Here is a 57,047-nt window from a genome sequence, read left to right as displayed (position 1 = left end):
CCGTCTCGTCCCCGTCCTGGCAGCACGTCGCACCTCCGCGAAACCCCGCGGCAACGTCGCCGCGCTTGCGTGATGTTAGCCACATCCCGGACGCGGAGTCAGCACCCCGGACGAGACCTTTCCGTGACCTGCACGGACCGATGGCCGAATAACGACGGAACCCCGCGCCCCAAAGGGGCGCGGGGAACTGCGCGACCAGCCACGACGGGCTCACACTCACCCACTCGCCGGTGGGCCTACGGCGAGCAGGTCAGAACCCACCCACCGGAGAGGAGCGTCAACGAGCCGCCCGGTTGACCGCCGACACAACCGCCTTCAGCGAGGCCCGCGTCGTGTTCGCGTCGATGCCGATACCCCACAGCACCTTGCCGTCGATCGCACACTCGATGTACGAGGCGGCCTGCGCGGACGCCCCCTCGCTCATCGTGTGCTCCTGGTAGTCCAGCAGCCGCGCATCGACGTCGATCTTCGCCAGCGCGTCGAAGAAGGCCGAGATCGGACCGTTGCCCGTACCGGCCAGCACGGTGTCGACGCCGTCGACCGTGGCCTCCACCTTCAGCGTGTCCACACCGTCCGTGTCGGTCGTCGACTGCCCGTTCTTGACCTGGATCCGACCCCACGGGTTCTCGGGGTTCGGCAGGTACTCGTCCTGGAAGACCGCCCAGATGTCGGAGCCGGTGACCTCGCCGCCCTCGGCGTCCGTCTTCGCCTGGATGATCTTCGAGAACTCGATCTGCATCCGGCGCGGCAGGTCCAGCTTGTGGTCGTTCTTCAGGACGTACGCGATACCGCCCTTGCCGGACTGCGAGTTGACGCGGATGACCGCCTCGTACGACCGCCCGACGTCCTTCGGGTCGATCGGCAGGTACGGCACGGCCCACTCGATGTCGTCGACGGTGACGCCCTTGGCGGCCGCGTCGGCCTCCATCGCGTCGAAGCCCTTCTTGATGGCGTCCTGGTGGGAGCCGGAGAAGGACGTGTAGACCAGGTCGCCCACGTACGGGTGGCGCGGGTGGACCTCCATCTGGTTGCAGTACTCCCAGACGCGACGGATCTCGTCGATGTCGGAGAAGTCGATCTGCGGGTCGACGCCCTGCGAGAACAGGTTCATGCCCAGGGTGACCAGGTCGACGTTGCCGGTGCGCTCACCCTGTCCGAACAGGCAGCCCTCGACGCGGTCGGCGCCGGCCATCAGTGCCAGCTCGGCGGCGGCGACGGCCGTACCGCGGTCGTTGTGCGGGTGGATCGACAGGCAGACGTGCTCGCGGCGGGACAGGTTGCGGCCCATCCACTCGAAGCGGTCCGCGTGCGTGGACGGCGTCGAACGCTCCACCGTGGCGGGCAGGTTCAGGATGATCTCGCGGCCCGGGCCGGGCTGCCAGACGGCCATGACCGCCTCGCAGACCTCCAGCGCGAAGTCCAGCTCGGTGTCGGTGAAGATCTCGGGGCTGTACTGGTAGCCGAACTCGGTCTCCGGGCCCAGCAGCTTCTCGGCGTACTCCATCACCAGGCGGGTGCCGTCGACGGCGATCTGCTTGATGTCGTCCCTGGAGCCGCGGAAGACGACCCGGCGGAAGACCGGCGCGGTGGCGTTGTACAGGTGCACGGTGGCGCGCTTGGCGCCCTTCAGCGACTCGACCGTCCGCTCGATCAGGTCCTCACGGGCCTGGGTCAGTACGGAGATGGTGACGTCGTCGGGGATGGCCCCGGGCTCCTCGATGATCGACCGTACGAAGTCGAAGTCCGTCTGGCCCGACGCGGGGAAGCCGACCTCGATCTCCTTGTAGCCCATCTTGACCAGCTGGTCGAACATCCGGCGCTTGCGCTCGGGCGACATCGGGTCGATCAGGGCCTGGTTGCCGTCGCGCAGGTCCGTGGAGAGCCAGCGGGGAGCGGAGGTGATCCGCTTCTCGGGCCAGGTGCGGTCGGGAATGTCGACCTGCTCGTACTGGCCGTACTTGTGGATCGGCATGCTGCTGGGCTGCTGGCGGTTCGCCATGATGACTCGGGCTCCTCAGGGTGTCCGGAAGGACGGCCGACGACGCAACGCCAAGCTCCGCGGGGAGGGAGTCGACCTGGACTACAGGCCCTCGCCGCGGCAGCTAAGAAGAAGCAGCCCGAAACGCATGATGCGAAGCATGCTAGCCGAGCCGTTCCCCGTGCGGGGCGTCGTATCAGTATGCGGGACCCGGGGTGCGAATGGGACAAAAAGTGCGCCATACCACTTCGTCACGGAGCGTGGCGCTCCCTGTCCGTATATTTCACCAATCATGGTTGCGGGTAGTGACACGGCCATGACTCAGTGCAAGGGTGCCGGGCATGACGACGAACGGGGGCTTCGAGCCCGTCTTCTGCACCGTCGTACCGCCGCACGTCCTCGACAAGCTGGCACGGAACGACGACCCCGCACTCTCCGGTCCCGCCCAGCGGACCCTGATGCGCGACAGCGAGCTGCGCGGCCGGCGCCGCGTCACGACCGAGTTCGCCCTCGCGGCCGCCCCGGCGGCGAAGGCACCGTCGGACCAGCCGCTGCGCACCATCTACGACGCCGAGCACGGCACCTCCCTGCCCGGCACCAAGGTCCGCGGCGAGGGCGAGGACCCCGGCCAGGACGCCACGGTCAACCGCGCCTACTCCGGGCTCGGCGCCACCTTCGAGCTCTTCCTCAAGGCCTACAGCCGCCACTCCATCGACGGCGACGGCCTGCCCCTGGACGCCACCGTCCACTACGACGAGAACTACAACAACGCCTTCTGGAACGGCGAGCAGATGGTGTTCGGCGACGGTGACGGCGAGATCTTCCTCGACTTCACCATCCCGATCGACGTCATCGGCCACGAGCTCACCCACGGCGTCACCCAGTACACGGCGAACCTCACCTACTACGGCCAGCCGGGCGCCCTGAACGAGTCGATGTCGGACGTCTTCGGCTCGCTGATCAAGCAATACACGCTCGGCCAGACCGCCGCCGAGGCCGACTGGCTGATCGGCGCGGGCCTGCTCGCCCCGAGCGTCACCGGCAAGGCCCTGCGCTCCATGAAGGAGCCCGGCACCGCCTACGACGACGACGTCCTCGGCAAGGACCCGCAGCCCGCGACCATGGACGACTACGTCCGCACCGGCCGCGACAACGGCGGCGTCCACATCAACTCCGGCATCCCCAACCACGCCTTCTACCTGGCCGCCACCGCGCTCGGCGGCCACGCCTGGGAGAAGGCGGGACAGATCTGGTACGACGTCCTGACCGGCGGCGAGTTGTCGGACCGGGCGCTGTTCACCGACTTCGCGGGGCTGACCGTCAAGGCCGCCCGCGAGCGCTTCGGCGACGGCGGCGAGGAGCTCCAGGCCGTACAGAAGGCATGGGAGCAGGTCGGGGTGCGGATCCTGTAAGTCCGTACTAGACAGGAACCCATGCGTATTCAGGTACGGCGCACGGGCGGATTCGCGGGCATCGAGCGGCACGCCGAGGTGGACACCTCGGGGCGGCCCGACGCCCAGGAGTGGCAGGCCCTGGCCGAACGCGCGGTCGCGGACGGCCGGGGCACGCCTCCCATCGGGGTTCCGGACGGCTTCAGCTACCAGATCACCGTGGACGGCAAGACGGTGTACTGCTCCGATCCCCGGCTCACGGACGAACAGCGCAAGCTGATCTCCAGGGTGCTGAAGGAGGGAGCGTAGAGGCGCGTAACGGGCAGTTCACGCCGGGGCGTTGACTTCTGTTACCGACGGTACGGATGATCCGGCGCATGGCGACTGACCCGATACCCCAGTTCCCGGCCGGCTTCCTGTGGGGCGTCTCGACCTCGGCCCACCAGATCGAGGGAGCGGCGGACGAGCGCGAACCGTCCGTCTGGGACGCCTTCACGGCCGAGCCGGGCCGGATCAAGGACGGCTCCACGGCGGCGGTGGCCTGCGACCACTACCACCGCTACCGCGAGGACGTGGCCCTGCTGGCGGACCTGGGCGTGGACGCGTACCGCTTCTCGATCTCCTGGCCGCGGGTGCGTGCGGAGAAAGGCCTCGACTTCTACGACCGTCTCGTGGACGAGCTGTGCGCGGCGGGCGTACGCCCGGTCCCGACCCTCTTCCACTGGGATCTTCCGGTGACCCTCGACTGGCTCGACCGGGACACCGCCGCACGCTTCGCGGAGTACGTCTCCGTGGTCGCCGGACGCCTCGGTGACCGCGTGGAGAAGTGGATCACCCTCAACGAGCCGGCCGAGCACACCCTGTTCGGGCACGCGCTCGGCGCCCACGCCCCCGGCAAGCAGCTGATGTTCGACGCCCTTCCGGTCGCCCACCACCAGCTCCTGGGCCACGGTCTGGCCGTCCAGGCCCTGCGTGCCGCCGGAGCCGGTGACATCGGGATCGCCAACTCACACGGGCCGACGTGGCCCGCCTCCCGAGACCAACCGGACCTGGAGGCCGCGGACTTCTACGACCTGCTGCTGAACCGGCTGTTCGCCGACCCGCTGCTGCTCGGCGCATACCCGGAGGGCATCGGGGAGTTGATGCCCGGGGACGTCCCGGCCGACCTCAAGGTCATCGCGGAGCCGCTGGACTTCTACGGCATCAACTACTACGCGCCGACCCGGGTGGGCGCCCCGCAGGGCGCGGACATCGAGTTCGGCGGCCTGACCATCCCGGCCGAACTGCCCTTCTCGGTCCAGCAGATCGAGGGCGTACCGGTGACGGACTTCGGCTGGCCGGTCGTGCCGGAGGGCCTGACGGAGCTGCTCACCGGCTTCCGCGAGCGCTACGGCGACCGGCTGCCGCCCGTCGTCATCACCGAGAACGGCTGCAGTTACGAGGGCATCGACGACCAGGAGCGGATCGCCTACCTGGACGGCCACATCCGCGCGCTGCACCGGGCGGTGGAGGCGGGCGTCGACGTGCGCGGGTACTTCGTCTGGTCGCTGCTGGACAACTTCGAGTGGGCGGAGGGGTACGCGCGCCGGTTCGGACTCGTCCACGTGGACTTCGAGGATTCCGCGACCCTCGCCAGGACCCCGAAGGCGTCGTACGGCTGGCTGCGGGACATGCTCCGGGCGCAGGGATGACGGTCGGCGCCCTCGCCGAGCCGGTCGACCGGGTCGGCCGGGGCTGGACGGCGGCGCTGTCGCTGGCCAACGTGGCGATCTGGGTGGGCTGGTACGGCCCGCTGCAGATCCTGCTGGCCCGGCAGGCGGAGGACTTCGCACCCGGCACGGGGATGTCGAAGGAGACGCTGCTGGCGTGGGTGACCGGCGCGGGCGCGGCCGTGTCGCTGGCCGCGAACCCGTTCTTCGGCGCGCTGTCGGACCGCACCACGGCCCGCTGGGGCCGCCGTACGCCGTGGATCGTGGCCGGTGCGGCGGGTGGCGCGCTGTCGCTGCTGCTGCTCGCCGGTGCCGGCGGGCTGTGGGCGATGGCGGTCGGCTGGTGCCTGGTCCAGCTGACCCTGAACGCCGCGTTCGCGGCGGTGACGGCGGCGGTACCGGACCGGGTGCCGCGGCTGCAACGGGGCGCGGTGGGCGGCTGGCTGGGGGCGGCGCAGATCCTCGGGGCCGTCGCCGGGACGGGGCTGGCGACGGCGGCGGGCGGGATCGCGGCCGGGTATGCGGCGTGCGCGGTGTTCGCGGTGGCGGGGGTGCTGCCGTATGTGCTCAGGTACCGGGATCTCAGGCTGGGGTTCGCGGACCGGCCGGCTTGGTCGGCGAAGGCCTTCCTCAGCGGCTTCTGGCTGAGCCCCCGCCGCCACCCGGACTTCGCCTGGGCCTGGCTGACCCGCTTCCTGATCAACCTCAGCAACGCGCTGGTGCTTCTCTACCTCCTCTACTACCTGCGGGACCGCCTCCACCACGACGACCCCGAGCAGGGCGTGCTGATCCTGACCGCGGTGGACAGCGTGGCGCTGCTGGCCACGGTGGTGGTGGGCGGCGTCCGGTCGGACCGGGTGGGGCGCCGCAAGCCGTTCGTGATGTGGTCCGGGGTACTGATGGCGGCGGCCACCGCCCTGCTGGCCGCCTGGCAGACGTGGGCGGGCGCGATCGTCGTGGCGGCCTTGCTGGGCGTGGCCCTCGGGGTGTTCATGTCGGTCGACTTCGCCCTGATGACGGACGTCCTGCCGAAGGCGCTGGACCGGGGCAAGGACCTGGGCGTCATCAACGTGGCGAATGCCCTGCCCCAGGTGGCGGCACCCGCCCTCGCCGCCCCGATCGTGACGTACCTGGGCGGCTACCGGGTGCTGTACGCGGTGGCGGCGGTGATCGGGTTGGCGGGGGCGGTGCTGGTGGGCCGTATCAGAGGCGTGGACTAGACGCCCCTAAGGGGCGCGGGGAACTGCGCGACCAGCCACACCGAACCCGCAGACGCCCGACTACCCCTCGTGGCACCCCCTTAGAGCGCTCCAGCCTCCCTCGCTGCGTAAACGGACGGATACACCGGCCGATAACCCAGCTCCCGCCGAATCCGCTCCGTGGACGTGATCGCCAGCCACGGGTCAGGATCAGTACGCCCGTACAACTCCTCCGGCACCTCGACCCCGTTGAGCTGATGCAACTCCACCGCCGTCACGGGTGTGTCGTCGGCGATGTTGTAGATCCGACCCGCGATCCCCGGCGCATGAAGGATCCGCAGCAGCCCCTGGGCGACATCCGCGTGATGCCCCATGTGCAGCCGCTGGGTCGCGGCCCAGTTCCCGGCCCACATCAGGGACTGGGCCAGGTGCGGGTCGCCCTCGCCGTACACGAAGGGAAGCCGGCCGATGCGTACGTCCAGGCCCTCCAACGCGAGCAGCTCCCGCTCGGCGTGCGCCTTGGACTCGGGATAGGCGCCCCACATCGCCCCGCCCGGCCGGGACTCGTCGTCCTCGGTCAGCGGACGACCCCGTCCGGTGCCGTACACCAACCCCGTGCTGACCTGCACGAACCTCTCCACCCCGGCAGCCGCCGCGGCGCGCCCCAGCTCCACGGCCGCGTCCCGGTTGACGGCCCACGCCTCCTCGTCCGGGACCCCGCGGAAGGACGCCGCGACGTTCACGACCGCGTCGACCCCGGCGACCGCCTTGCCGAGCGCCTCCGAGTCCCGCAGGTCGCCGACGACGACCTCGGCGCCCAGCTCGGCGAAGGGCTCGCCCCGCGCCGCGTCCCGCACCAGCACGCGCACCCGCTCCCCCGGCCGGGCCTGCGCCAGCAGCCTCGGCACGAAGCGCCGGCCGACCTGACCCGTCGTACCCGTCACCAATGTCAGCATCATGTGCTCCTCTCGTCACCGACCACCCTCGGACGGCGCCGACGGGAGCGGGAGAGACCCGTTGATCAGGGGATCGGCAGTCCCTGGATAAGCAGCGCGGCGTACCGCACGCTGGAGGGGTGAACCGAGCCGAACTCGCCGACTTCCTGCGCCGTGGCCGTGCCCGGCTGACCCCGCCGGACGTGGGCCTGGCACCGGGCTCCCGGCGTCGTACGCCCGGCCTGCGCCGCGAGGAGGTGGCGCAGCTGGCCGGCATGTCGGTGGACTACTACACCCGCCTCGAACAGTCCCGGGGCCCACGCCCGTCCCGCCAGATGCTGACCGCCCTGGCCCGCGCGCTGCGCCTGACCGACATCGAGCAGGATCACCTCTTCCACCTGGCGGGCGAGGAGCCCCCGCGCCGTGAGACGGCGTCGGCGCACGTCCGTCCCGGGCTGCTGCTGATCCTGGACCGGCTGCACGACACCCCGGCGCAGGTGGTGAACGACTGCGGCGAGGTACTCGCCCAGAACGCGATGGCCAAGGCGCTGGTCGGCGACGTGATGTCCCGCCCGCGACGCGAGCGCAACCTGACCCGCCTGTTCTTCCTGGACCCGGCCGCGCGCACCCTCTTCCCGGCGGAGGACCTCGCGGGCCATGCGCGCGCCCACGTGGCCACCCTGCGCGCGGTGGCCGCGGCCCGCCCCGACGATCCCGAACCGGCCGCGCTGGTCGCCGAACTGCGTGCGTCCAGCGAGGAGTTCGCACGCCTGTGGGACGAGCACGAGGTGTCCCAGCGCAACCGGGCGACGAAGCGCTTCGTGCATCCGCTGGTCGGTCTGCTGGAGCTGGACTGCGAGGTCATGGTCAGCCATGAACACCACCACCTCCTGGTCGTCCACACCGCCCGCCCGGGCACGGAGGCGTACGAGCGGCTTCAACTCCTGCGCGTGGTGGGCCTGCAGGACATGTCACCCAGCAAGACCTGACCCGGCAACACCTGACCGCAAGTAGGTGACCCGTCGGTAGTTGAGGCCGGAAATCACCCTTGCCGACCCTCGCCCCACGCGCATCAATGGAAACGACGGATCCGACGGACCGTCAGATTCAGTTGCACGCTCTCCACGCAGTGTGTCCGCACCCACCTGCCGAGCAGTCCCCCACCCCGCACGCAGGATTTCCCCCACCTCGAAAGGGAGCGGATCCCCATGAGACGCATGCGCATCGGAGCAGGCGCGGCACTGGCGGCCGGGACCCTCGCGGTCACCGGCCTGGCCTTCGCGCCCGCCGCCCTCGCCGTCGCCCCCGGCACCGCCACGATCACCGCCGACTGCGGCAGCTTCGGCGGCGGCGAGGCCACCCTCACAGCGACCCAGGACGGCACCGCCGCCACCGTCACCGTCAACTCCTCCGCGATCACCGCGCCGATCGCGCTGTCGGAGGACTCGATCGCCTCGACGCTCACCTTCGTGAAGGCGGGCGGCGGCACCGTCGCCTTCACCGGCACGGAGAACCCGGCGATGGCCGCCGGCGACCCCGTCCAGGTCGGCCCGCTCAGCGGCACCGTCGCCTCCGGGGACAGCCTGGAGGCCTTCGGCGGCTCACTGCAGATGACCGTCTTCGGCATCACCATCACGTGTACGGCGGCCGGGCCGCAGTCGCCGGGCCCGTTCGTGTTCGACTGACGCGCGTGCCGCGCTGACGGGGCGCGGTCCCGGCGCCGTACGGCGTACGGCTGTACAGCTCTGTACGGCTTTACAGGGCGTCGGGGCCGCGCTCACCCGTGCGCACGCGTACGACCGTCTCGACCGGCAGCGCCCAGACCTTGCCGTCGCCGATCTTGCCGGTCTGGGCGGCCTTGACGATGGCGTCGATGACGTCGTCGGACTCCGCGTCCTGCACGACGACCTCGATCCGGACCTTCGGCACCAGGTCGACCTGGTACTCCGCGCCCCGGTACACCTCCGTGTGGCCGCGCTGCCGGCCGTAGCCGCTCGCCTCGGTCACGGTCAGACCGTGCACGCCGAGTTCCTGGAGGGCGGTCTTGACCTCGTCGAGCCGGTACGGCTTGACGATCGCGGTGATGAGCTTCATGCCTGCTTCTTGACCTTCTGCGGGGCGGGGACGGAGGAGGGGACGGACGAGGTGACCGGGGCGCCGTGGCCCAGGACGCCGTGATCGTATGCCGTCTCGGCGTGCACCGTAAGGTCCAGGCCGGTGTGCTCCTGTTCCTCGCTCGCGCGGAAGCCCAGGACCTTGTCGATGACCTTGCCGATGCCGTACGTGGCGAGGAACGCGTACGCCGCGACGACGACCACGGCCACGAGCTGCTTGCCGAGCTGGGCGAGCCCGCCGCCGTAGAGGAGGCCCTCGGCCTTGCCGGTCATCGACTCGACGGCGAAGACGCCGATGAGGAGCGTGCCGACGACGCCGCCGACGAGGTGGACGCCGACGACGTCGAGCGAGTCGTCGTAATCGAACTTGAACTTCCAGCTCACCGCGTAGGAGCAGACGACACCGGCGGCGAGGCCCACGACGAGTGCGCCGAGGAGCGAGACGGAGCCGCAGGACGGCGTGATCGCGACGAGGCCCGCGACCGCGCCGGACGCCGCACCCAGCGTCGTCGGGTGGCCGTCGCGCCTCTGCTCGACGAAGAGCCAGCCGAGCAGGCCGGTGCAGCCGGCGGCGAGGGTGTTGAGGAAGGCGGCGGCCGCGAGGCCGTTGGCGCCGAGGGCCGAGCCGGCGTTGAAGCCGAACCAGCCGAACCAGAGCAGCCCCGCGCCCAGCACGACCATGGGAAGGTTGTGCGGCCGCATGGCGTCCTTCTTGAACCCGAGGCGCGGGCCGAGGACGAGGCAGAGGGCGAGTCCGGAGGCACCGGAGGTGATCTCGACGGGCAGACCGCCGGCGAAGTCGAGGGCACCGAGGCGGTCGAGGATCCACCCGCCGGGGCCCCAGGTCCAGTGGGCGACCGGAACGTATACGAGCAGCGCCCACACGGGCACGAACACGAGCCAGGCCCCGAACTTCGCCCGGTCCGCGACCGCGCCGCTGATCAGCGCGGCCGTGATGATCGCGAAGGTGAGCTGGAAGGTGGCGAACAGGACGGTGGGGACGGTGCCCTGCACGCTCTCCGGCCCGAGGCCCGCCATCCCGGCGTGATCGAGGCCGCCGATGATCCCGCCTCCGATGTCGTCGCCGAAGGCGAGCGAGTACCCGCAGGCCAGCCATACGACGGTGACCAGGGCGATGGACACGAAGCTCATCATCAGCATGTTGAGGACGCTCTTCGTGCGGACCATGCCGCCGTAGAACAGGGCCAGGCCCGGGGTCATCAGCAGGACGAGGGCGGTGGCGGCGAGCAGCCAGGCGGTGTCGCCGGTGTCGATCTCTGCGGCTCGTGCGGCAGCAAGGGTCACGGTTGTCTCCAACGGTGCGGTGGCTCGTCAGAGGGTCACCGGGATGCGTTTCCGGTTGCGTACGGGTGTGTTTCCGTGAGGTTTCGTTGCGCGGGGGTTTCCGGAATCTCACAGTGCGGGCGGCGCTCGGTCGGGTGTACGGCGGGGCTCTGTGGATCAGGGAGAATGGGCGCCATGAGCGTTCGCAGTCAGTCATCCGAGCCGTCCGAGGCCCCCCACCGCGCCGGCTTCGCCTGCTTCGTGGGCCGCCCCAACGCGGGCAAGTCCACTCTCACGAACGCTCTGGTCGGCCAGAAGGTGGCGATCACAGCGAACCAGCCGCAGACGACGCGGCACACGGTACGGGGCATCGTGCACCGGCCCGACGCCCAGCTGATCCTGGTGGACACCCCTGGCCTGCACAAACCGCGCACGCTCCTGGGCGAGCGCCTCAACGACGTCGTACGCACCACCTGGGCCGAGGTCGACGTGATCGGCTTCTGCCTGCCCGCGAACGAGAAGCTCGGGCCCGGTGACCGCTTCATCGCGAAGGAACTGGCGTCGATCAAGAAGACGCCGAAGATCGCGATCGTCACCAAGACCGACCTGGTGGACTCGAAGGCCCTGGCCGAGCAGCTGATCGCGATCGACCGGCTCGGCAAGGAGCTCGGCTTCGAGTGGGCGGAGATCGTGCCGGTGTCGGCGGTCGGGGACAAGCAGGTGGACCTGCTGGCCGACCTGATCGTCCCGCTCCTGCCCGAGGGCCCGGCCCTCTACCCCGACGGTGACCTCACCGACGAGCCGGAGCAGGTCATGATCGCGGAGCTGATCCGCGAGGCGGCGCTGGAGGGTGTGCGCGACGAGCTGCCCCACTCCATCGCCGTGGTCGTGGAGGAGATGCTCCCCCGCGAGGACCGCCCCGCCGACAAGCCCCTCCTGGACATCCACGCCTTCGTCTACATCGAGCGCCCCAGCCAGAAGGGCATCGTCATCGGCCCCAAGGGCAAGCGCCTGAAGGAGGTCGGCATCAAGTCCCGCAAGCAGATCGAGGCGTTGCTGGGGACGCCGGTCTTCCTCGACCTGCATGTGAAGGTGGCGAAGGACTGGCAGAGGGATCCGAAGCAGCTGCGACGTCTGGGCTTCTGAAGCAGCTGCGACGTCTGGGTTTCCGAGGACGGTTTGTCGCCCCCGCCGCCCCTACCCGTCCCGTCCTCCAGGGGCGCTGCCCCTTCGACCCCGGTCCCTGGGGGCTGCCGCCCCCAGACCCCCGCTTCGGCCCTTAAAGGGCCTCGTCCTCAAACGCCGGACGGGCTGAATGACGCGGCCGGCGTCGAGGGGTGGGCGCTCGTCCTCAAGGGCCGGACGGGCCGGGTGACGCGGGCCGGTGTCGAGAGGTGGGCGCTCGTCCTCAAAGGGCGGACGGGCCGAGTGACGCGGGCCGGCGTCGAGAGGTGGCGCTCGTCCTCAAAGGGCGGACGGGCCGGATGTCTCGCCCCGCCATTCACCGTCCCGCTCCGCCCACCTCACCGCGGGGCGCACCGCCAGGCCGGCCGCCGCGAACAGCACGCCCAGCGCTGCCCAGCCGGCCGTACCGTGCTGGATCGCGGTCACCGTGACCAGCGCCGGGCCCGCCATCATCCCGGCGGACATACCGGCACCGAACACACCCTGGTACACGCCGTGGACACGGGCATCGGCGAGTTCGTAACCGAGCGTCCAGCCGCCCGCCGCCGACAGCACCTCGGCGAGGACCTGCACCACCGCACCGACCGTCAGCGCAAGCACCGCCCACACCGGCGACAGACCCGCCGACAGCGCGTACACCGCACAGGCCGCCCCGAGCAACAGCCCCGACCAGCCCATGGCCCGGACGGCACTGGGGACTCGGGAGGCCCGGCGGGCTACGCGCACCTGGAGCAGGGCGACCAGGGAGCAGTTGACGATCGTGAGCAGCGCCGCCGTCCAGCGCGGCGCCTCGGTGCGCTCCACGATCCACAGCGGCAGGCCGACCTCGACCAGGGTGTACTGCACGGCCAGGACCGCGTTCAGCGCGGTCACCGTCAGATAGGGCAGATCGCGCGCCGCACGCCAGCGGTCAACCGTCGCCGTCCCGGACGACTTCGCCGCCCGCTCCAGGGCGTGCGGCGCGAGCGGGAGCCGCCGCACCATCAGCGCGGGCGCCCAGAACGTCACCGCGTTGATCAGGATGACGGTCACATAGGCGCCCCGCGTGTCGAGTTGGAGCGCGATCGCGCCGAACGCGCCGCCCACGCCCATCGCCACGTTCGTGACCGTCCGCAAGTACGCGCGCGCCTCCACCCGGGTCTGTGCCGGCAGCACATCGGCGTAGATCGCGCCCTGCACCCCGCGACTCGCCATCTGCAAGCCGGTCCCGCAGATCACCGCGGCCAGGAACCCTGCGTAGGAGTGCACCAGCGGGTACGCCGCCGTCGCCACTCCGCAGGCACCCCACAGCCACGAGCCCACCTGCCGGGCGCCCCAGCGGTCGGCGGCCCGCCCGGCGGGCACCCCGGCCGCCACGCCCACCACTCCCGCGACCGTCATCCCGAGCCCGACCGCGGTGGCGTCCAGCCCGACGATCCGCGTGAAGTACAGGACGCCCAGCGGGAAATAGAGACCGTTCCCCAGGGCGTTGAGCGCCACCAGCAGACCGGCCCGGCGCAAGGTGGGATCGGCGGGCAGCAGCCGGGCCGAGCGGGAGGAGGGGCCGTCGAGGGACGATGCGGGAGTGGCGGGTGTTGTGCTCATGCCGACATCTCATCCGGCGTGGGAACCCGCCCGACAATGATTTAGCGTAGCGCTCAAATGATCGAGTTCCATTTCGCCGTCGGCGACCTGGCCACGACGTCCTTCGCGTACTCCCCGCTGCAGGAGGCGGTGTTCTCGCTGCGCTGCTGGCACGATCCGGCGCGGTTCCCGCACCAGCGGCCCTGGCTGCGACGGCTGCGTCCTGCGTATGAACGCCAGGACACGGAACTCCTGGCAGCGCTCGTGACGCCCGGCAACTGGATCGCGGACTTCCTCACCCCGCGCCCCCGCCGGGTACGCCCCGCCTTCGCCGAGGAACTGGACCGGGTGCGGGCCACCCCGGCCGACGCCGTGGGCGACGGCTTCCGGCAGACCTGCGGCAAAGGCGGCCCCTTGCCGTCCGTCGTGGCCCGCGGCCTGGCGCGCCCCGAGAGGCTGCTGGAGCGGGTGGCCGCCGCGCTCGACGGCTACTGGCACGACTGCCTGGCACCGCACTGGTGGCCGAGAGCGCAGACCGTCCTGGAGGCCGACCTCTCCCACCATTCGCGCGTGCTCGCGGAACAGGGCTCGGCCGCGCTCTTCAAGGGCCTCGACCCGCGTCTGGCCTGGACCGGCGACATCCTGCGCCTGACACCGCCGACCGGCTCGCGGTGGCCGGAGGCGGACGTACGCATCGCGGGCCGCGGCATGGTCCTGATCCCCACCCTGTTCGCCCGGGGTGCCACCACCAACATCGACCCCGCCCTGCCTCCGGTGCTGCACTATCCGGCGCGCGGCCGCGCCACCCTCTCCGAGGAGCCGCCCCCCGTCACCGACCACGCCCTCGTCCGCCTCCTCGGCCGCCCCCGGGCCCGCCTCCTCCTCATGCTCGCCGAACCGGCATCCACGACCGAACTGGCCCACCGCCTCGACGTCACCCCGGGCGCGATCAGCCAGCACCTCGCCGTCCTCTACGACGCCGGCCTGCTCAGCCGCACCCGCAGCGGCCGCATCGTCCACTACACACGCACCCACCTCGGCGACGACCTGTGCCGCTAGGACCTGCCGGCCACCTCCCGACGCCGGCCCAGGCCACCCAGCCCGCCGACACTTGAGAACGGCCCCCGCCATCCCTAGCCCCCACCCACCCGCGAGGGGCGGCCACCTTTCGGCGCCGGCCGGCAATTTCAGCCCGTCCGGCGTTTGAGGACGAGGCCCCTTCAGGGCCGAAGCGGGGGTCTGGGGGCGGCAGCCCCCAGGGACCAGGGGTCGAAGGGGCGGCGCCCCTGGGGATGGGACGGGTAGGGGCGGCGGGGCGAGAAAACGGACCCGGGCGTGACGGGCGCCGTACCCGGCGTGAACAGCACCGCACCCCGGTGAAAACCTCCCCGCCGAAAAGTCCTACGGCGTTGTCAGTCGCCCGGCGTACTCTGGAAATCGCCAGGCCGCCCCTGTGGCGGACGAGTCGTTTCGAGGAGGACGAGCAAGGCCTACAGAGCCGGCCCATGACTCAGACACCCACAGCTCACACACCCGCGCAGGGGCAGGCGAGAGCACAGTTCACCGTCCCCGCCCAGCACCCCATGGTGACCGTGCTGGGGTCCGGCGACTCCCTGCTGCGCGTGATCGAGAAGGCCTTCCCGGCGGCCGACATCCACGTCCGGGGCAACGAGATCAGCGCGGTCGGCGACGCCGCTGAAGTCGCCCTCATCCAGCGCCTGTTCGACGAGATGATGCTGGTGCTCCGCACCGGACAGCCGATGACGGAGGACGCAGTGGAACGCTCGATCGCCATGCTCCGGGCGAGTGAGAACGGGGAGATGGACGGCCAGGAGACCCCGGCCGAGGTGCTCACCCAGAACATCCTCTCCTCGCGCGGCCGCACGATCCGCCCCAAGACGCTCAACCAGAAGCGCTACGTGGACGCGATCGACAAGCACACGATCGTCTTCGGAATCGGTCCCGCCGGTACCGGCAAGACGTACCTCGCCATGGCCAAGGCGGTGCAGGCCCTGCAGTCCAAGCAGGTCAACCGCATCATCCTGACCCGGCCGGCGGTGGAGGCGGGCGAGCGCCTCGGCTTCCTGCCCGGCACGCTGTACGAGAAGATCGACCCCTACCTGCGCCCGCTGTACGACGCACTGCACGACATGCTCGACCCCGACTCCATCCCGAGGCTGATGGCCGCGGGCACGATCGAGGTCGCGCCGCTCGCCTACATGCGCGGCCGTACGCTCAACGACGCCTTCATCATCCTCGACGAGGCCCAGAACACCAGCCCCGAACAGATGAAGATGTTCCTCACCCGCCTCGGCTTCGACTCGAAGATAGTCATCACCGGTGACGTGACCCAGGTCGACCTCCCGGACGGCACCAAGTCCGGTCTGCGGCAGGTGCAGGACATCCTGGAGGGCGTCGAGGACGTCCATTTCTCCCGGCTGTCGTCCCACGATGTCGTCCGGCACAAGCTGGTCGGCCGTATCGTCGACGCGTACGAGTTGTACGACAGCAAGCACGGCACCCAGAACGGCGCCCACAAGGGGCAGAGCCGGGGCAAGTCCGGGCACAAGGGGAAGTAGAGACCGAGCAGCACCATGTCGATCGACGTCAACAACGAGTCCGGAACCGAGGTCGACGAGCAGGCGATCCTCGACATCGCCCGCTACGCGCTGGCGCGGATGCGCATCCACCCGCTCTCCGAGCTCTCGGTGATCGTCGTGGACGCCGACGCCATGGAGCAGCTCCACATCCAGTGGATGGACCTGCCGGGGCCGACGGATGTCATGTCCTTCCCGATGGATGAGCTCCGGCCACCGTCGAAGGACGACGACGAGCCGCCGCAGGGGCTCCTCGGTGACATCGTGCTGTGCCCCGAGGTCGCCGCCAAGCAGGGGGCCGAGGCGCCCACGCAGCACTCCATGGACGAGGAGCTCCAGCTGCTCACCGTCCATGGCGTGCTGCATCTGCTCGGGTACGACCATGAGGAGCCCGACGAGAAGGCCGAGATGTTCGGTCTGCAGGCCGCCATCGTGGACGGCTGGCGTTCGGAGAAGGGCCTGACGGGTCCGTCGCCGGCCCCGACCGTGTCATGAGCCTTCCCCTCGTCTCCGGCGCGATCGCCCTGGTGGTCGTGGCCTGGCTCGCCGCCTGCGCGGAGGCGGGCCTGGCGCGGGTCTCCAGCTTCCGCGCCGACGAAGCCGTACGCAGCGGCCGCCGCGGCAGCGAGAAGCTCGCGCTCGTCGCCGCCGACCCGACCCGCTATCTGAACGTGGCGCTGCTGGTGCGCGTGGCCTGCGAGATGGCCGCCGCCGCGCTGGTCACGTACGCGTGCCTGATAGCGATCGACGGCACCACCCAGGCCCTGCTCGCCGCGATCGGCGTCATGGTCCTGGTGTCGTACGTCGCCGTCGGTGTCTCCCCGCGCACCATCGGCCGCCAGCACCCGTTGAACACGGCGACGGCGGCGGCGTACGTGCTGCTGCCGCTCGCCCGGATCATGGGCCCGATCCCGTCGCTGCTGATCCTCATCGGCAACGCGCTCACCCCCGGCAAGGGCTTCCGCCGCGGCCCCTTCGCCTCCGAGGCGGAGCTGCGCGCGCTGGTCGACCTCGCCGAGCAGGAGCAGCTGATCGAGGACGACGAGCGCCGTATGGTGCACTCGGTCTTCGAGCTGGGCGACACACTGGTGCGCGAGGTCATGGTCCCGCGGACCGACCTGATCGTCATCGAGCGCTACAAGACGATCCGCCAGGCCCTCACCCTCGCCCTGCGCTCCGGTTTCTCGCGTATCCCGGTCGTCGGGGAGAGCGAGGACGACGTGGTGGGGATCGTGTATCTGAAGGACCTGGTCCGCAAGACGCACATCAGCCGGGACGCGGAGAGCGAGCTGGTGTCGACGGCGATGCGGCCCGCGTTCTTCGTGCCCGACACCAAGAACGCCGGTGACCTGCTGCGGGAGATGCAGAAGGAGCGCAATCACGTCGCCGTCGTGATCGACGAGTACGGCGGCACCGCAGGCATCGTCACGATCGAGGACATCCTCGAGGAGATCGTCGGCGAGATCACCGACGAGTACGACCGCGAGCTGCCGCCGGTGGAGGACCTCGGCGAGGACCGCTACCGGGTCACCGCCCGCCTGGACATCACCGACCTGGGTGAGTTGTACGGGCTCGACGAGTACGACGACGAGGACGTGGAGACCGTCGGCGGGCTGCTGGCGAAGGCGCTGGGCCGGGTGCCGATCGCCGGGGCGTCGTCCGTGGTCGACCTGCCCGACGGCCGTGCGCTGCGGCTGACGGCGGAGGCGGCGGCCGGCCGCCGGAACAAGATCGTGACGGTGCTGGTCGAGCCGTTGGTCCCGGCGGTGGCGCCGGACGAGGAGGAGGCGAAGGCGGAGTGAGCCCCGAGGAACTGCGCGATTTCTGCCTGTCGTTCAACGCGGCGGTGGAGGACTTCCCGTTCAGCCCGGAGATCTCCGTCTTCAAGGTCCAGGGCAAGATGTTCGCCCTGAGCTGGCTCGACGCCCGTCCTCTGAAGGTCAACCTCAAGTGCGACCCCGAGGACGCGGTCCGGCTCCGCACCGAGCACCCCGGCCTGATCGCCCCCGGCTACCACATGAACAAGCGGCACTGGAACACCGTCACCGTGGACGGCGACCTCCCGGACCGCCTGCTCCGGGAGCTCATCGAGGACTCGTACGACCTGGTCGTGGCCACTCTCCCGAAAGCCACCCGGCTCCGCCTCGACCGCGACTGAGCCGTCTGTTCCTGCGGCTGAGGCGCCGAGCCGCATCGTCGGCGCCACGGCGGGCCGGGGCGCCCGCCGCCCGAAGTCCGCCTCCGGCGCGGTCCCGCCACACGGGACGCCGATCTCGTCGAACCAGATCGACCGCGGCCCGCAGACGCTCCCGCGCGGCCCCGCACACACCCACCCGGCGCAGCCACTCCCCATAGGCGAGCGTCGCCCGCGCCCGTGCGAACGGCTGGCCACCGAAGCCGCGGTCGGACGGCCCGCTTGCGGCCCTCGTCGTCGCCGCACGCGAAGCCGGCACAGGCCCGCCTGTCCTGAAGCCCAGGACCGGCAGCCCGCAGGTGTGACCGCACGGCTCCCCGAAGCCGCGCGGCCTGTGGCGGCAGCCGCGCACAGGCAGAACGCCCCACGCAAACCAACCGATGACACGACCCGGCCGTCGGGCAGGACGCCCCACCCAAACCGCCCGGCCCGTGACAGCCACCGCCCACAGGCAGAACGCCCCACCCAAACCAACCGACGACACGACCCGGCCGTCGGACGGGACACCCCACCCAAAGCCACCCAGCCGACAACAGCCACAGCGCACAAGCAGAACGCCCCACCCAAACCAACCGACGACACGACCCGGCCGTCGGACGGGACACCCCACCCAAACCGCCCGGCCCGTGACAGCCGCCGCGCACAGGCAGGACGCCCGGCCCGTGGCGGCCGGCGCGTGCAGATGGGGCGCCCCGCGCGAACCGACCGGCGTGATGATCCGGTCGTCGGGCGGGGCGCCCCTCGGGCCCACCCCCGTCAGGCCCGGGTCCTGTTCTCGGTGCGGGGCACTGTGCGCAGTCCCAGCGCCACCAGGGCGGCCGTGGCCAGGACGATCGCCGCGTCGATGCCCATCACCGTGCGGGTGCCGGTCAGCAGGTTGCCGGAGGTCGTCGCGAGGACGCCCAGCAGGGGGATGCCGATCGTGATGCCGACCTGCTGGGTCGAGGTGACCAGGCCGGTGGCGAGGCCCTGTTCCTCGTCGGGGACGCCGGAGGTGACCGTCAGGCCGTAGGAGATGATCGCGCCCAGGTGGAACATGCTCGACAGGGCTACGGCGGCGGTGGCGAGCCAGACGGACCAGGTGTGGGCGTTGAGGAAGATCAGGGCGACGATGAAGGCGCCCTGACCGGTGAGCGAGACGACCAGCGTGCGGCGGGCGCCGAGCCGGCTGATGAAGCGGGGAGTCAGCGAGCCCGCGATCACCGACATCACGCCCTGGAAGCCGAAGACCAGCCCCGTCTCCCAGGCCGACAGCCGCAGGATCTCCTGCAGGTACAGGGTGAGCACGAAGACCACCGTCGACATCATCGAGAAGGTGACCAGACCGCCCAGGTTGCCCCACGCCACCGTGCGGCGGCGCAGCATGGGCAGGGAGACCAGGGGTGCCTCGGTGCGGGATTCGATGACCGCGAAGGCCGCCAGGAGCGCGAGGCCCGCGATGAGGGTCGCGATGACGTCGGCGCGGGCGAAGCCGTGGTCGGCGGCCGTCGTGAGGGCGTAGATCAGGGACAGCAGACCGCCGGTGACGGTGATCGCGCCGGGCACGTCCAGGTGCGGGCGCTGCGGGGTGCGGGACTCGGGCAGCAGGGCGGGCGCGAGCGGCAGCACCACCAGGGCGAACACCGTGAGCAGGCCCATCGTGGAACGCCAGCCGAACGCATCGGTCAGGACGCCGCCCGCGACCATGCCGATCGTGAAGCCGAGGGACATCAGCGTCCCGGAGATGCCGAGGGCGCGGTCCCGGGCGGGGCCCTCGGCGAAGGTGGTGGTCAGCAGGGACATGCCCGTCGGGACGATGACCGCCGCGCCGAGTCCCTGCAGGGCGCGTCCCGCGAGGAACGACGCCGGGTCCCAGGCGAACGTCGCGAGCGCCGAGGCCGCGGCGAACAGGGCGAGACCGGTGAGGAACAGCTTGCGGCGGCCGTAGAGGTCGCCGATGCGGCCGAAGAGGAGCAGGAAGCCGCCGGACGGCAGCGCGAACGCCGTGACCGCCCACTGCAGCGCCGACTGGCTCATGCCGAGGTCCGCGCCGAGGACCGGGAGGGCGACGTTCAGGACGGAGAAGTCGAGCGCGACCATGAACTGGGCGGCGCACAGGACGAACAGGACGAGTTTGTCGCGCGTCGACAGCCGGGGGGTCCGGGGAGTGTCGAGCGGTGGGGACGAAGGGTGGGTGAGGTCGGAGTCGATCGCCATGGGCAAGAGACTGCTGGCGCCGGAATAGCCGTGGGGAGCGGGAAGTTGTCCTGGTGGTGGCACCACCAGCCAAGGGGCGAGGGGGATTCGTACGTGTCCGAGGGCACGCTGAAGAGCGGGCGGCGGCAGGAGCTGCGTGAGTTCCTGAGGAGCAGGCGGGCCCGGGTGACACCGGCCCAGGCGGGGCTGCCGGACGGCGGGGCACGCCGCCGGACACCGGGGTTGCGGCGCGAGGAGGTCGCGGTGCTCGCCGGGGTGGGCGCGTCCTGGTACCAGTGGCTGGAGCAGGGGCGGGACATCTCGGTGTCACCGCAGGTGCTGGACTCGGTGGCCCGGGTGCTGCGGCTGAGCAACGCCGAGCGCCGGCATCTGTATCTGCTGGCCGGGATGAATCCGCCGGCTCCCGAAGTGGCGCCCGAGAAGCGGGACATGTGCGACGGGCTGCGGCGGCTGCTCGACGCGTGGATGCCGTATCCGGCACACATCATGGACAGGTACTACAACGGCGTGCTGCACAACGACGCCGCCGCGACGGTGCTCGGGATGCGGCCCGGCAAGAGGTGGAACTGTCTGATCGACTTCTTCACGGACCCGATGTTCCGGTCGCGCTCGAAGAGCTGGGACGAGAACGCCCGTACGGTCGTGGCGCAGTTCCGTGCCCTGTGCTCGGCCTCCCCCGACGACGAGGGGTTCCAGGCCGTGCTGGCCGAGGCGCAGGCGTCCAGCCCGGAGTTCACCGAGCTGTGGGAGCGGCGGGACATCGAGGATGCCGGGCAGATCCGCAAGGAGCTGGATCATCCGCTGGTCGGGCTGCTGTGCCTGGAGTCGACCGTGATGCAGATGCCGGTGCGGCCCGATCTGTCGATCGTGCTGCACACGCCGCTGGACGAGGCGAACACGGCGGCCAAGCTCGAGTGGTTGGCGTCGCCGGAGGGGCGGCGGGGGGCGATGTACCCCGTGGCGGGGTAGGACCCCGTCGCGGGTCGGGCGGGGTGTCGCTTCGTATGCTCAGGTCATGACCGACAACAGCGCGCTTGACCCAGAGGACCGCAAGATCGTCACCCTGGCCCGTTCCGCGCGGGCCCGCAACGGTGTGCCCGAGGGGGCGGCCGTGCGGGACGAGACCGGCCGTACGTATGTCGCCGGGACCGTCGCTCTGGAGTCCCTGAAGCTGAGCGCGCTGCAGACGGCTGTGGCGATGGCCGTGGCGTCCGGGGCGACGTCGTTGGAGGCGGCGGCGGTGGTGACGGAGGCCGACAGCGTGCCGGCCGAGGACGTGGCTGCCGTGCGCGACCTGGGCGGCCCGCGGACGCCGGTGCTGGTGGCGGGGCCGGACGGCACGGTACGTACGACGGTGACGGCGGGCTGAGCTCCGGGAGTTCTTCGCCCCCGCCGCCCCTACCCATTCCCATCCCCCAGGGCCGCTGCCCCTGGACCCCCGCTCCTCAATCGCCGGAGGGGCCGACTTACCCAACCCACCCGCTGTCTGAATACGAGCCCGCGCCATCCCTAACCCCCACCCACCCACGAGGGGCGGCCACCTCTCGACGCCGGCCCGCGTCATTCAGCCCGTCCGGCGATTGAGGACGAGGCCCCTTCAGGGCCGAAGCGGGGGTCTGGGGCCGCAGGCCCCCAGGAACCGGGGTCGAAGGGGCAGCGCCCCTGGAGGATGGGACGGGTAGGGGCGGCGGGGGCGAGAAAACGCGTGCCGCCGCCGGCGCACGCGCCTCCCCGCAGGGCATCCGACGGGCGAGTGTCAGTGCCCGGTGTCACGCTGAGGTCGTAGCGGATCTGCGAAAGGGCATCGTCATGATCACCACTGACCTCTCCCCCGGCTCCCCCTGTTGGCTCGACCTCGGCGCCCCCGACGTCCGGTCCGCCGCGGCCTTCTACGGCGCGGTGCTCGGCTGGGAGTTCGAGTCCATGGGTGAGGCGGAGGACTTCGAAGGCGGGATGTTCAAGAAGGACGGCAAGACCGTCGCCGGGCTGGGCAGGCTCACCGAGGAGGGGGCGCGCTCGGCGTGGATGATCTACTTCACCGTCACCGACGCGGACGCCACGACCCAGGCGGTGGAGCGCGCCGGCGGCACCGTGCGGGTGGCGCCGCGGGACCTCGGTGACTGGGGCCGGATGGCGCAGTACAGCGACCCGCTGGGCGGCCAGTTCGCCGTGTGGCAGCCGGGGAAGAACGCGGGCTTCGAGCTGGCGGACGAGACGGGGTCACTGTCGTGGACCGAGCTGTACACGAGCGACGCCGCGGCCGCGAAGGAGTTCTACGGCAGTGTCTTCGGCTGGCAGTACAGCGACATGGAACTGCCGGGTGGCGGGGGTGCGTACACCATCATCACGCCCGAGGGGCTTCCCGAGGAGCGTATGCAGGGCGGGCTCATGGAGCTGCCCAAGGAGAACCTCGCGCTGGCCGGCGGGCAGCCGTACTGGCACCCCGTCTTCAACGTCGACGACTGCGACGCCGCGGTCGAAAAGGTCACCGGGAACGGCGGCAGCGTGCAGATGGGGCCGGACGACGCGGAGGGCGTCGGGCGGCTGGCCGTCTGCCTCGACCCGGCGAACGCGGACTTCGTGGTGCTGAAGCCGGCCACCCCCAGCTGATCACCCCGAGCTGCTCACCCGCAGCTGAGCACCTCAGCTCAACACCCTCAGTTGGTCGCTCTCAGGCCGGCCTGCGGAACCCGATCGTCGGCACCGCCCGCCGCAGCGGCCACGGACGCGCCGCCTCCTCCGGCACCAGGTCCGCCAGGAACGCGTACCGGCGCAGGGCCTCCGGGTCCTGCGCCTGGAGCGACTGCACCTTGCGCCACCACGCCCCGATCTCCGACCAGCCGGGCGCCGACAGCGACCCTCCGAACTCCTGGACCGAGAGCGCCGCCGTCAGGCCCGCGAAGGCCAGGCGGTCCGCCAGGGGCCAGTCGGCCAGGGTGCCGGCGACGAAGCCGGCGACGAAGACGTCCCCGGCGCCGGTCGGGTCGAGGGCCTCCACGGCGATCGCCGGGACCACGGCCGTCTCCCCGGTCCGGCCGTCCACCGCGTACGCCCCCTCCGCGCCGAGGGTGACCACCGCGACCGGGACGTACGCGGTGAGGGCGTGGGCCGCCTCCCGGGGGCACTCGGTGCCCGTGTACCGCATGGCCTCCGCCGCGTTCGGCAGGAACGCCTCGCAGTGCTCCAGGTCGGCCAGCCCCGCCAGGTCCCACGCCCCCGTGTCGTCCCAGCCGACGTCGGCGAAGATGCGGGTGCCCTTGCTCGCGGCCTGCGCGATCCAGGGGGCCCGCTTGCCCGGCACCAGGGAGGCGACGGCGGCACGCGCGCGTGGGGGGCAGTCCGGCGCCCCTTCCTGGACGAGCACGGCCTCGGGGGGCGGCTCGTGGCCGTGGGAGACCATCGTGCGCTCGCCCTCGTACGCCATCGAGACCGTCACCGGCGAGTGCCAGCCCGGCACCCGGCGCGACGGCGAGAGGTCGATGCCCTCGCCCTGCTCCAGCGCGTCCCAGCAGTAGTCGCCGTAGTGGTCGTCGCCGAAGGCCGCGGCGAGCGACGTCCTCAGGCCGAGGCGGGCCAGTGCGGTGGCCATGTTCGCCACCCCGCCGGGGCTCGACCCCATCCCGCGCGCCCAGGACTCGGTCCCGCGCACCGGGGCCGAGTCGAGGCCGGTGAAGATGATGTCGAGGAAGACCGTGCCCGTGAGGTACACGTCCCAGGGCGGGTCGGTGGGCGTGCGCAGGCCGGCGAGGGGGTCGACCTGGGCCCGGCCGTGCGATCCCCCTGTCATGGACGACGCCATGGTCGACGCCATGGTCGACGCCCCCTGGGGCGAGGGTCCCTTTCCGTCGGTCACGATGGGCGAGGTCACGGTGCGCTCCCTGACGTGGTACTGATCTGGCCAGTGTGCACCACGCCACCGACAACACCACCGGACCGGCGACGACGCCGACACGATCTTGCCCCAGCCCCGCTTCCGGGGGTTACCAGCGAGGCACCGGGGGCGTCACCCACCCGGGGTCGGCGATCCGCATCGCGGCCGCGTCGTCGCGGTCCCGCAGCGAGCCGTCGTCATCCAGCCACCGCCGGTGCAGCTCCGCCAGCCGGTCGCGGTCCAGCTCGACACCGAGGCCCGGTGCGTCCGGTACGGCGACCTTGCCGCCGTCGAAGGTGAGGCGCTCGGTCAGGACGTCCTCGGACTGCCAGGGGTAGTGGGAGTCGCAGGCGTGGTGGAGGCCGGGGACGGTCGACGCCACGTGCGTCATCGCGGCCAGGGAGATGCCCAGGTGGGTGTTGGAGTGCATGGACACCCCGACGCCGAAGGTGCGGCAGACGGCCGCCAGCTGCTGGGTGTTGCGCAGTCCGCCCCAGTAGTGGTGGTCGGAGAGGACGACCTGGACGGCGTCCTCGGTGAACGCCTCCTTGATCTCCGCGAACGTCGTCACGCACATGTTGGTCGCCAGCGGCACCTCGGTCCGCGCGGCGACCTCGGCCATGGCGGCCGTACCGAGGGTCGGGTCCTCCAGGTACTCGAGGACGTCGCCGAGCTCCCGCGCCACCCTCAGCGAGGTCTCCACGGACCAGGCTCCGTTGGGGTCCAGCCGCAGCGGATGCCCGGGGAAGGCCTCCGCGAGCGCCCGTACGGCCGCGATCTCCTCGTCCGGCGGAAAGACGCCGCCCTTGAGCTTGAAGGAGGTGAACCCGTACCGCTCGGTGAATCTCCGTGCCTGCTCGACGATCCCGGCCGGGTCGACGGCGGCACCCCAGTCGTCCTTCTCGGCGCGCACGCCCTGCGGATGACCGGCCCACTTGTAGAACAGGTACGCGCTGTACTCGACCGCGTCCCGCACCTTGCCGCCGAGCAGCGCGTGCACGGGCAGCCCGAGCGCCTTGCCGAGGGCGTCGAGGCAGGCCACCTCGAAGCCGGAGACGACGGACAGCCGCAGCTTGTCGGCGGTCTGGACACCGCGCAGCCCGCCGACGTCGACCTGCCCGGACACCCGGGACCGATCGACGGCCACCTCGTCCGCGAGGGCGAACATGCCGTTGAGGTCGCTCACTTGACGCCCGATCAGCTTCTGTGCGAACGGGCGGGCGAGCTCCAGGTACTTGGTGTCGCCGTACGTCTCGCCGACCCCGGTGGTCCCGTCGGCCGTCACGACCTCCACGATCAGCCGGGGCGTGTACGGCTGATGCACGCCCTGGGTGTTCAGCAGCGGCGGGTCGGCGACCAGGATCGGCGTCAGGCGGACATCGGTGATCGTGAGGTTCACAGGGCTCTGGTGGCTCACCGGACATCTCCCTATGCAGACATCATCCACGTATGAAGATCGGGGATCGAGACTAGATACGCGAAACCGCGACCGTCAATGACACGGCCCCGCCGATTACCATCGGCCCATGTCGGAGACAGGCGGTGTCCGCGAGGTGAAGTCCGCGGCGCGGACGGTCGAGTTGCTGGAACTCCTCGCCGCGCGCGGCGACCGCCCGGCGCGCCTGAAGGAACTGGCCGACGCGCTGGACGTCCCGCGCAGCTCCATGTACGCGCTGCTGCAGACCCTGATCTCCCGCGGCTGGGTCCGTACGGACGTCACCGGCTCGCTCTACGGCATCGGCATCCACGCCCTGCTCACCGGCACCGGCTACCTCGACTCCGACCCGCGCGTGCGCGTCGTACGCCCGTATCTGGACGAGGCGTCCGAGGCGCTGGGCGAGACGATCCACATGGGGCGGCTGGACGGCCGGGACGTGGCCTACCTGGCGACCCGGGAGTCGCACGAATACCTCAGGACGATCAGCCGCGTCGGCCGCCGCCTCCCCGCCCACGTGGGCGCCCTGGGCAAGGCACTCCTGGCCGAACGCCCCGACGACGACCTCCCCGAGGGCCCGTACCGGGCCCTCACCCCCAACTCCCACACCACCCGGGACGCCCTCGCCGCGGACCTCGCCGGGGTGCGGGCGCGCGGCTGGTCGGTCGACCGCGAGGAGGGCGTCCTCGGCATCGTCGGCTTCGGCTTCGCCCTGCGCTACGACTCCCCCGCCCAGGACGCGATCAGCTGCTCGGTGCCGGTGGTGCGGCTGTCGGCGGAACACGAGGAGCGGATCGTCGCGGTGATGCGGGAGATCAGGGCGAAGATCGAGGCGAGGTCGCCTGCGGCGGGCGGAGCGGTGCACTGGCGTTAGCGCCCGCTGCCGGCACCCGGCGGACGCGTGCCGCCGCTACCCGAAGTCGTACGCCTCCACCTCGGCCAGATACCGCGCCCGCCGCTCCTCGTCGTCCTCCAGGAAGGAGGCGAGGAACGAGTTGCGGGCGAGCTCGCGGAGCCGTTCGCCGGGCAGGCCGAGGGTCTGTCGTACGGCGTCGAAGTTGTCGCCGGCGTAGCCGCCGAAGTAGGCGGGGTCGTCGGAGTTGACGGTGCACAGGAGCCCGGCGTCGAGCATGGCGGGCAGGGGGTGGTCGGCGAGGGTGTCGACGGTGCGCAGCCGGACGTTCGACAGCGGGCACAAGGTCAGCGGCACCCGCTCGCGCACCAGCCGCTCGACCAGCGCCGGGTCCTCCATGCACCGCAGCCCGTGGTCGACGCGCTCGACGCCGAGGACGTCGAGGGCCTCGGTGATGTACGCGGGCGGCCCTTCCTCGCCCGCGTGCGCCACGCGCCGCAGACCGAGGGCGGCGGCGGCCTCGTAGACCTCGCGGAACTTCACCGGTGGGTGCCCGACCTCGGCCGAGTCGAGGCCGACGCCGGTGATCCGGTCGAGATACGGCTCGGCGGCCCGGAGCGTGTCCATGGCCGACTCGGCGGAGTCGTCGCGCAGGAAGCACATGATGAGCCGGGTGGAGACGCCGTGGTTCGCCTCGCTGCCGCCCAGCGCCCGCCACAGTCCCTCGACGACCGTGCCCAGCTCAAGGCCCCGCTTGGTGTGCGCCTGCGGGTCGAAGAAGATCTCCGCGTGCCGCACGCCCTGGGCGGCGGCCCGGGCGAGGTAGGCGTTCGCGAGGTCGGCGAAGTCCTGCTCGGTGCGCAGGACGGCCATGAGCTCGTAGTACAGGTTCAGGAAGGACTGGAGGTCCTCGAACTGGTAGGCCTTGCGGAGCTCGTCGGTGTCGGCGTACGGCAGCTCGACGCCGTTGCGGGCGGCCAGTTCGAAGGCGAGCTCGGGTTCGAGGGTGCCTTCGATGTGGAGGTGCAGTTCGGCTTTGGGGAGGGGCATCAAAGCATCGTACGGCGGTGTCACCGACGTTTCGGTAGCGGCACCCGCAGCAGGTCGTGCGCGACCGTCAGCTCCCCGTCGAACCCGGCGGCCCGCGCCTGCCGTTCGAATTCGTCCGGCTCGGTGTAGCGCTGGCTGAAGTGGGTGAGCACGAGATGACGTACGCCGCAGTCGCGGGCGACGCGGGCGGCCTGACCGGCGGTCAGGTGACCGTGCTCGACGGCGAGTTCGATGTCGTCGTCGAGGAAGGTGGACTCGATGACGAGCATGTCGCAGCCGTCGGCGAGGGTGTACACCCCGTCGCACAGCCGGGTGTCCATGACGAACGCGAACCGCTGCCCGCGCCGCACCTCGCTGACGTCTTCGAGGGACACCCCACCGAGCTCCCCTTCCCGCTGGAGCCGCCCGACGTCCGGCCCCTTGATGCCGTGCGCGGCGAGCCGTTCGGGCAGCATGCGGCGCCCGTCGGGCTCGACGAGGCGATAGCCGTACGACTCGACGGGGTGCGACAGACGGGCGGTGTGGAGCGTGTAGGCACCGGTGTCGGCGATGACGCCGTCCTCGCCGACCGGGACCTGCGCGATGTCGACGGTCTCCCGGTAGGCGGTCGCGTACCGCAGGCGGTCGAAGAAGCGCCGGCCGGAGCGCGGGTAGTGGGCGGTGACCGGGTGCGGGACCTTGTCGAGGTTGATCCGCTGGATGACCCCGGCGAGGCCCAGCGAGTGGTCCCCGTGGAAGTGGGTGATGCAGATCCGGTTCAGGTCGTGAGCCGCGACCCCGGCCCGCAGCATCTGCCGCTGTGTGCCCTCGCCCGGGTCGAAGAGGATGCCCTCACCGTCCCAGCGCAACAGATACCCGTTGTGGTTGCGGTGCCGGGTCGGGACCTGGCTCGCTGTCCCGAGGACGACCAATTCACGTACGGACACGGCTGGTTACCCGGGGGGCCACTGCATGCCGCGGCCGCCGAGGATGTGGGCGTGGGCGTGCCAGACGGTCTGCCCGGCGCCGGCACCGGTGTTGAAGACGATCCGGTAGCTCTCCAGCTTGTCCTCGTCGGCGACGGCCTGGGCCTCGCGCAGGACGTCCGCGGCGAGGGCCGGCTCGGCGGCGGCGAGGGCGGCGGCGTCCCGGTAGTGCGCCTTGGGAATGACCAGGACGTGGGTGGGCGCCTGAGGGTTGATGTCCCGGAACGCGACCGTCGTGTCCGTCTCCCGCACGATGGTCGCCGGAACATGCCCCTCGACGATCTTGCAGAACAGGCAGTCGTCCTGCGGCTCCCCTGCCATGGTCCCTCCGGGGGTTGAGCGGGTGGCTTTACGGGGGGCATCGTATCGTCGTCGGGTGCGGGTGCGTGGGGGTTGATCGCGCAGTTCCCCGCGCCCCTAGGTGGGTAGACCCGGCGGCGTTTTGGCCGGCCGTTCCTCCAGCGCCTCCAACGCGATCCTCACCGCCTCGTCCAGCTGTGCGTCCCTCCCCGCCACCCAGTCTTGCGGTCGCTGCACCACCTCCACGTCCGGGTCCACGCCGTGGTTCTCCACGTCCCAGCCGTACCCGTCCAGCCAGATGGCGTACTTCGGCTGGGTGATCAGGGTGCCGTCGACCAGGTGGTAGCGGCTGTCGATGCCGATCACGCCGCCCCAGGTCCGCGTCCCCACCACCGGGCCGAGGCCCAGCGCCTTGATCGCCGCGTTGACGATGTCCCCGTCGGATCCGGAGAACTCGTTCGCCACCGCCACCACGGGCCCGCGCGGCGCGTCCATCGGGTAGCTGTACGGGCGCATGCCGCGCGGCAGTTCCCAGCCCACGATCCGCCGGGCCAGCTTCTCCACGACCAGCTGCGAGGTGTGCCCGCCGCCGTTCTCGCGGACGTCCACGACGAGGCCTTCCCGCGCCACCTCGACCCGCAGGTCCCGGTGGATCTGGGCCCACCCGGGCGCCTGCATGTCCGGCACGTGCAGATAGCCGAGCCGGCCGGCGGACTTCTCGTGGACGTACGCCCGCCGGTCCGCGACCCACGCGTGGTACCGGAGCGGCTGCTCGTCCGCGATCGGGATCACCACCGCGTGGCGTACGTCCCCGCCGCCCGCCGGAGAGATCGTCAGCTCCACCGCCTTGCCCGCCGTACCGACCAGCAGCGGCCCGGGCCCGGTCACCGGGTCCACCGGCACCCCGGCCACCGCCACGATCGCGTCCCCCGCCCGCACGGCGACCCCGGGTGCGGCCAGCGGCGCCCGCGCCTCGGGGTCGGAGGTCTCCGAGGGGAGGATGCGGTCGATGCGCCAGCTTCCGTCCGGGTGGCGGGAGATGTCCGCGCCGAGCAGGCCCTGCCGGGCCCCGCCGCCGTACCCGCCGCGCGGTGCGACGTACGCGTGGGAGGTGCCCAGCTCGCCCTGCACCTCCCACAGCAGGTCGATCAGGTCGTCATGGGTCGCCACCCGGTCGAGGAGGGGGCGGTAGCGGTCCAGCACGCCCGCCCAGTCCACGCCGTTCATGTCCGGCCGCCAGAAGTGGTCCCGCATGATGCGGCCGGTCTCCTCGAACATCTGCCGCCACTCGGCCGGCGGGTCGACCCGCTGCCGTACGCGCGTCAGGTCCACGGTGATGTTCGTGTCGCTGTCCTCGTCGCCCGAGGCACGCCGGTCGCTCGGGACGACCTTGAGCCTGCCGTCGGTCCACAGCAGCACCCGCTTGCCGTCGCCGCTGACCTCGAAGTGGTCGGCGTCGTCGGCGAGATGCTCGACGCGCCGCTGGACGAGGTCGTAGCGCTCCAGCTCGGTCTTGGGCTCGGGGTCGTCGGGCGTGGCCCGGGAGGCGCCGAGCGCGCCGCGCACGGGGTGCCGCAGCCACAGCACGCCGTCCTTCGCGGCCCGCAGACCGGTGTAGCGGGCGGCCTCGACCGGGAACGGCACGATCCGGTCGGCGAGTCCTTCGAGGTCGATGCGCGTGGTCGGGCTGCCCTCGCTGTCGGGTGTCTCGTCCTTGTCGGGCGCGTCGAAGGGGCGGCCGTGCCGCTGCGGGCCGAAGGGGGACGGGGTGGTCGCGGCGAGCGTGATCAGGTGGGGGCGGGAGCCGACCACGAAGGCGAGGTCGAAGACGTGCTCGTCGTAGACCGGGTCGAAGGCCCGCGTCGACAGGAAGACGAGGTGCTTGCCGTCCTGCGTGAACGCCGGCGCGTAGTCCTGGAAGCGCAGCGGGGTCGCCTCGGACACCGACAGGTCGGTGGTGTTGGCGAGCTTGAGCTGGCACAGCGGGCGCGGGCCGGGGTGCGACCACGCCAGCCAGGCCGAGTCGGGCGAGAAGACGAGCCCCGACACGTCGCCGTCCGTGCTGCGGTCGACCTCGCGCACCTCGCCGGTCTCCCGCTCGACGAGCAGCAGCCGCCCGTCGTGCGCGGCGACCGCCGCCCGGCTCCCGTCGGGCGCCATGGCGAGCTCCAGGACGCGGCCAAGCTGCCCGGCGGCGAGCCTGCGCGGCGTCGCGCCCGGCGCCAGCCCGGTCGCGGGCGCGAACTCCAGCGCGTCGTCGCCCTCCGCGTCCGTCACCCATACGACCCAGTCCTCGCCCTCCGCCCGGAAGGTGCGCGGCAGCCGGGCCCGTACCCCCGGCTCGGCGGCGAGCGCACGGGCGGGCCCGGAGCGGTGGGTGACCCAGTGCACGGCACCCCGGACGGCGACCGCGCTGCCGCGCGCGGCGTGGTCGGGCGCCGCGTCCCCGAAGGCACGCGCGGCGTTCAGCGGGTACGGCTGCCGGTCGGTGCGCTGCCCGCCGAGCCGGATGTCGAGCCGGCGCGGCTCGGCCCCGTCGAGGTCGTCGAGGAGCCACAGTTCACCGGCGCCGGCGTAGACGACACGGGTGCCGTCACCGGCCGCGTGGCGGGCGTAGAAACCGTCGAGAGGGCTGTGCCGCCGGAGGTCGGACCCATCCGCGAGGGAGGAGTACACGGCCCCCACGCCCTCGTGGTCGGAGAGGAAGGCGATCCGCTCCCCCACCCACACGGGGTACTCGAGGTTTCCGTCCAGCTCTTCATGCAGCCGTACGAAGTCCCCCTGCCCCTGGGCATCGATCCACAACTTGCCCGCCGTACCGCCCCGGTACCGCTTCCAGCGCGCCGCCTCCAGCCCCATGGGCGCGGACGCGAGCACGAGCTGCGGCCCGTGCACGACATCGGCGACGGGACCGTACGGCAGCGTGGTGGCCGGTCCGCCGTCGAGCGGGACCGCGTGGGCCCAGGTGCGGCGGCTGCCCGCCTGGCCCTGGCTGCTGATCGCGAGGACCTGGCCGTCGGGGGTCCACCCGCGCACCCGGGTCTGCCAACTGCCCCAGTGCGTGAGGCGCTTGGAGGGGCCGCCGTCGACCGGAGCGATGTGCACCTCGGGGGCGCCGTCGCGGGTGGAGGTCCAGGAGACGGTCGTACCGTCGGGGGAGATGCGCGGCAGGCTGACCGGCACGTTGTCGGCGCTGACCCGCCAGGCCCGGCCGCCGTCGAGCGGAGCGAGCCACACGTCGTCCTCGGCGGTGAAGGCGACCAGGTCGCCGTGCAGGTGCGGATACCGGAGATACGAAGACGATCCGGACGTCGCGGACTGAGTCACCCGATCACCATAAGCAGGGGCGGCGTCAAGGGACAGGCCTTTGGATCACTTGCCCAACTCCCCTCCGGATGCGCTCACTTGCCCTCCGGCCAGCAGTTCGGGTGCTCCTTGCAGTAGACGGTCCTGGTGACGGTGACCGTGACGGTGGGCCCCGGCTGCTGCCCGCCGCCGCCCGGGTTGACGGGTGAGGGCGTGGCATTGCAGTTGCCCAGCCCGTTCACGTGGAACCACTCCTTGCCGCCGACCTTGGCGACGAGGTCGCCGCGCACGCAGGAGCCGCTGACGGCCCGGGTGATCCTGCCGGTGACGGTGATGTCCTTGCCGTCCTTGGTCTCGCCCTCGCAGTCGACCTTGACCACGGTGTTCTCGGTCGCCGTCGGGGCGGCGGTGCCGCCCTTGCCGCCCTCGTACGAGCCCGTGCAGTTGAGCCACTGCACGTCGGCCTTCTGCCGCTCCAGCTCCTTGGTCACCGTCTGGTCGGTCGTGAACGCCACGGTCGCACTGTTCAACCCGCCCGGATCACAGGCGACCGCCCCGCCGACGGCGACCACGGCGAGCCCCGCCACGCCTGCCGCACGCGTCACTCGCGTGCGGCCCCAAATGCTCCTGAACGCCCCCATGGAGGGCAGCCTGCCACCGTCCCGGCCGCCGCGGTAGAGCGCATACGGCCACTCCCGGCCCACTTACGTCACCGTCGAGGTCGCCCGACCGACCCTGACCGGAGGACCGTTGCGGAAGGACCGCCGACTGCGGCCTCGACCTGGCGCTGGAAGGTGTGGCGACCGGCCCCGGGAAGCTGCTCGACCTGAACGGACCCGGGGAGTTGGACGGCTGGGAGCTGTTCGACGCCGTCCTCAGCCGCGCAGCAGCAGCCACTCCTGCAGTTCCACCAGGTTCCCCTCCGGGTCCTTGAGGTGGGCGACCCGCATCCGGTCGGTCATGGGTGCGGGGCCGTGCAGGAGGGTGGCGCCGCGGGAGGTGATCTGCTCGCAGTAGGCGTCCAGGTCGTCCACGCGCAGCACCACCAGGGAGCGATGGCCGGTGGCCTCGTCACCGAGCTCGCCCAGGACCTCGGCCATCATGGCCCGGTCCTGGAGGGCGATGCCCGCCGAGCCGGCCGTGGGGCTGAACTTCTCGTACGGCCCGCTCTCCGCCCCCGACTGGGGCTTGAGGCCGAGCACTTCGGCGTAGAAGCGGTAGCAGGCGGCGAAGTCGCTGACGAGCAGCCGGACTTGTGCGAGTTCCAAGGTGTCCCCTCCGGTGTCAGGACCAGCGCCCGGTGCGGGCGAGGAGCACTGCGGCCGCGGCGGTCCCGGCGGTCGACGTACGCAGCACGGTACGGCCGAGGACGTACGCCTTCGCCCCCGCCTCCTCGAACAACGCCAACTCCTCGGGGGACACGCCCCCTTCGGGCCCGACGACGAGCACGATCTCTCCCTCGGCGGGGAGGTCGACGGTGGCCAGCGGCTCGTCACCGCTCTCGTGGAGTACGGCGGCGAAGTCGGCTTTGGCGAGAAGTGCCGCAACCTGTTTGGTCGTGGCGGCGTCCGCGACCTCCGGGAAGCGCACGCGCCGGGACTGCTTGCCGGCCTCACGGGCGGTGGCCCGCCACTTGCCGAGGGCCTTCGCGCCGCGCTCGCCCTTCCACTGGGTGATGCACCGGGCGGCCGCCCAGGGCACGATCGCGTCGACGCCGGTCTCGGTCATCGTCTCGACGGCGAGCTCGCCGCGGTCGCCCTTGGGAAGGGCCTGGACGACGGTGATACGGGGCGACTCCGGGGGTTCCTCGGCGACCGGCCCCATGTCCACGATCAGCCGGTCCTTGCCCTCGGTGTCGACGACCTCGCACTCGGCCCAGCGACCGTCGCCGTCCGTGAGGACGACACTCTCCCCGGGCCTGAGCCGCTTGACGGAGACGGCGTGCCGCCCCTCGGGCCCGTCGAGGACGTACCGCCCGCCGCGGCCGGCGTCGAGGTGCTCGACCAGGAAAACGGGTGCCGTCATCGCCCCGCACCCCCGTGGGGAAAGGCGGACAACGCTGTCGCCGCCGCGTCCAGCTCGGCGGCCAGCACCTCCACCAGCTGTCCCGCGGGCAGTTCACGGGCCATCCGGTGCCCCTGCCCGGCCCACAGGGCCATGCCCTGCGCGTCGCCGGACGCGGCGGCCTTCTTGCGCAGAGGCGAGGTGAGGTGGTGGATCTCGGGGTAGGCGGCGGGGGCGTAGGGCCCGTGCTCGCGCATGAAGCGGTTGACGAGACCCCGAGCGGGCCGCCCGGAGAACGCGCGCGTCAGCTCGGTCCGTACGAACAGGGGGTTGGTCAGCGCCTGCTTGTGCAGGGCGTTGGCGCCGGACTCCGGGGTGGCGAGGAAGGCGGTCCCGAGCTGGGCGGCACTGGCGCCGGCGGCGAGGGCGGCGGCGATCTGGCTGCCGCGCATGATGCCGCCGGCGGCGACCAGGGGCAGGCTCACGGTCTCGCGGACCTGGGCGACGAGCGACAGCAGCCCGATGCCGGTGCCGTCGGTCTCGGGGGTGTCGCGGTGCGTCCCTTGGTGCCCGCCCGCCTCGACGCCCTGCACGATCACCGCGTCGGCACCGGCCCGCTGCACGGCGAGGGCCTCGTCGGGGGTGGTGGCGGTGACGAGGGTGAAGGTTCCGGCACGCCGGAGGGACTCCAGCACGTCACTGCTGGGCACGCCGAAGTGGAAGGAGACGACCGGCACCGGGTTGTCGAGCAGTACGGCGAGCTTGGCCTCGTACCCGTCGTCCCGCCCGCTGTCCGGGTCCCCCAGCTCGGTGTCGTACCAGCCGGCCTCGCCGGCCAGCTGATGGGCGTACACGTCGACGGCGGCGGGGTCGGCATACTCCGGCTGCGGCATGAACAGGTTGACCCCGAAGGGGCGGCCGGTCAGCCCCCGCAGCTGCTTGATCTCCTGGTACATCCCGTCGGCGGTCTTGTACCCGGCGGCGAGAAACCCCAGCCCACCTGCGTCGGACACGGCAGCGGCGAGCTGCGGCACGGAGACGCCGCCTGCCATGGGGGCCTGCACGATCGGGTGGGGAAAGAGATCGGTCAGTGCGGAGGACATGACGGCATGTTGTCACGTCCCCCGAACAAGTCCGAATCGGCCCTTCCCCTTGCCGCGGGCCACGCGTTCCTCGCGCCGACGGCTGTACCGTCAGCGACCGTTGAACGCGTCCTTCAGCCGCGAGAACAACCCCTGCTGCCCCGGCTGGAACTGCCCCTGCGGCCGCTCCTCACCCCGCAGCTTGGCCAGCTCCCGCAGCAGCCGCTCCTGCTCCGGGTCGAGCTTGGTCGGCGTCGTCACCTCGACGTGCACGATGAGGTCACCGCGCCCGCCACCCCGCAGATGCGTCACACCGCGCCCGTGCAGCGGAATAGACTGCCCGGACTGCGTGCCCGGCCGGATGTCGACCTCCTCCAGCCCGTCCAGCGTCTCCAGCGGCACCTTCGTACCGAGAGCCGCCGCGGTCATCGGGATCGTCACCGTGCAGTGCAGGTCGTCGCCGCGCCGCTGGAAGGTGGGGTGCGCGACCTCGTGGATCTCGACGTACAGGTCACCGGCGGGCCCGCCACCGGGCCCGACCTCGCCCTCACCGGCCAGCTGGATCCGCGTGCCGTTGTCGACACCGGCCGGGATCTTGACGGTCAGGGTCCGACGGGACCGTACGCGCCCGTCCCCCGCACACTCGGGGCACGGCGTCGGCACGACCGTCCCGAAGCCCTGGCACTGCGGACACGGCCGCGAGGTCATGACCTGGCCCAGGAAGGACCGCGTCACCTGCGACACCTCACCGCGACCGCGGCACATGTCACACGTCTGCGCGGAGGTGCCGGGGGCAGCCCCCTCACCGTTGCAGGTGTTGCAGACGACCGCTGTGTCGACCTGGATGTCCTTCGTCGTGCCGAAGGCCGCCTCGTCGAGCTCGATCTCCAGCCGGATCATCGCGTCCTGGCCGCGCCGGGTGCGCGAGCGCGGACCGCGCTGGGACGCCGTACCGAAGAACGCGTCCATGATGTCCGAGAAGTTCCCGAAGCCGCCCGCGCCGAAGCCGCCGGCCCCCGCGCCGCCCGCCTGGGACAGCGGGTCGCCGCCGAGGTCGTAGACCTGCTTCTTCTGCGGGTCCGACAACACCTCGTAAGCGGCGTTGATCTCCTTGAACCGCTCCTGGGTCTTCGGATCGGGGTTGACGTCCGGGTGCAGCTCGCGGGCGAGCCGCCGGAAGGCCTTCTTGATCTCTTCCTGCGACGCGTCGCGACGCACGCCGAGAACGGCGTAGTAGTCCGTGGCCACTTACGACTCCGCCAGGATCTGTCCGACGTACCGTGCCACTGCGCGTACCGCTCCCATCGTTCCCGGGTAATCCATGCGGGTCGGTCCGACCACGCCGAGCTTGGCGACTGCCTCGCCGCCCGAACCGTAGCCGACCGACACCACGGACGTGGAGTTGAGTCCCTCATGGGCGTTCTCGTGGCCGATGCGCACGGTCATGCCCGGATCCTTCGCCTCGCCCAGCAACTTGAGGAGCACGACCTGCTCCTCCAGTGCCTCCAGGACGGGGCGGATGGTGAGGGGGAAGTCATGTCCGAAGCGGGTGAGATTGGCGGTGCCGCCGATCATCAGCCGCTCCTCGTTCTCCTCGACGAGCGTCTCCAGGAGGGTGGAGAGCACGGTCGAGACGGTGCCGCGGTCCTCCAGGTCGAAGGCCTCGGGGAGATCCTCGACGAGCATCGGCACATCGGTGAAGCGCCGACCCGCGACCCGGCTGTTGAGCCGCGCGCGTAGATCCGCGAGCGAGGTCTCGCCGAAGGGTGCCGGGCAGTCGATCATCCGCTGCTCGACCCGGCCGGTGTCCGTGATCAGCACGAGCATCACGCGCGCGGGTGCGAGCGAGAGCAGCTCGACGTGCCGGACGGTGGACCGGGTCAGCGACGGGTACTGCACGACGGCGACCTGCCGCGTGAGCTGCGCGAGCAGCCGTACGGTCCGGGCCACCACGTCATCGAGGTCTACGGCGCCTTCCAGGAAGTTCTGGATGGCGCGCCGCTCCGGCGGGCTCATCGGCTTGACGCCGGCGAGCTTGTCGACGAACAGCCGGTAGCCCTTGTCGGTCGGGATCCGGCCGGCGCTGGTGTGCGGCTGGGCGATGTAGCCCTCGTCCTCCAGGGCCGCCATGTCGTTGCGGACGGTCGCCGGCGAGACGCCGAGGTTGTGCCGCTCGGTGAGCGCCTTGGAGCCGACCGGCTCCTCCGTCCCGACGTAGTCCTGGACGATGGCGCGCAACACCTGAAGCCTGCGTTCACTCAGCATCCCGCGCACACCTCCAGAGGTCGTTCCGTTCGCACCTTGCCTGGCACTCTGTCCGCCCGAGTGCCAGCCGTCCCCGGCCAGTGTACGGCGGTGGGGTACGCCCCGGGCAAGGCCGGTCCGGTACCGCCGTGCCCGGACATGCTGTCTTGGCTAGCGTCGCGGTATGACGGTGACTTGGGAAGAGCTGGGATGGGAGCGGCTGGCGGCCGGGGTCGGCCGGTGCCGGCTTCCGGGGTGGGACTGCACGGCGGGGCTGGTCGTCGGGGACGGCACCGCGTTGGTCGTCGACGCCGGGTCGAGCCTCGCGGAGGGCGCGCGGTTGCGTACGCAGGCGCAGTGGCTCGCGGGTCACGGTGTGACTCATCTCGCGCTGACGCATCCCCACTTCGATCATGTCTTCGGGTCGGCGGCGTTCGCGGGGGCGGAGATCTTCGGTGCGGTGGGCATGGACACGGTGGTCGAGGCGCGGCACGCGCGCGAGGAGCTGCGCGCGGACGCGGTGGGCAACGGCCTGGACCCGGCGTCGGCGGAGGAGGCCGTGGACGCCCTGATCCGCCCCAGCCACCAGGTGAGCGGCGAGTGGACCCTCGACCTGGACGGCGGCCGTCAGGTCCTGCTGGCGAACGTGGGTCCGGCGCACACGGCCCACGACCTGGTGGTGCTCGTGCCGGGCGCGGTCCCCGGCGACCGGGAGGTGGTCTTCTGCGGCGACCTGGTGGAGGAGTCCGGCGAACCGCAGGCCGGCCCCGACGCCGTACCGTCCCACTGGCCGGCCGCCCTCGACCGCCTGCTGGACCTGGGCGGCGAGGACGCGCTGTACGTGCCCGGTCACGGAGCGGTGGTGGACGCGGAGTTCGTACGGCGCCAGCGCGACGCCCTGGCCGCCCGCTTCGGCGTGTCGCACTGATCTGCGCTCCATGACGACCGGGCTTCTCCTATCGTCACTCGAATGCGCCAGTACTCCGCCGACCTGACCCCGCCCTGGAAGAAGCCCAAGCCCGTCCCCGAGGTCCCGGCGGAACCGGGCCTCGTGGTGGAGGAGCCCGGCACCGGTTTCTGCGGCGCGGTGATCCGCTGCGAGGCCGGCACGGTCACGCTGGAGGACCGCTTCGGCAAGCACCGGGTGTTCCCGCTGGAGCCGCGCGGCTTCCTGCTGGAGGGGAAGGTGGTGACCCTCGTACGCCCGTCGGGCGCGGCTCCGGTACGTCCCACCCGTACGGCATCCGGTTCGGTCGCCGTTCCCGGCGCACGCGCGCGCGTGGCCCGCGCCGGCCGTATCTACGTGGAGGGCCGCCACGACGCCGAGCTGGTCGAGAAGGTGTGGGGCGACGACCTGCGCGTCGAGGGCGTGGTGGTGGAGTACCTGGAGGGCGTCGACGACCTGCCGTCGATCGTGGCCGACTTCGCCCCGGGGCCTGACGCGCGGCTGGGGGTGCTGGTCGACCACCTCGTGCCGGGCACGAAGGAGTGGCGGATCGCGCAGGCGGTGACGAGTGAGCACGCCCTGGTCGTGGGCCACCCGTACATCGACATCTGGGAGGCGGTGAAGCCGTCGTCACTGGGGATCCCGGGGTGGCCGCGGGTGCCGCGCGGGGAGGACTGGAAGACGGGGGTGTGCCGGGCGCTGGGGTGGCCGTCGGAGAACACCGGGGCGGTGTGGCAGGCGATTCTGGGGCGGGTGGGGTCTTACAAGGACCTGGAGCCGGAGTTGTTGGGGCGGGTGGAGGAGCTGATCGACTTCGTCACGGATAGCGGTGGGGCCTGACCTTCTCGTAGGTGGCGAATTCGCTGGTGTCCAGTTCGATGTTGATGGGCTCCAACGGCGTGAGGTCGCCGAACTTGGTGATCCGCTGACGGCGATAGTCCGCGTTCTCGCCGTGGCCCGTCGGTTCAGTAAGCAGTACGCACTGCGCCATGATGGGATCGATGATCAAGTACGCGGGTACCTTCGCCGCTGCGTAGATCGAGCGCTTGACTCCGTAGTCGCGGTCTACGCTCGTCTTGGAAACGACCTCTACGAGCATCGTGATGACCTCGGACGGCATCAGCCTTCCCTGACCTGGTCCGGTGCCCCGCTCAAGCACCACAAGGTCCGGCTGCGGCTCACTCGTCTCCTCAAGGATGGCGATGTCCTGGGTCTGGAGCCGCCGCCAGCGCTGGCGGGGGATCTGGTCCACAACCGCCTCCACGATGTCGTTGTGGGCCACGTCCGGCCCCGCCATCATCACGATTTCCCCCCGGAGGAGCTCGACTTTGAATCCCTCGGGAACCTCAAAGTTCTCGAAGAACTTCACGATGTCGGTGGTCATCGGTCGGTCGTCCACAGCGGTCATCTCCGCAGCCCTCCGGTTTCTGCCACCGTCGCTTACGGGGGCAGCGTACGAATCAGGTTAGGGACCGAACCGGCCTCCCGCACCGATTCACCCACCCGAGTGATCAGTCCACCAGATCCCGCACCACCGCATCCGCCAGCAACCGCCCCCGCAACGTCAGCACCGCACGCCCCTCCGCATACGGCCCCTCCTGCAGCAGCCCATCCGCCAGCGCCCGCCGAGAAGCCGCAAGCCCCTCCTCCCGCAGCAGTTCCAAGGGCGCCCCCTCTCGAAGCCGCAGCTCCAGCAGGATCCGCTCGACCCTCCTGTCCTCCTCGGACAGCAGCTCACGCCCAGCCCCCGGCGACCGCCCCTCCGCCAGTGCCGCCGCGTACGCCCCCGGATGCTTGACGTTCCACCAGCGCACTCCGCCCACGTGCGAGTGCGCTCCAGGACCCGCACCCCACCAGTCCGCGCCCCGCCAGTACAGCTCGTTGTGCAGGCACCGCCCGGCCTCCGACGTGGCCCAATTCGAGACCTCGTACCACTCGAAGCCCGCCTCCGACAGCGCCGACTCCGCGATCAGGTACCGGTCCGCGTGCACGTCGTCGTCCGTCATCGGCACCTCGCCGCGACGGATACGGCGGGCCAGCTGCGTGCCCTCCTCGACGATCAGGGCATACGCGCTGATGTGGTCCGGCCCCGCGCCGAGCGCCGCCTCCAGCGAGGCCCGCCAGTCGTCGTCGGACTCCCCCGGCGTGCCGTAGATCAGGTCCAGGTTCACATGCTCGAAACCGGCCGCACGGGCCTCCGCCACGCACGCCTCCGGACGGCCCGGCGTGTGCGTACGGTCCAGGACCCTCAGCACATGCTGCTTCGCGCTCTGCATGCCGAAGGAGATCCGGTTGAAGCCGCCCTGGCGGAGGGTGGCCAGATACGCCGGGTCCACCGACTCCGGGTTGGCCTCGGTCGTGATCTCCGCGTCCGGCGCCAGCCCGAACTCGTCGCGGATCGCCCCGAGCATCCGTACGAGATCGCCGGCGGCCAGCAGGGTGGGCGTACCGCCGCCCACGAAGACCGTGCGGACCTCGCGCGGGTCGTCGCCGAGGACCTTGCGGGCGAGGCGGATCTCGTCGACGAGGGTCTCGGCGTAGTTGTCGCGGGACGCCAGCACTCCGCCCGTGCCGCGCAGTTCGGTCGCCGTGTAGGTGTTGAAGTCGCAGTAGCCGCAGCGGGTCGCGCAGTACGGGACGTGCAGATAGAAGCCGAGGGGTCGGTCGGCGGACCCGGCGAGCGCGTGCACGGGCAACGCGCCGTCGGCGGGGACGGGCTCGCCGTCGGGGAGTGCGGAAGGCATGGGTTCTATTGTCCAGCACGCGCGCGTACGGCGACTCGGGCACGGATGTCAGGCCGCGCGCACTCCCCCGGACGTTCGGGGGCGCCGAAACTGAGGCGCACGGCGACCGCCCGCCATGCCCGGAGCACGCCGACTCAGGCACGTATGTCAGGCCGCGCGCGCACTCCCCCGGACGTTCGGGGGCGCCGAAACTGAGGCGCACGGCGCCCGCCCGCCATGCCCGGAGCACGCCGACTCAGGCACGTACGTCAGGCCGCGCGCATACTCCCCGGAGACCACCCACGAGTCCCCCCCAAGAAACCGGCACGCGCGCGTGCTCCCAGACCGCCGCCACGCGCACGTACCCGTCGAAACTCGGGGGCGACGGAACTGAGGCGCACGGCGGCCGCCCGCTATGCCCGGACCGAGCCTCGCCCGCCCACCGCGCCACCCGCCGGAACTCCCCCGAAACCGGCGCCACGCGCGCGTACGCGCCATGAACCCCGCCACCCGCGCGCACGCCGACTCAGGCACGTATGTCAGGCCGCGCGCATACTCCCCGGAGACCACCCACGAGTCCCCCCCCCCCCCCCAGAAACCGGCACGCGCGCGTGCTCCCAGACCGCCGCCACGCGCGCGTACCCCTCCAAACTCGGGGGCGACGGAACTGAGGCGCACGGCGGCCGCCCGCCATGCGCGGACCGGGCGTGCCCGCCGACCGCGCCACGCAACCGGAACTCCCCGAAATCGCCCCGCGCGCCCCTACGGCCCCCGCTACTCGGCCTGCAGCACCAGCAGCGCGAGGTCGTCCTCCGGTGGGCGGCCGCCGAACTCGTGGACCAGTCTGCGGATGCGTTCCGCGATCAGCTCGGCGTTCAGGCCCGCGCACCCGGCGAGCGCGGTGGCGAGGCCGTCGCCGTCGTCGAACTGGCGGGAGCCGCTGCGCCGCTCGGTCACCCCGTCGGTCACGCACAGCAGGGTGTCGCCGGAGCGCAGCTCGAAGGTCTCGCTCGTGTATGTCGCGTCCTCGACGACCCCGAGCAGGGTCTGGGGCTGCGCGGCGGTGTGGACCTCGCCGCCGGCGCCGAGCAGGAGCGGCAGGGGGTGCCCTGCGGAGGCGAGGGTGCAGCGGATGCCTCCGTCGAAGGGCGTCAGTTCGCCGTACAGCAAGGACAGGAAGCGGGTCTGCGGGCCGTCACCGGGCGGGGCCGGACCGACCAGTGCCCGGGCGGCGGCGTCGGCGGCCTCCGTGGCGTCGTCCAGGAGGAGCTGGTTGAGGCGGTCGAGGACGTCGGCGACGCGGTAGCCCTCCCGGGCGAGCAGCCGCAGCCAGGGGCGTGCGATGCCGATCACCACGGCCGCCTCGGGGCCCTTGCCCTGGACGTCGCCGATGGCGAAGCACCAGCGGCCGTCGCCGGCCGGGAAGAGGTCGTAGAAGTCGCCGCTCGGACCGCCCTTGTCGCACGGCTCGTACACCAGGGCGCTGGCCACCCCCGGGATCTTCGCGACCGCGCCGGGCAGCAGTCCGCGTTGCAGGACCCGGCTGATGGTGACCTGCCGGGCGTACTGGCGGGCCGCGCCGATGGCGAGGGCCACCCGGCGGCTGAGGTCCTCGACGAGCCCGGTGACCTCGTCGGGGAAGCGGTCGAGGCCGGCCCGGCCGATGACCAGCGTGCCCAGCGGGCGCCCACCCGCGATCAGGCGGTACGCGAGCGCGGTGCCGCGGACCCCGCGTTCGCCGAGCGCCTCACCGGGCCAGGGATACGGGACCGGGCCGGTGCGGTGGTGGTCGGGGGGAAGCGGTGGCTCCTTCTCCAGGGCGCGGCGGAGTTCCTCGATGAGGTTCTCGGAGCCGTGCCAGACGCGGGCGAGCCGGGGCCCGGCTCCCGCGGCGCCGTCCACCGGCCGCTCGCCCCAGCCTCCGGGCTCGCCGGACAGGGGGTACCCCCAGCGCCCGGCGACCTCGTCCTCCAGCCACACGGCGCACCAGTCCGCCAGCCGAGGCACGATCAGCTGGCCGGCCAGCGCGGCAACCAGGTTCTCGTCGAGCTGTCCGGCGAGCAGGTCGGAGGCCTCGGCGAGGAAGGAGAGGGCACCCCGGTTGAGCCAGTCCCTCTCGTGCCCGGGGCGGTGGGGATACGCCGGGTGTGCCGGGTGTGCCTGGCGTGCCTGGTGTCCGAGATGTCCTAGGCGCCCCAGGTGATCCAGGGGCTCCAGGGGCTCTGGGTGCCCTAGGTGCTCTGGATGCCCCAGGTGCTCCGGGTGCTCCGGGTGCTCTGGGCGCTCCGGAGATCCCGGCTCCTGGACGATGTCCCCGTACCCGAGCGGCGCGGAACGGTCGTCGTGGTGCGCGGGCGCCGAAGGATCCCCCGGATCGAGTGAAGCCGGCCCCGCGGGAGCCGCCGGAAGCGGCGGCGGCTCCGGCGCGAGGATCTCGGCGACGCGCAACCCGCGCTCCAGCGCACGCTCCTCGGCGTACGCCTCGATGTCGTCCCTGGCCCCCACGGGGTCCTCGGCGGGCAGCCGCGCCCACACGGTCTTGGCGCCGGTGCGGTAGGTGACGCCCCAGGACTCGGCGAGCCGGGACACCAGCCGCAGGCCGCGGCCGTACTCCGGTGTCTCGTACGGCGCGTCGACCTCGCCGTCGCGCGGGGCGCGCGAGGGGTGGTGGTCCAGCACCTCGACGAGGAGGGCGCCGGTGTCCTCCTCCAGCCGGCAGGTGAGCTCGACATCGGTGCCGGCGTGCACGACGGCGTTGGTGACGAGCTCGCTGACGGCCACGACGGCGTCGTCGACGAGCCGGTCGGTGAGGCGTTCGGTGCCGGGGAGCCCGGAGGCGGCCCATTCGGTGAGGGCGTTGCGCACGAGGGTGCGGGCGGAGCCCGGGGAGAGGGCGCTGCCGGGCAGGGTGGTGCGGGTCTCGGCGCGCACGCCCCCCGGCGCAGGCACATCAGAGGCACGGGTAACGGTCTCCCGTTGCACCGGAATGGCCCCCATGGACAGCTCCCCGAACGGTTCGGACGAATACGCCTCGGTCGACGCCGACAGAGTGACAGACTGGCCACGCCCATAAGCACCGAGTTACCGAAGTGGGCCGCCATGAGTGAGAACCGTGCTACGCGTGTGCTCGAAGACGGACAGAAAGACGGTCAAATTCGAGCATCCGAACTGCGTCCGCTGCTTGCCGCGATGACCGCTGCCCGCGACGGCGACTTCCGCAGGCTCCCGGAGGCCGGCGAGGGAGTGGTGGCGGAACTGACGGCGGTCTTCAACCAGATCATGGACCGCAGCACGCACTTCAACCGGGAAGTGCAGCGGGTCAAACGGGAGTTGGTGCGGCACGGCAGGCTCGACGAGCGGCTCTCGGCGAGCCCGGGGCCGGGTGACTGGACGACCCGGGTCAGCGACGTCAACCAGCTGCTCGACGCCTTGGTGGCCCCGGCGGCCAACGCGACACGCGTGCTGGACGCGGTGGCCGGCGGCGACCTCACCCAGCGGGTCGATCTGCACGACGGCAGTCGCCAGTTACGCGGCGACCTGCGCCGCCTCGGCCGGGCCGTGAACAAGATGGTCGACCAGCTCTCCCTGTTCACCGGCGAGGTGACGCGGGTCGCCCGCGAGGTCGGCACCGAGGGCCGGCTCGGTGGCCGCGCCAAGGTGCAGGGGCTGTCCGGCAGTTGGCGGGATGTGACGGAGGCCGTCAACACCATGGCGTCCCGGCTGACGGCCCAGGTGCGTGACATCGCCCTGGTGACCACGGCGGTGGCCCGCGGCGACCTCACCCGTACGGTCACCGTCGAGGCGACCGGCGAGCTGCTCGAACTCAAACTGACCGTCAACACGATGGTCGACCAGCTCTCGGCCTTCGCCGACGAGGTGACGAGGGTCGCCCGCGAGGTGGGCACCGAGGGGCAGCTCGGCGGACGCGCCCAGGTCCGCGGGGTCTCCGGCGTGTGGAAGGACCTCACCGACAACGTCAACTTCATGGCGTCGAACCTGACCTCCCAGGTCCGCAACATCGCCCAGGTCACCACCGCCGTCGCCAACGGCGACCTGAGTCAGAAGATCACCGTCGACGCCCAGGGCGAGATCCTCGAACTCAAGTCGACCATCAACACCATGGTGGACCAGCTCTCGGCCTTCGCCGACGAGGTGACGAGGGTCGCCCGCGAGGTCGGCACCGAGGGCAACCTCGGCGGCCGGGCTCAGGTGCGCGGCGTCTCGGGCGTCTGGAAGGACCTCACCGACAACGTCAACTTCATGGCGGACAACCTGACCTCCCAGGTCCGCAACATCGCCCTCGTCTCCACCGCCGTGGCCCAGGGCGACCTCGGCAAGAAGATCACGGTCGAGGCGAAGGGCGAGATCCTGGAGCTGAAGTCGACCATCAACACGATGGTGGACCAGCTCTCGGCCTTCGCCGACGAGGTGACGAGGGTCGCCCGCGAGGTCGGCACCGAGGGCAACCTGGGCGGTCAGGCCCAGGTGCGGGGCGTCAGCGGCGTCTGGAAGGACCTCACCGACAACGTCAACTTCATGGCGCTGAACCTGACCTCCCAGGTCCGCAACATCGCCCAGGTCACCACCGCCGTCGCCAACGGCGACCTCTCCAAGAAGATCACCGTCGACGCCCGCGGCGAGATCCTCGAACTGAAGGACACCGTCAACACGATGGTGGAGCAGCTGCGCGCCTTCGCCGACGAGGTCACCCGCGTGGCCCGCGAGGTCGGCACCGACGGCCGACTGGGCGGCCGGGCCCAGGTGCTGGGCGTCTCCGGCGTCTGGCGCGACCTCACCGACAACGTGAACTACATGGCGGACAACCTGACCTCCCAGGTCCGCAACATCGCCCAGGTCACCACCGCCGTCGCCAACGGCGACCTCTCCAAGAAGATCGACGTGGACGCCCGCGGCGAGATCCTGGAGCTGAAGACCGCCATCAACACCATGGTCGACACGCTCTCCTCCTTCTCCTCCGAGGTCACCCGCGTAGCCCGCGAGGTGGGCTCCGAGGGCCGGCTCGGCGGCCAGGCGCGGGTGGAGGGCGTGTACGGCACCTGGAAGCGCCTGACGACGAACGTGAACGAACTCGCGTCGAACCTGACCACCCAGGTCCGCGCGATCGCCGAGGTCGCCTCCGCCGTGGCGCAGGGCGACATGTCCCGCTCGATCACGGTGGAGACACAGGGCGAGGTCGCCGAGCTGAAGGACAACATCAACCTGATGGTGGCCAACCTCCGCGAGACGACCCGCGCCAAGGACTGGCTGGAGTCCAATCTGGCCCGCCTCGCCGCCCTGATGCAGGGCCACCGTGACCTGATGGAGGTCGCCGACCTGCTGCTGCGCGAGCTCACCCCGCTGGTCAACGCCCAGTACGGCGCGTTCTTCCTGGCCGACCCGGACGAGGAGGGCGCCTCGCTGCGCACCACCGTTCCGGCGAAGGGGCTCGCCTTCATCGCCGGGTACGGCTCCGCCCAGGGCACGACCATCGAGACCGGCGGCCTTCCGGTGCACGGCCTGGTCCGGCAGGCGGCCCGCGAGAAGAAGCGGATCCTCGTCGAGGAGGCCCCGCCGGACTACATCAAGATCAACAGCGGTCTCGGCGAGGCGGCCCCCACGAGCGTCGTCATCATCCCGATCCTCTTCGAGGACAAGCTCCTCGGCGTGATCGAGCTGGCGTCCTTCTCCCGCTTCTCCGACGTGCATCTGGCGTTCTTCGACCAGTTCGTGAACACCATCGCCGTCGCGATCAACACGATCATCGCCAACTCCCGTACGGAGTCCCTGCTCGGCGAGTCCCAGCGCCTGGCGATGCAGCTCCAGGAGCGGTCGGACGAACTCCAGAAGCAGCAGGCGGAGTTGCAGCGCTCGAACGCGGAACTGGAGGAGAAGGCGGCCCTGCTCGCGACGTCCTCCCAGTACAAGTCGGAGTTCCTGGCGAACATGTCGCACGAGCTGCGGACGCCTTTGAACTCACTGCTGATCCTGGCGCGGCTGCTGTCGGACAACCCGGACGGCCATCTCTCCGACCAGGAGGTCCAGTTCGCGACGACGATCCACCGGTCGGGCTCGGACCTCCTGCAACTGATCAACGACATCCTGGACCTGTCGAAGATCGAGGCCGGCCGGATGGACGTACGCCCGAAGAGGCTGCCGCTCATCAAGCTGCTGGACTACGTCCACGCCACCTTCCGCCCCCTCACCCTGGACCGGGGGCTCGCCTTCGAGGTGTCGGTCGGCGAGGACGTGCCGCGCGAGATGTACTCGGACGAGCAGCGGCTGCAGCAGATCCTGCGCAACCTGCTGTCCAACGCGATCAAGTTCACCGCGTCCGGCAAGGTGGAGCTGCGGGTGAACCGGGTGAAGGACCCCCAGCACCGATGGGGGTCCCCCCGCTCGAGCGAAGTCGAGAGTGGGGGAGTCCGCGAGAGCGACGAGGTGATCGCGTTCGCGGTGTCCGACACCGGCATCGGCATCGCCTCGGAGAAACTCCCGGTGATCTTCGAGGCGTTCCAGCAGGCCGACGGCACCACCAACCGCAAGTACGGCGGCACGGGTCTCGGCCTGTCCATCAGCCGGGAGATCGCCGGCCTGCTGGGCGGCCGTATCGTCGCCGAGAGCGAACCCGGCAAGGGCTCCACGTTCACGCTGTACGTCCCGGTCACCAGCCCCGGTCACGCCGCCACCGGCCCGGTCCCCGAGGACCGTCCGCTGCCGGTGCCGGAGCAGCTGTCGGCCGAGGCCCTCCCGTCCGCCCACGACGCGGACGAGAGCTGGCCGACCCCGACCAAGCTGGAGACGTGGCAGACGGGCCGGCCGGGCCGGGTGCTCCCGGGCCGGCGGGTGCTGATCGTGGACGACGACATCCGCAACGTCTTCGCGCTCACCCATGTCCTGGGCCGGGTCGGCATGCCGGTCCTGTATGCGGAGAACGGCCGCGAGGGCATCGAGACGCTGGAGCGGAACCCGGAAGTCGAACTCGTCCTGATGGACATCATGATGCCGGAGATGGACGGCTACGAGACGATCTCCGCCATCCGCCGCACGCCGCGCTGGGCGGACCTGCCCATTGTCGCGCTGACCGCGAAGGCCATGCCGGGGGACCGGGAGAAGTCCATCGCGCGGGGCGCCAACGACTACGTACCGAAGCCGGTGGACGTGGATCAGCTGCTGACCGTCGTCTGTTCCCTCCTGGACCCCGAGGGAACGGACGAGCCGGTGGGACCGGAGAAGACACAGACTGAATGAGGCACAGTCATCATGAGCGCTGAGGCAACGACCGACGAGCGTGCCGGCATCCTCCTGGTCGACGACATGGAGGACAACCTGATCGCGCTGGAGGCCGTCCTGGGGTCCCTCAACGAGCCGCTCGTCCGCGCGCGTTCGGGCGAGGAGGCGATGAAGGCGCTGCTGCGCCAACGCTTCGCCCTGGTCCTGCTCGACGTCCGCATGCCGGGCATGGACGGCTTCGAAACGGCCACGAACATCAAACGGCTCGATCAGACCAAGGACGTCCCGATCATCTTCCTGACCGGCGCGGACGACGAGCCGGGCTACGCCTTCCGCGGCTATGCGACGGGCGCCGCGGACTACCTGACCAAGCCGTTCGATCCGTGGGTCCTGCGCGCGAAGGTGACGGTGTTCCTGGACCTGTACCGCAAGACCAGGCAGCTGGAACACCTGCTGAGCCGCGAGCACGTCCACAGCCGGGAGCTGAGCACCCAGCTGGCGGCCTTGGAGGAACAGCTCTCGGACGACACCGCGCCGGACCTGACGGCCCTGCGCGCACAGGTCAAGGAGATACGCCGGCTCATCGGCTGAGGGCGCGCGTCCCGACCTGAAGGGGCGCGGGGAACTGCGCGACCAGCCACAACGGACTGTCAGCCGCCAGCGGTCCCCCGCCACCCCTCCCCTACTGCGCTACGCCTCCCGCGTCCCGGCGTACATCTCCTCGATGAGCCCCTTGTACTCCCGCTCCACAACCGGCCGCTTCAACTTAAGACTCGGCGTGATCTCCCCATGCTCCACATCGAGATCCCGAGGCAGCAGCCGGAACTTCTTGATGGTCTGCCACTTCTGAAGCCCCTCGTTGAGCTTCTTGACGTACCCGTCGACCATCGCCACGGTCTCCGGCGCAGCCACAACGTCCGCGTAGGACTTGCCGCCGAGCCCGTTCTCCTCGGCCCACCCGAGGATCGCGACCTCGTCCAGCGCGATGAGCGCCGTGCAGAAGTTCCGGTCGGCCCCGTGCACCAGGATGTTGGACACGTACGGGCACACCGCCTTGAACTGCCCCTCGACCTCGGCGGGCGCGATGTACTTGCCGCCGGACGTCTTGATGAGGTCCTTCTTGCGGTCGGTGATGCGCAGGTAGCCGTCGGGCGACAGCTCGCCGATGTCACCGGTGTGGAACCAGCCGTCGGCCTCCAGCACCTCGGCGGTCTTGTCGGGCAGCCCGTGGTAGCCCTCCATGATGCCGGGGCCGCGCAGCAGGATCTCGCCGTCGTCCGCGATGCGCACCTCGGTGCCGGGCAGCGGCTTGCCGACCGTGCCGGTGCGATAGGCCTCGCCGGGGTTCACGAAGGACGCGGCCGAGGACTCGGTGAGGCCGTAGCCCTCCAGGATGTGGATGCCGGCGCCGGCGAAGAAGTAGCCGATCTCCGGCGCGAGGGCGGCGCTGCCGGACACACAGGCGCGCAGGTTGCCGCCGAAGGCCTCGCGGATCTTGGCGTACACCAGCGCGTCGGCGACCTTGTGCTTGGCGCCGAGCCCGAACGGCACCGAGTGGGCGCCGGTGCGGCGGAAGTTGTCCTGGGAGACCTTGGCGTACTCGCGGGCGACCTCGGCGGCCCACTGGAAGATCTTGTACTTGGCGCCGCCGCCCGCGCGGGCCTTGGCGGCGACCCCGTTGTAGACCTTCTCGAAGATGCGCGGCACGGCGGCCATGTACGTCGGCTGCACGACCGGCAGATTCTCGATGATCTTGTCGACGCGGCCGTCGACGGCGGTGACGTGTCCGACCTCGATCTGCCCGGAGGTGAGCACCTTGCCGAAGACGTGCGCGAGCGGCAGCCACAGGTACTGCACGTCCTCGCCGCTGATCAGCCCGGTCGCGGCGATCGCCTTGGCCATGTACGCCCAGTTGTCGTGCGGCAGGCGCACGCCCTTCGGGCGGCCGGTGGTGCCGGAGGTGTAGATGAGGGTGGCGAGCTGGTCCTTGGTGATCGCGCCGACCCGCTCCTTGATCAGGTCGGGGTCCTTCTCCAGCCGGGCCGCGCCACGGGCCTCCAGCTCGTCGAGGGTGAGGATCCAGTCGGCGGTCTCGACACCGGCCGGGTCGACGACCACGACGTGCGTGAGGTTCGGCAGCTCGGCGCGCTTCTCGACGGCCTTGGCCAGCTGGGCCGCGTCCTCGGCGATCAGCACCCGGCTCTCGGAGTCGGAGAGGATGAACGCCGACTCTTCGGCGTTGGTCTGCGGGTAGATCGTGGTCGTGGCGGCTCCGGCGCACATGATGCCGAGGTCGGCGAGGATCCACTCGATCCGGGTCGAGGAGGCGAGGGCCACCCGCTGCTCGGCCTGGACGCCCAGCTCGATGAGCCCGGCCGCGATCGCGTAGACCCGCTCGGCGGCCTGCCCCCAGCTCAGCGACCTCCAGTCGTCCGGGCCCTCACCCGAGGCCGACGGCACCGGATAGCGGTATGCCTCGGCGTCCGGCGTGGCCACCACGCGCTCCAGGAAGAGAGTCGCCACGCTCGGCGGACGGTTCTCGATCAGTGTCTGTGTGTCGCTCACGACATCCTCCGGGCCCGCGACAGTGCGGCTGGCTCAACAGCCGGCATTGCATCCGGCTCATTACGGCGGTTTTCACATGCGAGCTGTTGTTTAACTCGCGAGTAACTATCGAGCAGGGATCAGAGTAAAGGTCGACAGGCCACCGCGTAAGGGTCCGCGGCCTGTCACTTCCTACAGACAGCGACGTTACGCACGCGTAGGGGCCCGCCGCACTTTCGCACGACGGGCCCCTGTTGCGGCGATTTGCCAGGCAACGCTCTGTTACCGGCGGTTACTTCTTGCCCTTGGCCGACCCCGCGCTGTCATCGCTGCTCAGTACGGCGATGAAGGCCTCCTGCGGAACCTCCACCGAACCCACCATCTTCATCCGCTTCTTGCCTTCCTTCTGCTTCTCCAGCAGCTTCCGCTTACGGGAGATGTCACCGCCGTAGCACTTGGCGAGGACGTCCTTGCGGATGGCGCGGATGGTCTCGCGGGCGATGACCCGGGAGCCGATGGCGGCCTGGACCGGCACCTCGAAGGCCTGCCGCGGGATCAGCTCCTTGAGCTTGGCGACGAGCCGCACGCCGTACGCGTACGCCTGGTCCTTGTGGGTGATCGCCGAGAAGGCGTCCACCTTGTCGCCGTGCAGCAGGATGTCGACCTTGACCAGGCTGGAGGTCTGCTCACCGGTGGGCTCGTAGTCGAGCGAGGCGTAACCACGCGTCTTCGACTTCAGCTGGTCGAAGAAGTCGAAGACGATCTCCGCGAGCGGCAGGGTGTAGCGGATCTCGACCCGGTCCTCGGAGAGGTAGTCCATGCCGAGCAGGGTGCCGCGCCGGGTCTGGCACAGCTCCATGATCGAGCCGATGAACTCGGTGGGCGCGAGGATCGTGGCGCGTACGACGGGCTCGTACACGTCGTTGATCTTGCCCTCGGGGAACTCGCTCGGGTTGGTGACGGTGTGCTCGCTGCCGTCCTCCATCACGACCCGGTAGACCACGTTGGGCGCGGTGGCGATCAGGTCGAGGCCGAACTCGCGCTCCAGGCGCTCGCGGATCACGTCGAGGTGGAGCAGGCCGAGGAAGCCGACGCGGAAGCCGAAGCCGAGGGCGGCGGAGGTCTCCGGCTCGTAGACGAGCGCGGCGTCGTTCAGCTGGAGCTTGTCGAGGGCCTCGCGCAGCTCGGGGTAGTCGGAGCCGTCCAGCGGATACAGACCGGAGAAGACCATCGGCTTCGGGTCCTTGTATCCGCCGAGCGCCTCGGTGGCGCCCTTCTGCTGGCTGGTGACGGTGTCACCGACCTTGGACTGGCGGACGTCCTTCACACCGGTGATGAGGTAACCCACCTCACCGACGCCGAGGCCGTCGGCGCCCAGCATCTCGGGCGAGTTGGTGCCGATCTCCAGCAGCTCGTGGGTGGCGCCCGTCGACATCATCCTGATGCGCTCGCGCTTGTTGAGCTGGCCGTCGATGACACGGACGTACGTCACGACACCGCGGTAGGAGTCGTAGACCGAGTCGAAGATCATCGCGCGGGCGGGGGCGTCCTTGACGCCGACCGGCGCGGGGATCTCCTTGACCACCTTGTCGAGCAGCGCGTCGACACCGACGCCGGTCTTGGCGGAGACCCGCAGCACGTCGCTCGGCTCGCAGCCGACCAGGTTCGCGAGCTCCTCGGCGAACTTCTCGGGCTGCGCGGCCGGCAGGTCGATCTTGTTCAGTACGGGGATGATCGTGAGGTCGTTCTCCATCGCCAGGTAGAGGTTGGCGAGGGTCTGGGCCTCGATGCCCTGGGCGGCGTCGACGAGGAGGATGGTCCCCTCGCAGGCGGCGAGCGACCGCGAGACCTCGTACGTGAAGTCGACGTGCCCCGGGGTGTCGATCATGTTGAGGATGTGCGTGTTGCCGGGTTCGTGGGTGGGAGCCCACGGCAGACGCACCGCCTGGGACTTGATCGTGATGCCGCGCTCGCGCTCGATGTCCATCCGGTCGAGGTACTGAGCACGCATCTGCCGCTGCTCGACCACACCGGTCAGCTGGAGCATCCGGTCGGCGAGCGTGGACTTGCCGTGGTCGATGTGCGCGATGATGCAGAAGTTGCGGATCAGAGCCGGGTCGGTACGGCTCGGCTCGGGCACATTGTTAGGGGTCGCGGGCACGCAGGGTCCTGTCTCTTGAGGCGCCTTATGCCTCGGGTCGGATCGATACGTAGGTTCCATGGTCCCACGGGCGGCGACCTGGAGCTGGTTTGGGCCATCCTCCGGCCCACTGGTAGCCTGGGTGGCTGTGTCTCATGCCCTCTCAGCGCGAGGCACACCCCAAGAAAATCACCCGGTATCAAGTCCGCGCGGCTTCCGTGCGGCCTCGTACCAGAACCTGAAAAGGCTCATTCGTGGCGAACATCAAGTCCCAGATCAAGCGGATCAAGACCAACGAGAAGGCCCGGCTGCGCAACAAGGCCGTCAAGTCCTCCCTGAAGACCGCGATCCGCAAGGCCCGTGAGGCCGCTGCCGCGGGTGACGTCGAGAAGGCCACCGAGTACCAGCGCGCCGCGTCGCGTGCGCTCGACAAGGCCGTCTCGAAGGGCGTCATCCACAAGAACCAGGCCGCCAACAAGAAGTCGGCGCTTGCTTCCAAGGTCGCGTCCCTCAAGGGCTGAACCTCTTCTTTGATCTGACCGGATCCCTCGTGGATCCCGCCGCCGGAAGGACCCAGAGCGGGCCCTCTCTCATCCGCTCCCGACCGGCACCCCGGATTCGCACGCGGCCTGCGTTCGCCACGCGGGTGCGGATCCAGCAGCTTGAACCGAAGGCTCCGGCCTCCGTCCTTCCCCGGGACGAAGGCCGGAGCCTTCGGCATGCCTGCCGGCCGGTCACGACCAGAAGTCGTTGCCCTTCTCCATGTCCGCGACGCACTCGTCGAGGTCGGTGATCTTGTCACCGACGATCCGGAAGACGATGCCCCCCATCTCGTCGATGTGCTTGCCGCCCCGGTCCGCGGTGAAGTGGTGCACGGACATGGCGTGTCCGCGGCCGTCGACGAAGATGTTGCGCAACTCGACGCGGAACGACCCGTCCGTCTCCGTGGAGAGCCTGGTGTAGTACCCGTCGATGATGTTGTCGATCCCCTTGTAGTCCCCGGAGAGCGGGTGGGAGCCGGGTACGTGGTGCGTACAGTCCCCGGTCATCATCCCGCGCAGGGTGTCCATGTCTCCGCGCTGGAAGGCCTCGTAGCCCCGGCGTACGAGCTGGGCGTGCTCATGTTCAGCCATGGAGATCGCCACCTTTCCGTGTTCGGCGAGGTACGGCTGATACGCACGATTCTCCTCTCCCCCCAGGTGGCGGCTACTTGATCTCGAACTACGCGCTGTTCCGGCCGACAGCCCGCGCAGACTGTCCAGGTCACAGCGCTTGAAGGCTTCGTAGCCCTTGCGGACGAGCGCTGCGTGCGGACGAGTTCTGCGTGCGGATGTTCGGCCATGGCGACTGCCGCATCTCCGTCGCTCGGCGGTATACGGCCGGCACTGCCGAGTCTCCTCGCCGCAGTCGGCGGGGCTACTGGATCAGGCCCGTCCCCGGGACCGCGCCGCCCGCGCGATGGTCACCACGGCCTTCTCCAGGGCGTACTCGGGATCGTCCCCGCCACCCTTCACTCCCGCGTCCGCCTCGGCCACGGCCCGCAGCGCGACGGCGACCCCGTCCGGCGTCCAGCCGCGCATCTGCTGCCGCACCCGGTCGATCTTCCAGGGCGGCATACCGAGCTCCCGCGCGAGGTCGGCCGGGCGTCCCCCGCGCGCGGAGGAGAGCTTGCCGATGGCCCTTACGCCCTGGGCGAGGGCGCTGGTGATCATCACGGGGGCGACTCCGGTGGCCAGCGACCAGCGCAGCGCCTCCAGCGCCTCGGCCGCCCTTCCCTCCACGGCCCGGTCGGCCACGGTGAAGCTGGAGGCCTCGGCGCGCCCCGTGTAGTACCGCCCGACGACGGCCTCGTCGATGGTCCCCTCGACATCGGCGACGAGCTGACTCACCGCGGACGCCAGCTCCCGCAGATCACTCCCGATGGCGTCGACCAGGGCCTGACATGCCTCGGGCGTGGCGGACCGCCCGGTGGCCCGGAACTCCTGCCGCACGAAGGCCAGCCGATCCGCCGGCTTCGTCATCTTCGGGCACGCCACCTCCCGCGCCCCGGCCTTGCGCGCGGCGTCGAGGAGTTTCTTGCCCTTGACCCCACCGGCGTGCAGCAGCACGAGGGTGATCTCCTCGGCCGGCGACGCCAGATACGCCGTCACGTCCTTGATCGTGTCGGCCGACAGATCCTGCGCATTGCGCACCACGACGACCTTGCGCTCCGCGAACAGCGACGGGCTGGTCAGCTCGGCCAGCGTCCCCGGCTGCAACTGCTCCGGCGTCAGGTCCCGCACATCCGTGTCGGCGTCGGCGGCCCTGGCAGCCACCACCACCTCCCGCACGGCACGATCGAGCAGCAGCTCCTCCTGCCCCACGGCGAGGGTCACGGGAGCGAGGAGGTCGTCATTCGCAGTCTTCCTGGCCATCGCGACAAGCATGGCACGGCGGACTGACAACGGGGCTCCGGTACCCGGCGCCGGGGGCAGCCGAGGGTTGGCCGCGCAGCCCGGCGCCGCGTGGGTGCCGCCTGTCCGGCGTCACGCTACGGCTCCTCCCGCCAGCCGTCCCACTCCCCGGCGAACTCGTCCAGCTCCCCCGGGTCCAGCCGCCCCTCCTCGTCCCGCAGCACCACCAGCCACTGCGCATCCTCGGCGTCGTCCTCCCCAGCCAGCGCGTCCCGCACCAGACGCGGCTCCTCAGCGATCCCGAAGCGCTCCCCCAGCGCCTCGGCCGCCTCCTCCGCGGCATCACGGTCGGGCAGCACCAGGACATGTCTCACGTCACTCACGGAGCCATTTTCCGGTATGCCCGCTCGAAGCGACCCCCGGCATGGACCGCACGCGCACTGCCCCGCCCCCTCACCCGCGCGGGTCGGCGCCCCGCACCGTCGGCACCCGGTCCAGCTCGATCCCGAACCGCTCCCGGTACGCCCCCAGCACCTCCTCGTCCGTGCCCAACTCCCGCTCCTCACGCGTCCCGTCGGCCGCCGTCGTCTTGAACGTGCGACCGCTGAGCGTGATCCGCCCTCCTTCCTCCGTCACCCGCGAACACACCAGCGACTGCGTGAAGTGCGAGCCCGGCGAGGTGCTGTGCCACCACGCCCCGGCCACGAAGTCGCCGAGCACCCGTGGCCGCCGCTCCAGCCGGTACTCCGGTCTGCCGTCCATGACGACCTCCAGGTCCGCCGCCTCCGCCACGTCATGCCCGCCCCGCACCCCGGCCGCGTCCGGCCCGGCCTCGACGATCCGGAACACGCCCGCCGGATCCACCTGCTCGCCGCGCGCCTCGAACGCCAGCGGATAGTGACTGTGCGCCCCGAAGCCGACGTCCGCCAGCCACGCGCCCCCGTCCACCGTCCGCACCTTCAGCGCCATATGGTCGTAGGGGATGCCGAGCCGCCCCTCCGCGCCATGGACCCGCGCCGCGAGCAGCGTCACATCGAAGCCCAGCGCGGTGAGCAACGCCGCGAACGCCCCGTTCAGTTCGTAGCAGAACCCGCCCCGCCCGGCCCCCACCACCTTGTCCAGCAGCCGCTTCTCCTCCAGGACGATCTCCTCGCCGAGGTGGATCGACAGGTTCTCGAAGGGCACGGTCTGCAGATGGCGCAGATGCAGCTCGCGCAGCACGTCCACGGTGGGCCACGCCGGGTGCTCGACCCCCAGGCGACGGAGATAGGCATCAACCTCAACGGAATCCATGCCCTCAGTCTCCCGCCACCCGCAGCTCCGCGCCCGTACCCGCGACCGCCAGCGCCCCGTCCTCGTCCGTCCGCAGCACCACCGCGCCCTGCGCCCGCAACGCCGCTACGGTGCTGGGAGCCGGGTGTCCATACGGGTTGTCCTCACCACAACTGATCAACGCCAGCCGCGGCGCCGCCCTGCGTATGAGCTCGGGATCCTGGTACGCCGAGCCGTGATGGGCGACCTTCAGCACGTCCACGCCGCCCAGCAGCGCCCCGGCCGGCGATCTCAACAGGTCCCGTTGCGCCGGAGGTTCGAGATCCCCGAGCAGCAGGAGCCGC

50 protein-coding genes and 1 pseudogene (2 of these 51 cut by a window edge) are annotated in these 57,047 nt (G+C 71.0%); 22 read left to right on the top strand and 29 right to left on the bottom strand.

The window, feature by feature from the left end; genetic code table 11:
• Both ACIBU0_RS43350 and leuA read right to left on the bottom strand, forming a co-directional pair.
• Window positions 1–26: the beginning of a TerB family tellurite resistance protein gene (locus tag ACIBU0_RS43350; RefSeq protein WP_398830142.1), read on the bottom strand. Its footprint begins 673 nt before the window's first position; 26 of the gene's 699 nt are visible here — the first part of the coding sequence; it begins with the start codon at window positions 24–26; its stop codon lies beyond the left edge, outside the window.
• A gap of 251 nt (window positions 27–277) precedes the next feature.
• On the bottom strand, window positions 278–1,999 hold the full coding sequence (gene leuA / locus ACIBU0_RS43345; RefSeq protein ID WP_398830141.1) for a 2-isopropylmalate synthase: 1,722 nt from the start codon (window positions 1,997–1,999) through the stop codon (window positions 278–280).
• 320 nt (window positions 2,000–2,319) lie between these two features.
• Between leuA and ACIBU0_RS43340 the strand changes: the two genes are divergently transcribed.
• The 4 genes from ACIBU0_RS43340 to ACIBU0_RS43325 are packed head-to-tail and all read left to right on the top strand — an operon-like array spanning window position 2,320 to window position 6,298.
• Window positions 2,320–3,390 carry a M4 family metallopeptidase gene (locus ACIBU0_RS43340; RefSeq protein ID WP_398830139.1) on the top strand — a complete coding sequence of 357 codons (1,071 nt, stop codon included), beginning with the start codon at window positions 2,320–2,322 and terminating at the stop codon, window positions 3,388–3,390.
• Between the two features lie 21 nt (window positions 3,391–3,411).
• Entirely contained in the window at window positions 3,412–3,678 is a 267-nt protein-coding gene (locus tag ACIBU0_RS43335) for a protealysin inhibitor emfourin (RefSeq protein ID WP_398830137.1), read from the top strand.
• Between the two features lie 56 nt (window positions 3,679–3,734).
• Window positions 3,735–5,060, top strand: coding sequence for a GH1 family beta-glucosidase (locus ACIBU0_RS43330; RefSeq protein WP_398830135.1), 1,326 nt, complete (start codon window positions 3,735–3,737; stop codon window positions 5,058–5,060).
• A complete protein-coding gene (locus ACIBU0_RS43325) occupies window positions 5,057–6,298 on the top strand; it encodes an MFS transporter (RefSeq protein WP_398830132.1) in 1,242 nt (413 codons plus the stop codon). Before ACIBU0_RS43330 ends, ACIBU0_RS43325 begins: the two co-directional genes overlap by 4 nt.
• Before the next feature lie 80 nt (window positions 6,299–6,378).
• Here the strand turns inward: ACIBU0_RS43325 and ACIBU0_RS43320 are convergent, their stop codons facing one another.
• Window positions 6,379–7,233, bottom strand: a complete 855-nt coding sequence (locus ACIBU0_RS43320; RefSeq protein WP_398830173.1) for an NAD-dependent epimerase/dehydratase family protein — start codon at window positions 7,231–7,233, stop codon at window positions 6,379–6,381.
• Between the two features lie 119 nt (window positions 7,234–7,352).
• Here ACIBU0_RS43320 and ACIBU0_RS43315 point away from each other — a divergent pair, with 119 nt between their 5' ends.
• Together ACIBU0_RS43315 and ACIBU0_RS43310 are read left to right on the top strand one after the other, a co-directional pair.
• Window positions 7,353–8,201, top strand: a complete 849-nt coding sequence (locus tag ACIBU0_RS43315; RefSeq protein ID WP_398830130.1) for a helix-turn-helix transcriptional regulator — start codon at window positions 7,353–7,355, stop codon at window positions 8,199–8,201.
• Window positions 8,202–8,420: 219 nt separating this feature from the next.
• Complete coding sequence (locus ACIBU0_RS43310) at window positions 8,421–8,897, top strand: hypothetical protein (protein ID WP_398830128.1); 477 nt, start codon at window positions 8,421–8,423, stop codon at window positions 8,895–8,897.
• Window positions 8,898–8,967: 70 nt separating this feature from the next.
• Here ACIBU0_RS43310 and ACIBU0_RS43305 read toward each other — a convergent pair whose 3' ends face one another.
• Together ACIBU0_RS43305 and ACIBU0_RS43300 are read right to left on the bottom strand one after the other, a co-directional pair.
• Window positions 8,968–9,306 carry a P-II family nitrogen regulator gene (locus ACIBU0_RS43305; RefSeq protein ID WP_398830125.1) on the bottom strand — a complete coding sequence of 113 codons (339 nt, stop codon included), beginning with the start codon at window positions 9,304–9,306 and terminating at the stop codon, window positions 8,968–8,970.
• A complete protein-coding gene (locus tag ACIBU0_RS43300; RefSeq protein WP_398830123.1) occupies window positions 9,303–10,631 on the bottom strand; it encodes an ammonium transporter in 1,329 nt (442 codons plus the stop codon). Before ACIBU0_RS43300 ends, ACIBU0_RS43305 begins: the two co-directional genes overlap by 4 nt.
• A 165-nt stretch (window positions 10,632–10,796) precedes the next feature.
• Between ACIBU0_RS43300 and era the strand changes: the two genes are divergently transcribed.
• Window positions 10,797–11,756, top strand: a complete 960-nt coding sequence (gene era, locus ACIBU0_RS43295) for a GTPase Era (RefSeq protein ID WP_398830121.1) — start codon at window positions 10,797–10,799, stop codon at window positions 11,754–11,756.
• A 3-nt stretch (window positions 11,757–11,759) separates the two neighbouring features.
• A pseudogene (locus ACIBU0_RS43290) lies at window positions 11,760–11,924 on the top strand (cobyrinic acid a,c-diamide synthase); the annotation flags it as partial.
• Between the two features lie 150 nt (window positions 11,925–12,074).
• Here the strand turns inward: ACIBU0_RS43290 and ACIBU0_RS43285 are convergent.
• Window positions 12,075–13,379 (bottom strand): MFS transporter, encoded by a 1,305-nt coding sequence (locus ACIBU0_RS43285; protein WP_398830119.1) that lies wholly within the window; start codon window positions 13,377–13,379, stop codon window positions 12,075–12,077.
• Window positions 13,380–13,436: 57 nt separating this feature from the next.
• Here ACIBU0_RS43285 and ACIBU0_RS43280 point away from each other — a divergent pair, with 57 nt between their 5' ends.
• The 5 genes from ACIBU0_RS43280 to ACIBU0_RS43260 all read left to right on the top strand — a co-directional run bounded on the left by ACIBU0_RS43280 (window position 13,437) and on the right by ACIBU0_RS43260 (window position 18,113).
• Window positions 13,437–14,417 carry a helix-turn-helix domain-containing protein gene (locus ACIBU0_RS43280; RefSeq protein WP_398830117.1) on the top strand — a complete coding sequence of 327 codons (981 nt, stop codon included), beginning with the start codon at window positions 13,437–13,439 and terminating at the stop codon, window positions 14,415–14,417.
• A 446-nt stretch (window positions 14,418–14,863) separates the two neighbouring features.
• Complete coding sequence (locus ACIBU0_RS43275; RefSeq protein WP_398830116.1) at window positions 14,864–15,937, top strand: PhoH family protein; 1,074 nt, start codon at window positions 14,864–14,866, stop codon at window positions 15,935–15,937.
• 15 nt (window positions 15,938–15,952) lie between these two features.
• Window positions 15,953–16,450: an rRNA maturation RNase YbeY gene (gene ybeY / locus ACIBU0_RS43270; protein ID WP_031476933.1), complete on the top strand. Its 498-nt coding sequence runs from the start codon at window positions 15,953–15,955 to the stop codon at window positions 16,448–16,450.
• The gene (locus ACIBU0_RS43265; protein ID WP_398830115.1) at window positions 16,447–17,757 is read left to right on the top strand and encodes a hemolysin family protein; all 1,311 of its coding nucleotides are present in this window, start codon (window positions 16,447–16,449) and stop codon (window positions 17,755–17,757) included. The genes ybeY and ACIBU0_RS43265 overlap by 4 nt, the downstream gene beginning before the upstream one ends.
• A complete protein-coding gene (locus ACIBU0_RS43260) occupies window positions 17,754–18,113 on the top strand; it encodes an MmcQ/YjbR family DNA-binding protein (protein ID WP_398830113.1) in 360 nt (119 codons plus the stop codon). Before ACIBU0_RS43265 ends, ACIBU0_RS43260 begins: the two co-directional genes overlap by 4 nt.
• Window positions 18,114–18,905: 792 nt before the next feature.
• Here ACIBU0_RS43260 and ACIBU0_RS43255 read toward each other — a convergent pair.
• Window positions 18,906–20,345: an MFS transporter gene (locus ACIBU0_RS43255; RefSeq protein ID WP_398830110.1), complete on the bottom strand. Its 1,440-nt coding sequence runs from the start codon at window positions 20,343–20,345 to the stop codon at window positions 18,906–18,908.
• A gap of 93 nt (window positions 20,346–20,438) precedes the next feature.
• Between ACIBU0_RS43255 and ACIBU0_RS43250 the strand changes: the two genes are divergently transcribed.
• The 3 genes from ACIBU0_RS43250 (at window position 20,439) to ACIBU0_RS43240 (ending at window position 22,955) form a co-directional block, all read left to right on the top strand.
• Window positions 20,439–21,314 carry a helix-turn-helix transcriptional regulator gene (locus ACIBU0_RS43250; protein WP_398830108.1) on the top strand — a complete coding sequence of 292 codons (876 nt, stop codon included), beginning with the start codon at window positions 20,439–20,441 and terminating at the stop codon, window positions 21,312–21,314.
• A gap of 46 nt (window positions 21,315–21,360) precedes the next feature.
• Window positions 21,361–21,714, top strand: a complete 354-nt coding sequence (locus ACIBU0_RS43245; RefSeq protein ID WP_398830106.1) for a cytidine deaminase — start codon at window positions 21,361–21,363, stop codon at window positions 21,712–21,714.
• Between the two features lie 440 nt (window positions 21,715–22,154).
• Window positions 22,155–22,955 carry a VOC family protein gene (locus tag ACIBU0_RS43240; RefSeq protein ID WP_398830104.1) on the top strand — a complete coding sequence of 267 codons (801 nt, stop codon included), beginning with the start codon at window positions 22,155–22,157 and terminating at the stop codon, window positions 22,953–22,955.
• Between the two features lie 61 nt (window positions 22,956–23,016).
• On the opposite strand, the gene ACIBU0_RS43235 is transcribed toward ACIBU0_RS43240, so the two are convergent.
• Window positions 23,017–24,156 carry a carbohydrate kinase family protein gene (locus ACIBU0_RS43235; RefSeq protein WP_398830171.1) on the bottom strand — a complete coding sequence of 380 codons (1,140 nt, stop codon included), beginning with the start codon at window positions 24,154–24,156 and terminating at the stop codon, window positions 23,017–23,019.
• Window positions 24,157–24,325: 169 nt separating this feature from the next.
• Window positions 24,326–25,615 carry a glucarate dehydratase family protein gene (locus tag ACIBU0_RS43230; RefSeq protein ID WP_398830168.1) on the bottom strand — a complete coding sequence of 430 codons (1,290 nt, stop codon included), beginning with the start codon at window positions 25,613–25,615 and terminating at the stop codon, window positions 24,326–24,328.
• A 127-nt stretch (window positions 25,616–25,742) separates the two neighbouring features.
• Here ACIBU0_RS43230 and ACIBU0_RS43225 point away from each other — a divergent pair, with 127 nt between their 5' ends.
• Complete coding sequence (locus ACIBU0_RS43225; RefSeq protein WP_398830102.1) at window positions 25,743–26,525, top strand: IclR family transcriptional regulator; 783 nt, start codon at window positions 25,743–25,745, stop codon at window positions 26,523–26,525.
• Window positions 26,526–26,561: 36 nt separating this feature from the next.
• Here ACIBU0_RS43225 and ACIBU0_RS43220 read toward each other — a convergent pair whose 3' ends face one another.
• From ACIBU0_RS43220 to hrcA, 10 genes are all read right to left on the bottom strand, one after another.
• Window positions 26,562–27,554, bottom strand: a complete 993-nt coding sequence (locus tag ACIBU0_RS43220; RefSeq protein WP_398830100.1) for an adenosine deaminase — start codon at window positions 27,552–27,554, stop codon at window positions 26,562–26,564.
• Between the two features lie 20 nt (window positions 27,555–27,574).
• Entirely contained in the window at window positions 27,575–28,480 is a 906-nt protein-coding gene (locus tag ACIBU0_RS43215; RefSeq protein WP_398830097.1) for a ribonuclease Z, read from the bottom strand.
• A gap of 6 nt (window positions 28,481–28,486) precedes the next feature.
• Entirely contained in the window at window positions 28,487–28,840 is a 354-nt protein-coding gene (locus tag ACIBU0_RS43210; protein ID WP_398830095.1) for a histidine triad nucleotide-binding protein, read from the bottom strand.
• A 96-nt stretch (window positions 28,841–28,936) separates the two neighbouring features.
• A complete protein-coding gene (locus tag ACIBU0_RS43205) occupies window positions 28,937–32,146 on the bottom strand; it encodes a S41 family peptidase (RefSeq protein ID WP_398830093.1) in 3,210 nt (1,069 codons plus the stop codon).
• Between the two features lie 74 nt (window positions 32,147–32,220).
• A complete protein-coding gene (locus tag ACIBU0_RS43200; RefSeq protein ID WP_398830165.1) occupies window positions 32,221–32,766 on the bottom strand; it encodes a hypothetical protein in 546 nt (181 codons plus the stop codon).
• Window positions 32,767–33,000: 234 nt separating this feature from the next.
• A complete protein-coding gene (locus tag ACIBU0_RS43195; RefSeq protein WP_398830090.1) occupies window positions 33,001–33,393 on the bottom strand; it encodes a VOC family protein in 393 nt (130 codons plus the stop codon).
• Between the two features lie 16 nt (window positions 33,394–33,409).
• Entirely contained in the window at window positions 33,410–34,150 is a 741-nt protein-coding gene (locus ACIBU0_RS43190) for a 16S rRNA (uracil(1498)-N(3))-methyltransferase (protein ID WP_398830088.1), read from the bottom strand.
• A complete protein-coding gene (locus ACIBU0_RS43185) occupies window positions 34,147–35,232 on the bottom strand; it encodes a nitronate monooxygenase (RefSeq protein ID WP_398830086.1) in 1,086 nt (361 codons plus the stop codon). The genes ACIBU0_RS43190 and ACIBU0_RS43185 overlap by 4 nt, the downstream gene beginning before the upstream one ends.
• 90 nt (window positions 35,233–35,322) lie before the next feature.
• On the bottom strand, window positions 35,323–36,459 hold the full coding sequence (gene dnaJ, locus ACIBU0_RS43180) for a molecular chaperone DnaJ (RefSeq protein ID WP_398830084.1): 1,137 nt from the start codon (window positions 36,457–36,459) through the stop codon (window positions 35,323–35,325).
• Window positions 36,460–37,476, bottom strand: a complete 1,017-nt coding sequence (hrcA, locus tag ACIBU0_RS43175) for a heat-inducible transcriptional repressor HrcA (RefSeq protein WP_398830082.1) — start codon at window positions 37,474–37,476, stop codon at window positions 36,460–36,462.
• Between the two features lie 163 nt (window positions 37,477–37,639).
• On the opposite strand from hrcA, the gene ACIBU0_RS43170 reads away from it, so the two are divergent.
• Window positions 37,640–38,383, top strand: coding sequence for an MBL fold metallo-hydrolase (locus tag ACIBU0_RS43170; RefSeq protein WP_398830079.1), 744 nt, complete (start codon window positions 37,640–37,642; stop codon window positions 38,381–38,383).
• A 42-nt stretch (window positions 38,384–38,425) separates the two neighbouring features.
• A complete protein-coding gene (locus tag ACIBU0_RS43165; protein ID WP_398830077.1) occupies window positions 38,426–39,241 on the top strand; it encodes a DUF3097 domain-containing protein in 816 nt (271 codons plus the stop codon).
• Here the strand turns inward: ACIBU0_RS43165 and ACIBU0_RS43160 are convergent.
• From ACIBU0_RS43160 to ACIBU0_RS43150, 3 genes are all read right to left on the bottom strand, one after another.
• A complete protein-coding gene (locus ACIBU0_RS43160) occupies window positions 39,219–39,809 on the bottom strand; it encodes a Uma2 family endonuclease (RefSeq protein WP_398830074.1) in 591 nt (196 codons plus the stop codon). The genes ACIBU0_RS43165 and ACIBU0_RS43160 overlap by 23 nt on opposite strands.
• Window positions 39,810–39,912: 103 nt before the next feature.
• Window positions 39,913–41,145, bottom strand: coding sequence for a radical SAM family heme chaperone HemW (gene hemW / locus ACIBU0_RS43155; RefSeq protein ID WP_398830072.1), 1,233 nt, complete (start codon window positions 41,143–41,145; stop codon window positions 39,913–39,915).
• A 753-nt stretch (window positions 41,146–41,898) separates the two neighbouring features.
• On the bottom strand, window positions 41,899–44,121 hold the full coding sequence (locus tag ACIBU0_RS43150; protein WP_398830069.1) for a SpoIIE family protein phosphatase: 2,223 nt from the start codon (window positions 44,119–44,121) through the stop codon (window positions 41,899–41,901).
• A 102-nt stretch (window positions 44,122–44,223) separates the two neighbouring features.
• On the opposite strand from ACIBU0_RS43150, the gene ACIBU0_RS43145 reads away from it, so the two are divergent.
• Both ACIBU0_RS43145 and ACIBU0_RS43140 read left to right on the top strand, forming a co-directional pair.
• On the top strand, window positions 44,224–48,372 hold the full coding sequence (locus tag ACIBU0_RS43145) for a HAMP domain-containing protein (RefSeq protein ID WP_398830067.1): 4,149 nt from the start codon (window positions 44,224–44,226) through the stop codon (window positions 48,370–48,372).
• 12 nt (window positions 48,373–48,384) lie between these two features.
• Complete coding sequence (locus tag ACIBU0_RS43140) at window positions 48,385–48,945, top strand: two-component system response regulator (RefSeq protein ID WP_398830064.1); 561 nt, start codon at window positions 48,385–48,387, stop codon at window positions 48,943–48,945.
• A 99-nt stretch (window positions 48,946–49,044) separates the two neighbouring features.
• Here ACIBU0_RS43140 and ACIBU0_RS43135 read toward each other — a convergent pair whose 3' ends face one another.
• Entirely contained in the window at window positions 49,045–50,919 is a 1,875-nt protein-coding gene (locus ACIBU0_RS43135; RefSeq protein WP_398830061.1) for an AMP-dependent synthetase/ligase, read from the bottom strand.
• A gap of 271 nt (window positions 50,920–51,190) precedes the next feature.
• On the bottom strand, window positions 51,191–53,059 hold the full coding sequence (gene lepA / locus ACIBU0_RS43130) for a translation elongation factor 4 (protein WP_398830058.1): 1,869 nt from the start codon (window positions 53,057–53,059) through the stop codon (window positions 51,191–51,193).
• A 233-nt stretch (window positions 53,060–53,292) separates the two neighbouring features.
• On the opposite strand from lepA, the gene rpsT reads away from it, so the two are divergent.
• Complete coding sequence (gene rpsT, locus ACIBU0_RS43125; RefSeq protein ID WP_398830056.1) at window positions 53,293–53,559, top strand: 30S ribosomal protein S20; 267 nt, start codon at window positions 53,293–53,295, stop codon at window positions 53,557–53,559.
• A 213-nt stretch (window positions 53,560–53,772) separates the two neighbouring features.
• Here the strand turns inward: rpsT and ACIBU0_RS43120 are convergent, their stop codons facing one another.
• The 5 genes from ACIBU0_RS43120 to ACIBU0_RS43100 form a co-directional block, all read right to left on the bottom strand.
• A complete protein-coding gene (locus ACIBU0_RS43120) occupies window positions 53,773–54,171 on the bottom strand; it encodes a nuclear transport factor 2 family protein (RefSeq protein WP_398830054.1) in 399 nt (132 codons plus the stop codon).
• Between the two features lie 291 nt (window positions 54,172–54,462).
• Window positions 54,463–55,452, bottom strand: a complete 990-nt coding sequence (gene holA / locus ACIBU0_RS43115) for a DNA polymerase III subunit delta (RefSeq protein WP_398830051.1) — start codon at window positions 55,450–55,452, stop codon at window positions 54,463–54,465.
• Between the two features lie 116 nt (window positions 55,453–55,568).
• The gene (locus ACIBU0_RS43110) at window positions 55,569–55,814 is read right to left on the bottom strand and encodes a hypothetical protein (RefSeq protein WP_398830049.1); all 246 of its coding nucleotides are present in this window, start codon (window positions 55,812–55,814) and stop codon (window positions 55,569–55,571) included.
• A 70-nt stretch (window positions 55,815–55,884) separates the two neighbouring features.
• A complete protein-coding gene (locus ACIBU0_RS43105) occupies window positions 55,885–56,724 on the bottom strand; it encodes an arylamine N-acetyltransferase (protein WP_398830047.1) in 840 nt (279 codons plus the stop codon).
• Between the two features lie 4 nt (window positions 56,725–56,728).
• Window positions 56,729–57,047: the end of a ComEC/Rec2 family competence protein gene (locus tag ACIBU0_RS43100; protein WP_398830044.1), read on the bottom strand. It continues 2,333 nt past the right edge of the window; the window shows 319 of its 2,652 coding nt (coding positions 2,334–2,652); the start codon falls outside the window, past its right edge; the stop codon is at window positions 56,729–56,731.

Source organism: Streptomyces sp. NPDC049627 (assembly GCF_044465645.1).
Taxonomy (GTDB): domain Bacteria; phylum Actinomycetota; class Actinomycetes; order Streptomycetales; family Streptomycetaceae; genus Streptomyces.
The sequence above is the reverse complement of the archived record's forward strand: the minus strand, read 5'-3'. Positions and strand labels throughout refer to the sequence as shown.

Excerpts from the sequence above, each read along its gene's own strand:
- leuA (WP_398830141.1), bottom strand. The coding sequence starts at position 1,999 with ATGGCGAACCGCCAGCAGCCCAGCAGCATGCCGATCCACAAGTACGGC.
- ACIBU0_RS43340 (WP_398830139.1), top strand. The coding sequence starts at position 2,320 with ATGACGACGAACGGGGGCTTCGAGCCCGTCTTCTGCACCGTCGTACCG.
- ACIBU0_RS43335 (WP_398830137.1), top strand. The coding sequence starts at position 3,412 with ATGCGTATTCAGGTACGGCGCACGGGCGGATTCGCGGGCATCGAGCGG.
- ACIBU0_RS43330 (WP_398830135.1), top strand. The coding sequence starts at position 3,735 with ATGATCCGGCGCATGGCGACTGACCCGATACCCCAGTTCCCGGCCGGC.
- ACIBU0_RS43325 (WP_398830132.1), top strand. The coding sequence starts at position 5,057 with ATGACGGTCGGCGCCCTCGCCGAGCCGGTCGACCGGGTCGGCCGGGGC.
- ACIBU0_RS43320 (WP_398830173.1), bottom strand. The coding sequence starts at position 7,233 with ATGCTGACATTGGTGACGGGTACGACGGGTCAGGTCGGCCGGCGCTTC.
- ACIBU0_RS43310 (WP_398830128.1), top strand. The coding sequence starts at position 8,421 with ATGAGACGCATGCGCATCGGAGCAGGCGCGGCACTGGCGGCCGGGACC.
- ACIBU0_RS43305 (WP_398830125.1), bottom strand. The coding sequence starts at position 9,306 with ATGAAGCTCATCACCGCGATCGTCAAGCCGTACCGGCTCGACGAGGTC.
- era (WP_398830121.1), top strand. The coding sequence starts at position 10,797 with ATGGGCGCCATGAGCGTTCGCAGTCAGTCATCCGAGCCGTCCGAGGCC.
- ACIBU0_RS43285 (WP_398830119.1), bottom strand. The coding sequence starts at position 13,379 with ATGAGCACAACACCCGCCACTCCCGCATCGTCCCTCGACGGCCCCTCC.
- ACIBU0_RS43280 (WP_398830117.1), top strand. The coding sequence starts at position 13,437 with ATGATCGAGTTCCATTTCGCCGTCGGCGACCTGGCCACGACGTCCTTC.
- ACIBU0_RS43275 (WP_398830116.1), top strand. The coding sequence starts at position 14,864 with ATGACTCAGACACCCACAGCTCACACACCCGCGCAGGGGCAGGCGAGA.
- ybeY (WP_031476933.1), top strand. The coding sequence starts at position 15,953 with ATGTCGATCGACGTCAACAACGAGTCCGGAACCGAGGTCGACGAGCAG.
- ACIBU0_RS43265 (WP_398830115.1), top strand. The coding sequence starts at position 16,447 with ATGAGCCTTCCCCTCGTCTCCGGCGCGATCGCCCTGGTGGTCGTGGCC.
- ACIBU0_RS43255 (WP_398830110.1), bottom strand. The coding sequence starts at position 20,345 with ATGGCGATCGACTCCGACCTCACCCACCCTTCGTCCCCACCGCTCGAC.
- ACIBU0_RS43245 (WP_398830106.1), top strand. The coding sequence starts at position 21,361 with ATGACCGACAACAGCGCGCTTGACCCAGAGGACCGCAAGATCGTCACC.
- ACIBU0_RS43240 (WP_398830104.1), top strand. The coding sequence starts at position 22,155 with ATGATCACCACTGACCTCTCCCCCGGCTCCCCCTGTTGGCTCGACCTC.
- ACIBU0_RS43235 (WP_398830171.1), bottom strand. The coding sequence starts at position 24,156 with ATGGCGTCGACCATGGCGTCGTCCATGACAGGGGGATCGCACGGCCGG.
- ACIBU0_RS43225 (WP_398830102.1), top strand. The coding sequence starts at position 25,743 with ATGTCGGAGACAGGCGGTGTCCGCGAGGTGAAGTCCGCGGCGCGGACG.
- ACIBU0_RS43220 (WP_398830100.1), bottom strand. The coding sequence starts at position 27,554 with ATGCCCCTCCCCAAAGCCGAACTGCACCTCCACATCGAAGGCACCCTC.
- ACIBU0_RS43210 (WP_398830095.1), bottom strand. The coding sequence starts at position 28,840 with ATGGCAGGGGAGCCGCAGGACGACTGCCTGTTCTGCAAGATCGTCGAG.
- ACIBU0_RS43200 (WP_398830165.1), bottom strand. The coding sequence starts at position 32,766 with ATGGGGGCGTTCAGGAGCATTTGGGGCCGCACGCGAGTGACGCGTGCG.
- ACIBU0_RS43190 (WP_398830088.1), bottom strand. The coding sequence starts at position 34,150 with ATGACGGCACCCGTTTTCCTGGTCGAGCACCTCGACGCCGGCCGCGGC.
- ACIBU0_RS43185 (WP_398830086.1), bottom strand. The coding sequence starts at position 35,232 with ATGTCCTCCGCACTGACCGATCTCTTTCCCCACCCGATCGTGCAGGCC.
- hrcA (WP_398830082.1), bottom strand. The coding sequence starts at position 37,476 with ATGCTGAGTGAACGCAGGCTTCAGGTGTTGCGCGCCATCGTCCAGGAC.
- ACIBU0_RS43170 (WP_398830079.1), top strand. The coding sequence starts at position 37,640 with ATGACGGTGACTTGGGAAGAGCTGGGATGGGAGCGGCTGGCGGCCGGG.
- ACIBU0_RS43165 (WP_398830077.1), top strand. The coding sequence starts at position 38,426 with ATGCGCCAGTACTCCGCCGACCTGACCCCGCCCTGGAAGAAGCCCAAG.
- ACIBU0_RS43160 (WP_398830074.1), bottom strand. The coding sequence starts at position 39,809 with ATGACCGCTGTGGACGACCGACCGATGACCACCGACATCGTGAAGTTC.
- hemW (WP_398830072.1), bottom strand. The coding sequence starts at position 41,145 with ATGCCTTCCGCACTCCCCGACGGCGAGCCCGTCCCCGCCGACGGCGCG.
- ACIBU0_RS43150 (WP_398830069.1), bottom strand. The coding sequence starts at position 44,121 with ATGGGGGCCATTCCGGTGCAACGGGAGACCGTTACCCGTGCCTCTGAT.
- ACIBU0_RS43145 (WP_398830067.1), top strand. The coding sequence starts at position 44,224 with ATGAGTGAGAACCGTGCTACGCGTGTGCTCGAAGACGGACAGAAAGAC.
- ACIBU0_RS43140 (WP_398830064.1), top strand. The coding sequence starts at position 48,385 with ATGAGCGCTGAGGCAACGACCGACGAGCGTGCCGGCATCCTCCTGGTC.
- ACIBU0_RS43120 (WP_398830054.1), bottom strand. The coding sequence starts at position 54,171 with ATGGCTGAACATGAGCACGCCCAGCTCGTACGCCGGGGCTACGAGGCC.
- holA (WP_398830051.1), bottom strand. The coding sequence starts at position 55,452 with ATGGCCAGGAAGACTGCGAATGACGACCTCCTCGCTCCCGTGACCCTC.
- ACIBU0_RS43105 (WP_398830047.1), bottom strand. The coding sequence starts at position 56,724 with ATGGATTCCGTTGAGGTTGATGCCTATCTCCGTCGCCTGGGGGTCGAG.